Source organism: Aquitalea sp. ASV11 (assembly GCF_016429185.1).
In the GTDB taxonomy this organism is placed as follows: Bacteria; Pseudomonadota; Gammaproteobacteria; order Burkholderiales; family Chromobacteriaceae; genus Aquitalea; species Aquitalea pelogenes.
In genome coordinates, this window is record NZ_JAELUD010000003.1 from 1 (window position 1) to 56,818 (window position 56,818).

The window sequence follows — 56,818 nt, forward strand, 5'->3', positions numbered from 1 at the left end:
CCCCCCCCCCCCCCCCCCCCCCCCCCCCCCCCCCCCCCCCCCCCCCCCCCCCCCCCCCCCCCCCCCCCCCCCCCCCCCCCCCCCCCCCCCCCCCCCCCCCCCCCCCCCCCCCCCCCCCCCCCCCCATTTTTAGATGTGTATAAGAGACAGATTGAGAGAAATAAAACAAAAAACGCCCAACATCTGTTGGGCGTTTTGGCTTGCGGGGCAAGTTTATTTGGAGGCGCGGGCCGGAGTCGAACCGACCTACACGGATTTGCAATCCGGTGCATAACCGCTTTGCTACCGCGCCGTAGCTGGAATTCAAACAGCACATTGTCTGTTTGATAAAATTTGGAGCGGGAAACGAGGCTCGAACTCGCGACCTCAACCTTGGCAAGGTTGCGCTCTACCAACTGAGCTATTCCCGCGTCGTGGGTACTACGTGTTTGCTAGTGTAGGTGGAGCGGGAAACGAGGCTCGAACTCGCGACCTCAACCTTGGCAAGGTTGCGCTCTACCAACTGAGCTATTCCCGCATCGCATGGTACTACCAAACAATTTTACTACTGCCAATACAGTGGATGGAGCGGGAAACGAGGCTCGAACTCGCGACCTCAACCTTGGCAAGGTTGCGCTCTACCAACTGAGCTATTCCCGCGTCGCATATACTGCTGCAAATCAAGAAGTGGAGCGGGAAACGAGGCTCGAACTCGCGACCTCAACCTTGGCAAGGTTGCGCTCTACCAACTGAGCTATTCCCGCATACAACTTGGTTTGCTTCTCTTGTCTGCCACCGAAGTGGCGTCGAGAGAGTGCGAATTATAAGGGTTTCTTGGCCCCTGTCAACACTTCACACATCAATTTTTTTACCGGAAAACTCACGTGCAGCCATGCGCAGATAATAAACCATTGACCACAAAGTCAAAATTACCGCGATCACCATGAAAATATTTCCCAGCAGCAAGGTGCTGACGCCAGGCAAAAGCGGGCCCGCATACAGCAAAAGCAAGATGGCCAGCATTTGTGCCGCCGTTTTCAGTTTGCCGATATAGGCTACGGCCACACTGCCACGACTGCCCATGCCAGCCATCCACTCGCGCAAGGCGGAGATGGTGATTTCGCGACCGATGATGATCATGGCCATCCAGCCCGGCGTGCGGCCCATTTCAACCAGCAGGATGAGCGCAGCGGCCACAATCAGCTTGTCGGCCACCGGGTCCAGAAAAGCACCGAATGCCGATGTCTGCCCCAGTTTACGGGCCAGAAAGCCATCCAGCCAGTCGGTCCAGGCCGCGAGAAAGAAGATGAGCGCGCCTACATTGTTGCGGTCGGTCGCCATCAGCATGGAATCTGGCAGAAAAAAGACGGCTACACACAGGGGTATCAGCGCAACGCGCAGCCAGGTGAGGAAGATCGGCAAATTGAAGGGCATGTGGTTAATCTGCTTATGGTTTTCGTTTAATGCAAAGCCTGGTAGATCTTTTCCGCGAGGGTTTGACTGATGCCATCTACCTGGGACAAATCGTCAATACTGGCTGCCACTACACCACGTAAACCACCAAAGCGCAGTAACAATTGCTGACGTCGCTTGGCGCCAACGCCCGGAATCTCTTCCAGCGTGGATGCCGTGCGCGCCTTGGCGCGTCGTGCGCGGTGTCCGGTGATGGCAAAGCGGTGTGCTTCGTCCCGGATGGTCTGGATCAGGTGCAATGCCGGGTGGTCACTGCGCAATTGTAGCGTCTTTTGTTGATAAGGGAGGATGAGCGTTTCCAGCCCGGGCTTGCGTTCTTCGCCCTTGGCCACGCCGATGATGGGCAAGGTAAGGCCCAGTTCGGCAAAAACCTCCATTGCCACACCCACCTGGCCCTTGCCGCCATCAATCAGTACGGCATCAGGCAAAGTCCCCTCCCCTGCCGCCAAACGGCTGTAACGGCGGGTAAGCGCCTCGCGCATGGCTGCATAGTCGTCACCTGGTTTGGCCGTTTCGATATTGAAGCGACGGTACTGGCCCGGCTGCATGGCTTCCTTGTCATACACCACGCAAGAGGCCACCGTGGCTTCACCCATGGTATGGCTGATATCGAAACATTCCAGCCGCTGCACTCCTTCCAGGCCCAGGGCTTCGTTGAGCTGTGCCAGGCGATGCTGCTGCGTGGCCTTGCTGCTCAGACGCTGGCTAATTGCCAGCGCGGCGTTCTTTTCGGCCATTTCCAGCCAGACGCGCCGTTCGCTGATGGGGTTGCTGACCAGATGAACCCGTCGCTCCGACTGTTGCTCCAGCAGTTCGCGCAATGCTGCTGATACATCCTGATTGACAATGATGACCGGCGGCATGGGCGCACCCAGATAATGCTGGGCGAGAAATGCATCCAGATGGCTAGCGGCATCGTCGTCAACCGTCCCCTGGGGAAAGAAGCTCTTGTCTCCCAGATGGCGACCGCCACGTATCATCACCAGATTGATGCACACTAGCCCGCCGTCGGCGACGGCGGCCACCACATCGCAATCCTGCTGGCTGGCATTACTGGAAACAAACTGCTTTTCCTGCACCCGGCTCAAGGCCTGGATCTGGTCGCGCAGTTCGGCCGCCTGCTCGAACTCCAGCGCCAGCGCAGCTTGTTCCATGCGCTGGGTCAGCGTGTCGATCAGCTCATTCTGCCTGCCTTGCAAAAAGGCAACTGCGCTTTGCACATCGCTGCGGTACTCCTCCGCCGAGATATGTTCGACACAAGGGCCGGAGCAGCGTTTGATCTGGTATAGCAGGCAGGGACGCGAGCGGTTGGCAAACACCGCGTCTTCACAGGTACGCAGGCGGAATACCTTTTGCAGGATCTGGATGCTTTCGCGTACAGCATAGCTATTGGGATAAGGGCCAAAGAACTGATGCGGTTTCTTGGGTTCACCCCGGTAATACGCCAGTTGCGGGAAGGCGTGGCCAGAGAGCATCAGATAGGGGTAGGACTTGTCATCCCGGAACAGGATGTTGTACTTGGGTGCCAGCGCCTTGATCAGGTTGTTTTCCAGAATCAGCGCTTCGGCTTCCGAGCGGGTCACCGTGGTTTCGATATTGGCAATCTGCCTAACCATCAGCTGGATGCGCGGGGAGTGGTCGGTCTTCTGGAAATAAGAGCTGACCCGCTTTTTGAGGTCGATGGCCTTGCCCACATAAAGCACATTGCCCGACGTATCGAACATGCGATAAACGCCGGGCAAATTGGGAAGGTTGGCCAGTACCGATTGGGGATCGAAACTGTTTGTTGTCATGAGTTCACTGATTACACCAGTTTTGCACATCCTGCTGGGCTTGCTGCAACAGCGCACTGCGCTGGCTGTCGGTGGCCAGCGCATTGCTGCCCGGCATCTTGATCCGGCCGTTTTGCTGAATCGCCGCCTGGTTTTCCCGCGCTCGCTTACAGTTTTCCTGTGCGACCTTCTTGTTTTGTTCTTTCACCTTGGCATTGTCGGCCGCGATTTCTGCGTTTTTCTTGTCAGCTTCGCTTTGCGGGGCCGACTTGACCGTCTTGGCCGGGGATGAAGCAGGACCGTAAGCGCGTACATTCACCTGCTTGGCCTTGGAGCCTGGCGGCGGCTGATCAGAAAAAACAGTCTTGCCGTTGGCATCGACATACTGATACACCTCCGCCATGACCGGGGCGGACAGCACACATGCAACAAGCACACTCAGAATCGCAGGGGATTTCATTGTTTGGTGTCCTAAGCTGAAACATGCTGATTGTACGGTGTAGGCAGGCTGATCGCAAAAGCAAGCATCAGCATTTTTTGCAACACATCAACAGTCTCGGTATAATGCCGCTTTGCCGCAAAGGAAACGCCAGATGCGTATCATCGAGAAAGCCTATACTTTCGACGACGTTCTCCTCGTCCCGGCCCATTCTGAAGTTCTGCCGCGCGACGTAGTCCTCTCTACCAAACTCACCCGCAATATCACGCTGAACCTGCCTCTGGTTTCTGCCGCAATGGATACGGTTACCGAATCCTCGCTGGCCATTGCCATGGCACAGGAAGGCGGCATTGGCATCATTCACAAGAATATGTCGGCCGACAAGCAAGCTGCGGAAGTGTCCAAGGTAAAACGCCACGAAAGCGGCGTGGTCAAAGACCCGATCACCATTGCCCCGGACATGCTGGTGCGCGATCTGGTCCTGCTGACCCGCCAACACAAGATTTCCGGCCTGCCGGTGATCGAAAACGGCAAGGTTGTTGGCATTGTCACCAACCGTGACCTGCGTTTCGAAACCCGTCTGGAACAAACCGTCGGTTCCATCATGACGCCGCGTGATCGCCTGATCACCGTGAAGGAAGGCGCCAGCATCGACGAAGCCCGCGAACTGATGCACACCCACCGCCTGGAGCGCGTGCTGGTGATCAACGATCAGTGGGAGCTGAAGGGTCTGATTACCGTCAAGGACATCGTCAAGACCAGCGAACACCCGAACGCCAACAAGGACAGCCAAGGCCGTCTGCGTGTAGGTGCTGCCGTGGGTACTGGTGGTGATACCGAACAGCGCGTGGCCGCACTGGTTGCCGCCGGCGTGGATGTGATTGTGGTGGATACCGCCCACGGCCACAGCCAGGGCGTGATCGAACGCGTGCGCTGGGTAAAACAAACCTACCCGCAAGTCGATGTGATTGGCGGCAATATCGCTACCGCTGCTGCGGCTCGCGCACTGGTGGAAGCCGGTGCCGATGGCGTAAAAGTGGGTATTGGCCCGGGTTCCATCTGCACCACCCGTATCGTGGCCGGTGTGGGCGTGCCGCAACTGACCGCCATCCACAATGTTTCCGAAGAACTGAAAGGCACTGGCGTGCCGATGATCGCCGACGGCGGCATCCGCTTCTCCGGCGACATCTCCAAGGCACTGGCTGCCGGTGGCAACTGCGTGATGCTGGGCGGCATGTTTGCCGGTACCGAAGAAGCACCTGGTGAAGTCGAGCTGTATCAGGGCCGTTCCTACAAGTCCTACCGCGGTATGGGCTCGCTGGGTGCCATGAGCCAGGGTTCGGCTGACCGTTACTTCCAGGACAGCTCCAACGCTGCCGACAAGTTCGTACCGGAAGGTATTGAGGGTCGTGTACCGTACAAGGGCCCGATCGCTGCCGTCATCCATCAGCTGATGGGCGGCCTGCGCTCCTCCATGGGTTACCTGGGCTGCGCCAACATCGATGAAATGCATGAAAAAGCCGGATTTGTGGAAATCACCTCCGCCGGTATGCAGGAATCGCATGTGCACGACGTACAAATCACCAAGGAAGCGCCGAACTACCACGTTTCGCGTTAATCCTTCGTCCCTTAGTCACAGTCGGTCTTGGACCGCTTGACGAACAAAAGCCCGCATTTAACGATGCGGGCTTTTTTGTGGCTGTTACTCAGGCCAAGGGCAGTAACAAGCGGGTACGCCATGCCTCCGGTGCCACATCATGCGGACCGATCAAGGCTTCATCCAGCAAGGGGCGTTGGCCAATTTGATCGCCACTACCCGGCAACCACTCTTGCAGCAACCAGTTCCATGCCGCTGCCATCCCCTGATACGGCCCAGCATGTACAATGCTGGCATAGCGCCCTGCCGCCAGCTCGCCATAGACAAAGCCCAGTTCTTCCACTTCGGCAGCAGTCAGTGACAAAGCCGGGGGAGGTGTCAGGCAAGCCGCCGCACGCAATGCCTGCGGCGCAACCGTGGCAGGGTCATCCAGGTACTGCCCGAATGCGCGCACGGCTTGCGGGCCTGCTGCATGCTGCTGCATCAGCGTGCGCAAGGCAGCAAAAGCAGCAGCGATGCCGGAATATGGCCCCTGGTGCGGCTTCATCAGCACCGGCAGCGGCTGTTGGTAATGGATGATTTCTACCTGATACATGATGGGCTCCGGTTTAATCTTGCAAGGCCAACAGCAAACGGCTGCGCAGCTGGGTGGGCGACGTATTGTAAGGGGAGTTCAGATACTGCTCGAGGCAAGGCAGGTCGGCGGGCTCCTCACCGCTTTGTGGCAACCAGTGACGATACAGCTGATCCCACGCTGTTTTCAGTTCGGCATACGGCCCCACATGCTCAAGGCACGCATATCGTCCCGCCGGGATCTCGCCATGGACAAAACCTTGAGCAGTCAGCAGATCATCATTCAAACTGAATCCGGCTGGCCGGCTGACACTGGCGATAGAACGCAAATCAGCCGCTGTCACCTCATCCGGGTCATCCAGATACTGGCCGAATACCTGCAAGGGCTCGCCGCCTGCAGGCATGGGCCCCACCAAGGCATGCAAGGCATCAAAAGCCTGACCTATCCCCATATACGGCCCACGATGATGCCGCTGCAATACCGGCATGGCGGGTAACACAATGATGCTGACGCTGTGCATGACACGCTCCTGTAAAGTGGTGGACATGAGCAAACGTCGCTGACGATAGCGTCCAGGCGTCTCGCCATAGTGCTTGCCAAAAGCGCGCACGAAAGCAGCACTGCTGCCGAAACCGGCGCGGCTGGCAATCACGGGAAGCGCACGCAGGCCTGCCGCCAACTCGCCAGCCGCCCGGTGCAACAGCATGCGCTGGCGAGTTTGGCTCAGCGTCTCGCCCATCAGCGCATGAAACAGGCGATGAAAGTGGTAGGGCGAGAAGCAGGCCTCCTCGGCCAGCCTCTCCAACGAGACGGATTGATCCAGATGCCGCCACAGGTAATCCAGTGCGCGCATCAGGCGCTGCGAATACAAGGTACCGGGGCCGTGCTGGCGATAGGGTTTGCTCATGACGGACAGTCTAGGTGAGAGGCGTTGATCGATTTTGCGATTTTAGCCTGTCCGGTCAAGCCGCAGCGCCTTTCCCCGCATGCACCCTTTCGCTCTTGCGCTACATGCTGGCAGCCGTGTGCTTGGCAGGCAGTTGATGGTGAGGGCAAGCTGATTTTTCCGTACACTGATGCCCTGCCCATTCCTGCCGACTAGCCTGCCATGCAACCTGTTAAGCCCAGCCGTAGCGAATTCATCACCTTGAACCGGCACCACTACCATCTGCGCCACTGGGGCGATCCTGCAGCCCCTTTGCTGGTCATGCTGCATGGCTGGATGGATAGTTCGGCCACTTTCCAGTTTCTGGTGGATGCCCTGCCCGGCAACTGGCATGTGGTGGCACCCGACTGGCGCGGCTTTGGCGACAGCGCCTGGAATACCGGCAGCTATTATTTCCCCGATTACCTGGCCGATCTGGATGCCATGCTGGACCATCTATCGCCCAATCAGCCCGTACACCTGCTGGGTCACAGCATGGGGGCTATGGTTGCCGGCATTTATGCTGGCGTCAGGCCAGCGCGCATCGCTCGGCTGTCTCTGGTGGAAGGCTTTGGCCTGAATGCCACGCGTCCGGCTGAAGCCCCGGGCCGCTATGCCCGCTGGCTGCGCGAACGGCAGGAGCCGCCCGTCTTCAATCCCCTGGACAGTCTGGAAAGTGTTGCGGCCAAACTGATTGAACGCAGCCCGAGGCTGGAACAGCCCGCAGCCCTGTGGCTGGCCGCTACCCTGACCCGTTGCAATGAACAGGGCGAGCTGGTTTACCGGGCAGACCCACGCCATAAAATGGTTAACCCGGTGCTGTACCGGCTGGAAGAAGCCAAGAGCTGCTGGCTGCGCATTACCGCACCAGTGCAATGGGTGATTGGCGGGGCCCACTGGGACCACCCCATGGCCAAGGGGGTGAGAGACACCCTGCCGGAACGTCGCGCCTGCTTTGCCCGCTTGCAGGAAGATGTCATTGCCGATGCTGGCCATATGGTGCAGTGGGAACAGCCGAAGCGCCTGGCGCAGGTCATTCAGTCCTTCCTGCTTTAAGCTGTATCCAGCAACGTTTTCAGACCAGCATCAAACACGCTTGACCAGTGTCAAAATTGGCAAACAAGTGCACAAGATGGGCCTACATTGCGTAAGAAGGCTGATAAAATGAACGATAACCCTACACTCTAGTTGCCCAGCATGACGCCCTTGATCAGCACCGACGAACGCGACGAGCTCCTGAAAAACCTGGTTATCCCTCCTCGGCCAGATGTGCTGGACAAGCTGATGGGCTTGCGTCAGGACCCTGATATCACCCTGCAAAAGCTGGATGACATCATCAATGAAGACCCGGCGTTGTGTGTGGCCATGCTCAAGGCTGCCAATACGCCCATTCTGGGTCGCGGCCGGCACATCACTTCGGTGCATCAGGCAATCAGCCTGCTGGGTATCAAGAATGTCATCAGTCTGGTAAGCGGCCTGGTATTGCGCACCCGGCTGACGGCGGAAACTCCGCCAGCACTGGAACAGTTCTGGGATGGCACCTTGCAGATCGCCATGATCAGCTCGGCCCTGTGTGACCGCATTGTCCACGTCACCGACGACTGCCGCAGCTTTGCCCTGTTTCACAACTGCGGCATGGCCATCATGCTGATGCGCTTCCCCAGTTACAGCCGCACGCTGCGCCTGGTGGAAATGGCCAGCGATGACCGTATCGGGCTGGTGGAGCAGGAACTGCACGGCACGCGTCATGATGTAGTGGGTTATCTGGTGGCCCGTAGCTGGAATATGCCGGAAAACTTTGCCAAAGCCATCCTGATGCAGAATGACGATACGGTGATGGATACCAGCCCGGAGGCTCCGCTGGACCACGATGGCCGCATGATGGTGGCGGTAACCCGTGCAGCACGCCATGTATGGCGTACGCTGACCCCAGGCAAAGAAGATGCCGGCTGGGAGGCCCGCAAGGACGAGGTGCTCAATTACCTGGGCATGTCGGATGTGGAATTTGAAGACTGGGTGGATGCCATGCATCAGGAACTGGCAGTCACGGCATAAGCAGGGCCACCCCGACAAAAAAACCGCGTGTCAGACACGCGGTTTTTTTATTGCTGGTGACGAACAATCAACCGAGGTAGCGGGCCTGCAGATGTGCACGGAAATAGTCCGGATTCAGCGTTTCCCCACATGCACGGCTTACCAGTTCTGCGGTGGAATAGCGGCTGGCCTGGCTCCAGATGTTCTGCTCCAGCCAGTCAAACACGGCACTCAGCTCTCCAGCTGCAATGCGTTGGTCCAGGTCCGGCATACTGCGGCGCATCACGGCAAAGTACTGCGCAGCGTACATCGCACCCAGTGTGTAGCTGGGGAAATAACCGAAACTGCCGTCAGTCCAGTGAATATCCTGCAGGCAGCCTTGACGGTAATTGCCACGGGTGTCCACACCCAGATAACTTTGCATTTTTTCATCCCACAATGCCGGAATGTCTTCTGGCTCGATATCGCCTTCAATCAGCGCCTTCTCGATTTCATAGCGCAAGATCACATGGGCGGGATAGCACAGCTCGTCGGCATCCACCCGGATGTAACCCGGATGGACACGGCTGTAGAGCAAGGCCAGGTTTTCCGGAGCAAAGGCCGGCTGCGTGCCCAGATGCTCGCCAATCAACGGTGAAATCAGCGACAGGAAGGCCGGGTTACGGCCCAGTTGCATCTCGAAAGACAGGCTTTGGCTTTCATGGATGCCCATGGAACGTGCACGTCCCACCGGCAGATGCAGCAAGTCGCGCGGCAAGCCCTGCTCGTAACGTGCGTGCCCGGTTTCGTGGATGATGCCCATCAGGCTTTGCATGAAGTCATCTTCCCGATAGCGCGTGGTAATACGCACGTCTTCCGGCACGCCACCGCAGAAGGGATGCACGCTGACATCCAGCCGGCCGGCATCAAAGTCGAAACCCAGCAGGCCCATCACTGCCAGGCCCAGTTGACGCTGCTGCTCCACCGGGAAGCTTCCTTGCGGCAGCAGCAGTTTTTCCTGTGCCTGCTTGTCCATTACCTGGGCAATCAGCCCCGGCAGCCAGCTTTTGACCGCAGCAAAGATGCGGTCGATATCGGCACTTTGCATGCCCGGTTCGTACTTGTTCATCAGGGCATCGTAAGGCGTGCAGCCCTGGGCGGATGCCAACAATTGCGCTTCCTGACGCGACAGCTTCACCACTTCGCGGAAGTTCTGCAAAAAGCCGGTCCAGTCATTGTTGGCACGTTGTTCACGCCAGGCATGTTCACAACGCGCACCAGCCAGTGCCTGGGCTTCCACCAGTTCGGCCGGCAACAGATTGGCCTGCTGCCACTCACGGCGCATCTCGCGCAGGCTGGCTTGTTCGAATTCGGTTTTGGCTTCCTGCTCGGCTTGTTGCAGTTCTTGCGCCAGGGCGGGGTCGGTCAGCGTGGCATGCATCAGCACCTCAAGCTCGGCCTGTGCGGCTGCCCGCGCCTCATTGCCTTTGGACGGCATCATGGTGGCTTGGTCCCAACCGGCGATGGCAGCCAGATGGGCATAACGGTGCAAACGGGTAAACCGGGTCAGCAAGGATGCATAAGCCGAGGATTGCGACATGCAAACTCCAATGGATGTGCCGGGCAGCGCAGCCGTTTGTCAGGCGTAGTCTGCTGCTCCGGCAAGGTTGATGGTATGGCGCTCTTCAGTGCTGGCGGGTGGTATTACCCGGTTGCAACAGGCCGAGCGGCTGGGCTGCCTCTTCGGCAAGGTGAATCCGCTCATGGGCCGGCGGAAATGACAGCCAGTAATAGAAGTACTCCCGCGCCAGCTGGACAAAGGCTTTCTGGTTTTGCGCATCGCTCAGGTGCAGCAACATGGCATCCACCACCATGCGGAAGCTGTCCGGACGGTAGGGTTGGCCCGACAGCAGGAACAACATGGCTTTGAGCAGGTATTCCCGCTCCTGGATGTCCACTTCGGGCATACCGTCTTCAAACAGCTTGCCCAGATAGATTTCCAGTGAAGGCGGGAAGGTATTGAAGCCTTGCTGCTGCATGCGTTCGAGCAGGGATGCCAGCGAATCGGCCATTTCCAGCCGTACATTGCGCGTGGTGAAACCGGAGCGGGAGGTGATTTCCACCAGCTTTTTGACGTCACCAAGCCAGAAATAATAATACTCGCGGGCGCAGGTCAGGGCGGTAACCCGGTCTGCCACTTCGGAGTCGTTGACGAAACGCTCCACCACCCGGCGAAAGGATTGGGCATCCCGCGACACGCCAACCAGCAGCGGCAGCAAGCGGTCCAGCAACTGGCGGCGCTCCTGCAATACCTGCTCGCTGGCACCCTGGCGCAGGATCAGGCGCAAATAGGCATCCAGTGCCTGTTGCAGGGCTTCCCTGTCCATGGCTGGAAGTGCTGAGGCGTTCTCGGTCATTGGCATGTACTCGCAAGGTCGGCCTGTGCCGCTGCAGTCTTTCGTCGCGTATGTGCGCCGTAAAGACCTGTTTCATTGTGGAACAGGATCAGGGCTTCGGCCAGACGATTTCTCCACTGGCCGCAGCCCGGTACTTCAAGGCTGGGCAAACGTCATGTTGATACGGATGTCGGCGCCAACCATGCGCACATCCTGAATCTTCACCTGCTGTTTGTCGGCCAGATCTTCCAGCGCAGGCCAGGCAAACAAGCCCTGTGCCGTACTGCCCACCAGCGCCGGGGCCAGGAACAGGATGGCTTCGTCCACCAGCCCGGCACGCACCAGTGCACCATTCAGCCCGGCACCCGCTTCGATCATGAGTTCATTGACACCACGTTCGGCCAGTCGTTGCATCAGCATGGGCAGATTGGCGTGACCGGCATCTTCGGGCAGCACCATCAGTTCGGCACCGCGCTGCAAATACGGCTGGTGCCGCAGCGGGTCGGCAATGCTGGTCACCAGCAAGGTATTGCCACCGTGGAAAATGCGCCGGTCCGGCGGGGTGACCAGACGGCTGTCCAGCACTACCCGCAGCGGTTGCTGCGGCAAAATGAAATCACGCACGGTCAATTGCGGATTATCCACCAGCACCGTACCGCTGCCGGTCAGGATGGCGCAGCTGCGCGCACGCAGCTTTTGCACATCGTGACGGGCGGCAGGGCCGGTTATCCATTGGCTTTTTCCGTTGAGCAATGCCGTCTTGCCATCCAGTGTGGCGGCAGCCTTGAGCGTCACCCACGGACGTTGCCGCTCCACCCGCGACAGAAAACCACGATGAACGCGGCGAGCCTCGGCTTCCAGCAGCCCTGCGGTGGCATCGATGCCGGCAGCACGCAGCATGGCCAGTCCGCGACCGGCAACCTCATGGTAAGGATCCACCATGGCGGCCACCACGCGTACCAGCCCTTCCTGGATCAGCCGTTCGGCACAAGGTGGCGTCCGGCCGTGATGACTGCAAGGCTCCAGCGTGACATAGGCCGTTGCACCCCGCGGTGAATCACCACGCGCCAGACAGTTCTTGATGGCCTGAATTTCGGCATGATCGCCACCCACTTGCAGGGTGGCACCTTCGCCAATCACCTGGCCATCGCGCACCAGTACACAACCTACTCCGGGATTAGGTGCCGCCCGACGGGTGGCGGACTCGGCCAGGCGTAGCGCCTGTTGCATGAATACATGGTCTTGCGGGGAAAACAACGACATCAACAAGCCTTCCAGCGGAATGAGAATGGCCACGTCTGACTGGCAGGCAGCGGCCGATAGCGTAAGCAAGCAAGCTGACCGGCAATGCAGCGGTCAGGCTGATAGTCAGTGATTGGACTTCTGGATTTCCTTGATGGCGTCGGAGAATTCGGAAATATCCTGAAAACTGCGATAGACCGAGGCAAAACGCACATAGGCCACCTTGTCCAGCTTGGCCAGCTCGTTCATCACCATTTCACCGATCTGCCGGCTGGATACTTCGCGCTCACCCAGTTGCAGCAGCCGATGGCAGATACGATCAATCGCATCATCCACCAAGGCGGTGGGAACCGGGCGCTTGTGCAGGGCACGCAGAAAGCTGGTACGCACTTTCTCGATATCGAATTCGGAACGATGGCCACCAGACTTCACCACCTGCGGCATGCGCACATCAGCGGTCTCGAATGTCGTGAAGCGCTTTTCGCAAGCCAGGCAACGACGACGACGACGGATGCTGGCCCCGTCTTCACTGACGCGGGAGTCGATGACCTGCGTATCGGCATTGCCACAGAAAGGACATTTCATGACGTGTCAATCCAGTGTGTTTGATATGGTCTGATGGTATCAGCAAAGGCCACACAGGTTAATGCCTGCAATCGTAAAGCAGCGCCTATTTGCTGCAGACAAGAAAAAAGGCAGCCCGTGGGCTGCCTTTGGTCAAACATGCTAGCGCTTACTTGGCGTAAACCGGGAAGCGATGGCACAGCGCGGTAGCCTGTTCGGCTACGCGAGCAATGGCTGCATCGTCGTTCGGGTTGTCCAGTACGTCGGCTACCAGGTTGGCCACCATCACGGCTTCGGCTTCCTTGAAACCGCGGGTAGTGATGGCCGGGGAACCGATACGGATGCCGGAAGTCACGAACGGGCTTTCCGGGTCATTCGGAATGGCGTTCTTGTTGACGGTGATGTGACCACGGCCCAGCAGCGCGTCGGCGGCCTTGCCGGTCAGGCCCTTGGGACGCAAGTCCACCAGGAAGACGTGGCTTTCGGTACGGCCGGAGATGATGCGCAGACCACGCTCGGCCAGGGTACGGGCCATGGCGTCGGCGTTCTTCAGCACTTGTTCCTGGTACACCTTGAATTCCGGTTGCAGCGCTTCCTTGAAAGCGATGGCCTTGCCGGCAATCACGTGCATCAGCGGGCCGCCCTGCAGGGTGGGGAACACATTGCTGTTGATGCTCTTTTCGAACTCGGCCTTGGCCAGGATGATGCCGCCACGCGGACCACGCAGGGTCTTGTGGGTGGTGGAGGTCACGAAGTCGGCATGCGGCACCGGGTTCGGGTATACACCAGCGGCGATCAGACCGGCGTAGTGCGCCATGTCGACCATGAAGTAAGCACCGCACTTCTTGGCGATCTGACCCATGCGTTCGAAGTCGAAGCGCAGCGCGTAAGCGGATGCACCACCGATGATCAGCTTGGGCTTGGTTTCCATCGCTACGCGTTCCATGTCGTCGTAGTCGATTTCTTCCTTTTCGTTCAGACCGTAGGCCACGATGTTGAACATCTTGCCGGACAGGTTGGCCGGGGAACCGTGGGTCAGGTGACCACCGTGGCCCAGGTTCATGCCCATTACGGTATCGCCCGGTTTCAGGATGGAGAAGTACACGGCCTGGTTGGCCTGGCTACCGGAGTGCGGCTGCACGTTGGCATACTCGGCACCGAACAGTTGCTTCACGCGGTCGATCGCCAGTTGCTCGATCACGTCCACGTGTTCACAGCCACCGTAGAAACGCTTGGCCGGGTAGCCTTCAGCGTACTTGTTGGTCAGCTGGGAGCCCTGGGCTTCCATCACTGCGGGGCTGGTATAGTTTTCGGAAGCGATCAGTTCAATATGATCTTCCTGGCGTTGGCACTCGGCCTTGATAGCGGCGGCCAGTTCCGGGTCGAACTTGGCAATCGTCTGGTCAGCTGCAAACATCTTTGACTCTTCCATCAAAGGGTTAACGATGAGGCCATTCTACACGAATCGCCCGGTGGAAAATTTTCACGTAAAGCTATTTTGGCAGTATCCACAAACGCGTTACGCCATGGTTGTCCTTTATTGCCCGCTCAGCTGCGGCAGGTCGTCAGCGGTAAAGAACAGCGGTATTCCGTCACGGCTTTCCGGGTAAACCTCGGCCAGCACATGCACATCGCGAACCCGGCATTCAGCCATCAGTTCACGGAAATTCGATTCAATCAGTGCCACATTGTCCATGGCAGCCAGTGGCCAGACAAAAGCTTCCCAGTTGCGCTCGTCACCTTCTGCTGACAGGGTGATGTGCAACTGACCGTTGTCGTGGGCGGACAGAATGGCAACCGGGTCTTTCGACAACTCGCGCAGTCGGCGGATCTGACTGCTGGCAAACACTTGCAAGGCCACCTCGAAGCGGGCGAAGTTGCCAGCCACCAGGGCCTGCATCACCGGCAAGGGCGGACGGGCAATCGGGAACAGCGTCACACCATCGGTGTGCAATTGTTCGCCCAGGAATTTCATCAGCGGCATGCCCCAGGCACCGACGGCACCACCCAGCTTTACCGGGACCGCATCGCCTTCCGGCTGGATGGCGACACCCAGCAGGTAGCGCAGGAACACACCTTCTTCTTTCAGGGTGATGGCGGCACCGTTCAGTGCTTCGCCAACACCATCAGCCGCGCTGGTCAAATCACGGGTCAGGCGGTACAGCCTGGCCGCATCCATCGCCACTACCGTGTCCGGATGCAGCAACTGACCAAACACGCGGACATCGCCATCCGAACTGATGACACCGTGTTGGCGCAGCAACGCGTTCAAACCGTCTTCATCCGCAATGGCGGCAGGCAGCGTTGCCTGGTTCTTGCTACCGGCCACCAGCACCAGCGGCAAGGCAAACACATGTGCACAGCGCCCGTCCGGCTGCTCGACTGCGGCCCGCAATGCATCCCAGACAATCTTATAAGTGTCCTGTGACGGCACCATCGCCAAAGCGACCGAAATGGAGAGCAATTCGCCACGTTGCAGCATTTGCGCCATGGCATCGCGGATGGCGACAAACCACATCTCACGATCCGCTTCTGTCGTTGCGTTCTGCACCGACAGCGCGTTGTGGATCAACATATTGGTCAGCGATACCTGCGGGTGGTATTGGCGCGGGTCCGGGAGAGTGAGAAGCGGCTGCGACATCTTGTCATCCTGCTGAAATCGGGAAAGGCGATATTGTCGCACAGTCAGCCGCTGACGGCTCATCAAGCAAGCGCTTGACTTTCAATTTAAAACATAAGAATGTGCTAATTTGCGACAAAAATGGATGTTTTTTCGTTTTCCGAAAATTCAGATGTTGACACTCGCACACGGCATCTGGATAATCCGTACTCGTTGAGATGCAGCAATTGCTTCTTGATAGTTTCTCCTCTATTTCTCCTTTGTAGACTTGGCGCGGGCCTCACGGCACCGCGCATTTTTTTTGCCTACTCGCACCAAACCCCCATCAAGCAATGCTGTAACACAATGTTATTAAAGATTTTTTACGAAATATCATAAAGAATCCGCATCGCCACAAGCGTAGTCAAAGCAGCGATATCCCCCACAACAGCCCTGCGGATCGCCGTCAGCACGCTATCGCTGTACAGCCCGGCTCATGCCAATGGGAAATGTTCGAATGTGATTAATTGCAGCGCAATTAGCACTAATATATTGTATACAAGTTCAAATTGTGACAAAAAAGAAAAACCGAACATGCGGAAATGTTCGGTCTTGCAGGAAGAGCAAGAAGACGTAGCGCCAGAACACGCTACCAATCAGGGAATCCGGTGCGCTTGCGTGACCGGAAATGATGTGACTTGGTGCCGAATTTTAAGTTCACCGCCCAAGAAAAATCTTATCCTGGATCAAACAGGGTTGTGGCAAATACCCGACAGTTTTACTTGGTCTTCATCACTCATGACAAGGCAGGCCGTGACAGACCCAGCCAGGCCTGCACGGATGGCCGCTGCCATTGCAAGGCTGCGTAATCCGACAGTCGCTGCGGCATGGGGTCGCCATTCAGGCGCAAGCGGTTGAGCATCAGTGCCAGATCGACATCGACAATGCTCCACTCTCCAAACAGGGTGTCCGACCCCGGCGGCAGGATCTGCTCGGCCACGCGTAGCAATTTGTGCGCCGCACGCTGCGCAGCGTCAGCCAAGGGACGTGCGACTGGCCGGTAGAACACCACCAGCGTGTCACGCTCCTCACGCAGAGGCAGCAGATCGCTGCGCAGCCAGGACTGGATTTGCCGCGCCCGCGCCTTGTCCTGGGCCGATTGCGGGTACAAAGCCGGGGTGGGGAAAAGCTCGTCCAGATATTCGGTAATGGCCGAAGACTCACTGAGCACGAAATCACCATGCTGCAAAGCAGGCACCCGCGCGGTCAGCGAACTGAGCGCATAAGCCGGTGCATGATTGGCCCCGCTAGCCAGATCCAGTGTAGACAGGGTGAAGGGCAACTGCTTCTCCTGCAACGCCACATACACCGACATGGCATAGGGGCTGCAATACTGGGCATCGACGGTCAGGTGCAGTTTGGTCGTGGAGGTCATCATTGACTCACTTTCTACGGTTCAATCAGTCGGGCTTGCCCTTGATTACGCAGGCAGGGACAAGCAAAAAAAACGGCAGCCGCAGCTGCCGTCATTACCGATTCAGCGGGCAGCCCGCTTATTTTTCCACCTGGGTCACATCACGCACCGCGCCGGTATCGGCACTGGTGGTCATGGCCGCGTAGGCACGCAGGGCGGCGCTGACCGGGCGCTGGCGATCCACCGGTTTCCAGGCATCACGGCCACGTGCTTCCATGGCAGCGCGTCGGGCAGCCAGTGCCTCGTCGCTGATGGCCAGACGGATGCCGCGGTTGGGGATGTCGATCTCGATGGTGTCACCCTCTTCCACCAGACCAATTGCACCGCCTTCGGCTGCTTCCGGCGACACGTGGCCGATGGACAGGCCGGAAGTACCACCAGAGAAACGGCCATCGGTCAGCAGCGCGCAGGCCTTGCCCAAGCCCTTGGACTTGAGATAGCTGGTGGGGTAAAGCATTTCCTGCATGCCGGGGCCGCCCTTGGGGCCTTCGTAGCGGATGACCACCACGTCGCCAGCCACAATCTTGTCGTCCAGGATGGCAGCAACGGCGTCGTCCTGGCTTTCAAAGATGCGGGCACGGCCGGTGAACTTGAGGATGGAATCATCCACACCAGCGGTTTTCACGATGCAGCCACGCTCGGCGATATTGCCGTACAGCACGGCCAGGCCACCATCTTGCGAGTAGGCATTGGCCTTGTCGCGGATGCAGCCACCGGCACGGTCGTCGTCCACGCCGGGATAGCGCATGGATTGCGAGAACGCGATTGTGGTGGGCACGCCGCCCGGTGCAGCGCGGTAGAAGCGGCGGGCTTCGCTGTCTTCACCATGGCGCATGATGTCCCAGGCTTCCAGCCCCTCGGCCAGCGTCTTGCTGTGGATGGTGGGCACATCGCGGTGGATCAGGCCTGCACGGTCCAGTTCGGAGAGGATGGCCACCACGCCACCAGCGCGGTGCACGTCTTCCATATGGTATTTCTGCGTGGCCGGCGCAACCTTGGACAGGCAGGGCACCGAACGCGAGATGCGGTCGATGTCGGCCATCTTGAAGTCGACACCGGCTTCGCTGGCAGCAGCCAGCAGGTGCAGCACGGTATTGGTGGAGCCGCCCATGGCCACGTCCAGGCTCATGGCGTTTTCAAAAGCCTGCTTGGTGCCGATGGCACGCGGCAGCACGCTGGCGTCGTCCTGTTCGTAATAACGCTTGGTGATGTCAACGATCAGGCGGCCGGCACGCAGGAACAACTCCTTGCGGTCGGCATGGGTAGCAACCAGGCTGCCGTTGCCCGGCAGCGACAGGCCCAGTGCCTCGGTCAGACAGTTCATCGAATTGGCGGTGAACATGCCGGAGCAGGAGCCGCAAGTCGGACAGGCCGAGCGTTCCACCCGCTCCACATCTTCATTGGAAATGGCGCTGTTGGCCGCTTCCACCATGGCGTCCACCAGGTCGAGCTTGCGGATGTCGTTGCCCCATTGCACCTTGCCCGCTTCCATCGGGCCACCGGAAACAAAAATCACCGGAATGTTCAGGCGCATCGCGGCCATCAGCATGCCGGGGGTAATCTTGTCGCAGTTGGAGATGCACACCAGCGCGTCGGCACAGTGGGCATTCACCATGTATTCCACGCTGTCGGCAATCAGGTCGCGGCTTGGCAGGCTGTACAGCATGCCGCCGTGGCCCATGGCGATGCCGTCGTCGATGGCGATGGTGTTGAATTCCTTGGCCACCCCGCCGGCGCGTTCGATTTCACGTGCAACCAGCTGCCCCATATTGTGCAGATGGACATGGCCGGGCACGAACTGGGTAAAGCTGTTGGCAATGGCGATGATGGGCTTGCCAAAATCCTCGTCTTTCATGCCGGTAGCACGCCACAGGGCACGGGCACCCGCCATGTTGCGACCGGCGGTGGAGGTTTTGGAACGGTATTGGGGCATGTCTTGTTTCCTTGATGATCAGATGCTTGCAGAGCGCATTGCCACTGACCGCGCCTGTGTTGCAGGCAGGTCTGCCCTCTCCGGGGTGCCGCGGGATCGGGCTGGCCGCAATCTGTCATGGTAATGACAGGACGCGGCGGAACGCATTCCGTATAATTTCGTCCATATTCTTTTACCGCAAACGCACCCACCTGACAAATGATCGTTCATCCGCAGTTCGACCCCGTTGCCATTCACCTGGGCCCGCTGGCCATTCACTGGTATGGCCTGATGTACCTGCTGGGCTTTGGCCTGTTCCTGCTTCTGGGCAATTACCGCATCCGCCAGGGCCATGCTTTCCTTACTTCCAAGCTGCTGGACGACTTGCTGATGTATGGCGTGCTCGGCGTGGTGATTGGCGGACGCCTGGGTGAAGTGCTGTTTTACGAGCCCGGCTACTACTTCAGCCATCCGGCGGAAATCTTCATGGTATGGAAGGGTGGCATGTCCTTTCATGGCGGTTTCCTGGGCGTGCTGGTGGGCATGGCCTTGTTTGCCCGCAAGCAGCAGCGCAGCTTCTGGGAGCTGACCGACTTCATCGCCCCGCTGGTGCCGCTTGGCCTGGCCGCCGGGCGTATCGGCAATTTCATCAATGGCGAGCTGTGGGGCCGCGTGGCCAGCCCCGATCTGCCGTGGGCCATGCTATTCCCCCAGGCGCGGGCCAATGATCTGGTCGAGGGTCAGACCTCGTCCGACCTGCTGAACATGCTGATGCAGTACGGTGCGCTGCCGCGTCATCCTTCCCAGCTGTATGAATTCTTGCTGGAAGGCATCGCCCTGTTTGCCGTGCTGTGGATTTACAGCAGCAAGCCGCGCGCGCGCGGACAGGTGTCGGCGGTATTCCTGATCGGTTATGGTCTGGCGCGCTTCATCAGCGAGTTTTTCCGCAATCCGGATGCCGGCATCTTCGGCCACTCCTACATCATCAGCATGGGTCAGTGGCTGAGCCTGCCGATGATTGTCATTGGCGTGGTGTTGCTAGTCTTGTTCGGCAAACGCCAGCAGCGCTAGGCTATACTGCTGTCTGCCCTTGCTGATTTCAAAAGCCAGTCTCATGACTGGCTTTTATTTGTCCTACCGTCTTTTGTCTGTACAGATCAAGGAATACCAGGCATGAAAACCCTCAAGCTCTCGCTGGCCACCGCCTTGCTGGCCATCTGCGCACTGGCCTCGGCCGAAGAGGCCGTACTCAAAGTCTCCGCCATTCCGGATGAAGCCCCGACCGAGTTGCAACGCAAGTTTGCCCCGCTAGGCCAGTATCTGGAAAAGCAGCTGGGAATGAAGGTGCAGTTTGTACCGGTGACCGACTATGCCGCCGTGGTGACCGCGCTCAATAGCGACAAGATCGACATGGCCTGGCTGGGTGGCTTTACCTTTGTGCAGGCCAGCCTGCATGGCAAGGTGGTGCCACTGGTACAGCGTGAGGAGGACAGCAGGTTTACCTCCAAATTCATCGTCAATGCCGCCGTGGGCGCCAAGTCGCTGAAAGACCTGAAAGGCAAGAGCTTTGCCTTCGGCTCGGCCTCTTCTACCTCCGGCCACCTGATGCCGCGCTACTTCCTGCAAAAGGAAGGTATCAAACCGGAAACCTTCTTCAAGAATGTGGCTTACTCCGGCGCGCATGACGCCACCGTGGCCTGGGTAGCTTCCGGCAAGGTGGACGCCGGTGCGCTCAATGCCTCGGTATGGGACAAGCTGGTAGAAAGCGGCAAAGTGGACAGCAGCAAGGTGAAACTGCTGGCCACCAGCCCGGCCTTCTACGACTACAACTGGACAGTACGCGGCAATCTGGACAAGAAACTGCAAGAACGCATCAGCGCCGCCTTCCTCAAGCTTGACCCGAAAAATCCGCAGGACAAGGCCATTCTGGACTTGCAACGCGCCAGCCGTTTCATTCCCACCAAGGCGGATAACTACAAGGGCATCGAGTCCGCAGCTGAAGCGGCAGGCCTGCTCAAGTGAGCCTGCTGTTTGACAACGCCAGCCTGGAACTGGCTGGCAGCAGCATTCTGCGTGACATCCGGCTGGAGCTGGCCAGTGGCGAACAGGCGGCCTTGATCGGCCCTTCCGGGGCGGGCAAAACCTCGCTGCTGCTGCTGGCAGCCACCCGCTACCGCCCAAGCAGCGGCAGCCTGAGCGTGCTGGGCGACAACCCCTGGCATTTGTCGGCACGCTGGCTGCGCCGTTTGCGCAGCCGCATCGGCATGGTTTACCAGTCGCCGCCGCTCCCCGCCCGGCAAAGGGTGATCCACGCGGTGGCAGCCGGACGGCTGGGGCAATCCGGCGCACTGACCGGGCTGCGCCGACTGTTGTGGCCTGATGATGGCGCAGCCATTCAGGATTGCCTGCAACAGGTGGATCTGGCCGACAAACTGTGGCAACGCTGCGATCAGCTTTCCGGCGGCCAGCGCCAGCGGGTCGGCATTGCCCGCGTGTTGTATCAACAACCCCGGCTGCTGCTGGCTGACGAACCGGTTTCGGCACTGGACCCCAGGCTGGCCGAAGACACCATCCGCCTGCTGCAAACCTCCGCCTCCGCCAGTGGGGCAAGCCTGCTGGTGAGCCTGCATTCGGTAGAGCTCGCACTGGCCTACTTCCCGCGCATCATCGGTGTGCGTGATGGCCAGATCATGTTCGACCTGCCACGCGAGCAGGTACATCCCGGCGTGGTCAGCGCACTGTATGCCGGAGAAAGAATGCGTGAACAGGTGGCTGACAGCCCGGCGGAAACCCTCACCCCCGGACTACGATGCTGAAACCCCACCCGCGCGACCCGGCACGCTGGCCGCGACTGTTAACCCTGCTGCTGGGCCTGCTGTTACTGGCACCCAGCTTCAGCCTGACCCAGTTCAATCCGGCCACGCTGGCCAATCCGGATAGCTGGCACACCATGGCCGGTTTTGTTGCCGGTTTCTTTCCGCTATCCACCCAGGGCAGTTTTCTCTTGGATGTGGCACGCGAAACCATCACCACGCTGGCCAGCGCCACGGCCGGTATTGCGCTGGCCATCTTGCTGGGTGCACCGCTGGCGTTTGCTACCACACGGGCTCTGGAGCGCCATGTGCTGGCGGCTGAAACAGCTGCTGCCAGCATGTTGCTGTTCAAATCCACAGTGCGCGGTGCCATGGTCGTCCTGCGCGGCATTCCGGAAATCGTCTGGGCGTTGCTGTTTGTCCGTGCAGCAGGCTTGGGCAGCCTGCCGGCAGTGCTGGCCATCGGCCTGGCCTACGGCGGCATGCTGGGCAAGGTGTATGCCGAGATTCTGGAATCCCAGCCGCGCGAGCTGGCCACTGCCCTGCACTTGCAAGGCGCAAGCCGCTGGCAATGCCTGCTGTACGGCTTGTGGCCGCAAGCCCTGCCCGAGCTGGTGAGCTATAGCGTCTACCGCTGGGAATGCGCGATACGCGCCTCGGCGGTAATGGGTTTTGTCGGTGCCGGCGGCGTGGGCCAGTTGCTGGACACCAGCCTGAAAATGCTCAATGGCGGCGAAGTCAGCACCCTGTTGCTGGTGTTCCTGCTGCTGGTGGGCCTGAGCGAGGGTATCAGCCTGCTGTCCCGTCATGCGCTGGAACGCCCGCGCGGTGGCATCTACCTGCTGGGCAGCGCTATCGTGGCCGTGGTGGCCAGCGTGCTGTGGCTCCTGCCAGGCTGGCGCGACAGTGGCTTCGATCTGTCCGCCATCCCGCGTTTCATCCATGACTTTTTCCCGCCGGATGGCAGCATGCTGGCCGAGCTGGCACATGGCACGCTGGAAACGCTGGCCATGTCGGCACTGGGTACGGTGCTGGCCTTTGCCGCGGCAGCAGTGCTGGCGATGCCGGCCGCCGGGCGCTTTGGCAGTCTGCTCAAACTGGCCAGCCGCCTGTTGCTTAACTTGCTGCGCGGAGTGCCGGACCTGCTGTGGGCTTCGATAGCCGTACTGGCCGTCGGGCTGGGCCCGGCCGCCGGCGTGCTGGCACTGGCCTTGCACACCGCAGGCGTGCTGGGGCGGCTGTTTGCCGAGACGCTGGAAAATGCCGATCACACGCCAGAACTCGCCCTGCGCCAGTCTGGTGTCAGCCAAATGCTGGCCTTTGCCTACGGCCTGCTACCGACGGTATTCAGCCAATGGGTGGCCTATACCCTGTACCGCTGGGAAAACAATATCCGCATCGCCACGGTGCTGGGCATCGTCGGTGCCGGCGGACTGGGGCAGCAGCTTTATCTGGCCTTGTCGCTGTTTCAACAGCACAAGGCCGCCAGCCTGATCATTGCCATGCTGCTGCTGTCCTGGCTGGTGGAGCAGCTAAGCCGCGCCTGGCGACAGCATATGGCGTGAACCACTGGCCGCTACCTGTCCCGCTCCATTTATTCCAAATCATGATAAAAACTTCATTTTTAATCGTTTTACCTTCTTAACAGTCCAGCCTAGCATGGAGGCCATTCACAGCAGCACCTACCGGTACTGACTGTCATTGTCATCTCACTCCACAAGAGGCTTAGCCATGAAAACCCCTTCCCTGCTACTGGCGCTCACCCTGCTGGGTACTGCCGGCCATGCCCTGGCCGACCGTCTGGACGATATCAAGAAAGCTGGCGTACTGCGCGTGGCCGCCTTCGACAGCAACCCGCCGTTTGGTTTTCTGGATGCCAAAACCCACCAGATCAGCGGGCTGGATGTTGAAGTGGCCCAGGCCATTGCCAGCAAACTGAAAGTAAAACTGGAACTGGTGCCAACCAATCCGGCCAACCGCATTCCGCTGCTGGTGGCTGGCAAGGCCGACCTGGTTGCCGCCAACTTCACCGTGACCGAAGAACGCAAGAAGCAGGTGGACTTCAGCCTGCCCTACTTTGCTTCCGGTCAGCAGTTCATTGCCCGCAAAGGCAGCCTGAGCAAGCCGGAACAGCTGGCAGGCCTGCGCGTGGGCGTGGACAAGGGCACCACCCAGGAAATCTACCTGCGTGAGAAATACAGCAAGACCACCGTGGTGGCCTACGATGACACCCCGCTGGCCTTCACCGCACTGCGCAATGGCAATGTACAGGCCATTTCGCAAGATGGCTCCAAGCTGGCCGCCCTGCTGGCCAATGCCCCGGACAAAGCCAAGTACGAGCTGGCTCCGTTCACCCTCACCCGTGAATACCAGGCCATCGGCCTGCCCAAGGGCGAGGCGCGCCTGACCAAGGTAGTAAACGAAACGCTGCTGGAACTGGAGAAATCCGGCCAGGCCCGCAAGATTTACGACCGCTGGTTCGGCCCCAGCACCAAGGCCCCGCTGCCGCGTGATTTCAAGATCGGCGACGCCGTCTGATTTTTGATGGCTACCTCAACCGGCCTGCGCCTCATCCGCACAGGCCGGTTTTCTGCATTGTCAAACTCCACCTGTTGAAAGAAGAAGCCGATGACACCGCCTTCCTGGCTGGGACAGGGCTGGCTGGCACCGCATTATCTGGGCTGGCTGCTGCATGGTGCAGCCATGACTGCCGTACTGGCACTGTGTGTCAGCCTGGCGGCCACCTTGCTCGGCATCTTGCTGTGCGCAGCACAGGATAGCCCGCTGCGGGCGCTGCACTGGCCGGCCCGACTGTTTTGCAGCCTGCATCGCAATACGCCGCTGCTGGTGCAGGTGTTGCTATGGTATTTCGGTGCCGGTGGCTTGCTGCCGGATGCTGCCATGCAATGGCTGAACACCCCGCATCAATGGACATTGCCGCTAGGCTTCAGCCTGGGCTGGCCGTCCTTTGAATGGCTGGCCGCCTGGCTGGCGCTATCGCTGTATTCGGCCAGTTTCATCAGTGCCGAACTGGCCGCCGGGCTGAACACCGTGGCACGCGGGCAAAAGCTGGCGGCGCGGGCGCTGGGCATGAATGAATGGCAGATTTTCCGTTTCATCGTTCTGCCGCAAGCCCTGCGAGTCATCCGCCAGCCGCTGCTGGGGCAGTACACGGCGGTGATCAAGAATACTTCGCTGACCATGGCCATCGGCGTGGCAGAGCTGTCCTATACCTCGCGCCAGGTGGAAAGCGAAACCCTGCTGGCCTTTCAGGCCTTTGCCGTAGCCACCCTGCTATACCTGCTGCTGGTGATCGGTACCCAGCTGGCAGGCAGCCGCCAAGCCAACGGAGCACCTGACGCATGATGCTGACCCTGTTGCAAGACAATCTGGACTATCTGCTATGGGGCAATCTGGCCCAGGGGCAGCCCGGCGGGCTGCTGCTCACCGTCGGCATCAGCCTGGCCGCGGGTGTGCTGGCCACGCTGGGCGGGCTGGCCGGCGGCATTGCCCTCACCATGGGCAGCCCGCGCCTGAAGCGCAGCCTGACCCTGCTGGTGCAGGTGCTGCGTGCCATCCCGGTGCTGATGCTGATTTTCTGGTGTTACTTCCTGCTGCCCATTCTGTTCGGCATCGACATCCCCGGTGTGCTGACGGTGATTGCCGCGCTGGCGCTGATCAACGCAGCTTATCTGAGCCAGTCGGTTCAGGCAGGCATCGCAGCCATCGGCAAGGGCCAATGGATGGCTGGCGCGGCCCTGGGCATGACGCGCTGGCAAACGCTGCGCTACGTCATCCTGCCTCCGGCCTTGCGCCACATGCTGCCGTCCTTCATCAACCAGTGGATAACCCTGCTCAAGGACAGCTCGTTGGCTTATGTGGTGGGTGTGGCGGAGTTCACTTTTGTCGCCACCCAGATCAACAATCGCGAGCAGGTTTACCCCTTGCAGGTATTCGGCATTGTAGCCATTGCCTATCTGCTGCTGTGTTCCGGCCTGGAATGGAGTGGGAGACGACTGGCGGGCAATAGCCGCTGATTTGCACGGATTTACCCTCAGCCTGCACCCGCCCGACAGTGATCCACCTACAATCCTGCATCAACATCCGCCCGCGACAATGCAGGTAGCGGATAGCACGGCAAGCGCAATCCGGGGCATGACAGCGGCGCAATGTCATGGCATCAGCTACACTGCTAAGGGCTTCATGCAAGGGGATGCACATGCACGTCAAGGTTCTGGGTTCATCATCCGGCAACGATCAGGCAGCACGTACCACCTGTTTCAAGGTGGACGATAACTGCCTGCTCGATTGCGGCAGCGGCATCAGCGAGCTGGATACCGCCGCCATGTTGCAGATTGATACCGTGCTGCTGACGCACAATCATCTGGATCATTGCTGCGGTCTGCCCTTGCTGGCCGACGCACATATCACCCACGGTGGCCGCGGGGTGGATGTCTATACCCAGCAGGAAACCATCAGCGCGCTGAAGCAGCAGATGTTCAACAGCACAGACTGGCCGGACTACACCCGGGCGGCACCGGGCAATGTGCCCTGGCTGCGACTGCACCCGGTGGAAGTGGGCGATGCAGTCACCTTGCCCGACGGCATTGCCACCGCCCTGCCTGCCGAGCACAGCGTACCGGCACTGGGCTGGCTGCTGGAAGGCCCATGGCGTGCGCTGGCCTTTACCGGTGACTCCGGGCCTTGTCTCGCCTTCTGGCACTGGATCAGCCATGTACCGTCACTGACCGATGTGATTTGCGAACTGAGTTTTCTGAACGAGAAATCCGCCAATGCCCTGGCGGCAGGCCATATGTCTCCGGCTCTGCTGGTTCCGATGCTGGAAATCCTGCCGCCCAATGTCCATGTCTGGCTGACCCATACCGACCATGCACAGCGTGCACAGCTGCTGGAACAGGTGCGCAAGGAGCTGCCTTCGCTACTGCACCTGCATCCGCTGGATCAGAGCATCAGCATCGAACTGTAGGCTCCATGCCGTGTCATTCGCCACGGCCATAAATGCGGTTCAGTGGTGCCATGATGCGCGCCACGCTGCCATTGCGCCGGGCTTGTTCAAAGCCTTCGCGCACCTGCTGCACCAGCGCGTCGCTGGTATCGCGGCTGAATACCATGTAGAGCGCCGACTCCAGCTCGCTCAGCACATAAACCGGCTCCATGGCATTGCAATCCAGCCCGTGCGGCGCGCATTTGGCCAGGCCAAGCGGAATCAGGTCGATGCGGCCGGCTTGCAGCATGGGTAGCAGCAGCTCACTGGAGTTCACCACCACCAAGGGCTGGCTGCCAGCTTCCCCAAAGCCCTTGCGCCGCAGGTATTCCTCGCGGAAATCCATGTTCACCACACCGATACGGTAACGCCGGGCATCATCCAGACTGTGCACCACCACATCGCGTCGCCCTTTCTTGCGGAACAGTGCAATGCGGTTGGCAACCAGCGGGCCGATCCAGTGGAACTTGTCTTCCCGCTCTGCCGTTCTGGCCACCGGATACATCAGCGTGCCGGGCTTGGCCAGTGTGGTGGTATAGATGCGAGCCCAGGGCTGGATATCCATCTGGTAGGGCAGATGCGCAGCCTCCAGCGCATTGCGCACCACTGCCGTGCAGTAGCCCTGTATCGTGCTCCCTTGCCGATAGGAAAACGGCAGGTTTTCCTCTGCCAGCACTGACAGAGGCGCACATTGTGCTGCATGCCCAGCCAGCGCCAGCAGGCAGAAGGCCGTCAGCTTACGGATCCAGATACCCATCATCGTTTCATGTCACGGCTTTGCGCCGTTGCAGTGTCTATGAATGATGCCGGCCCCCGGACCGGCATCTTTAATGACAGGAGTATAAGTGTTTCTACGGACTTGGGGTATTTATTCCCTTACTCAGCAGCCACCACATCAAAACCGGCATCTTCCACCGCGGCGGCCAATTCTTCCGGCGACACCGTCGCGGCGTCGTAAACAATGCTGGCCTGCTTGTCTTGCAGGCTGACTTCCGCGCTGCTGACCCCAGCCATGGTGGACAGCACCTTGCTGATGCTGTTGGCGCAGCCGCCGCAGGTCATGCCTTCGATTTTCAGTTTCAGTTCACTCATGCTGCTTCCTTTCCGTTTATTTCCAGCGGCGCAGCAATAGCGAATTGCTGACCACCGATACCGAACTCAGGGCCATGGCTGCGCCGGCCACTACCGGGTTCAACAAACCCAGCGCCGCCAGCGGAATGCCCAGAACATTGTAGAAAAAGGCAAAAAACAGGTTTTGCCGGATTTTTGCCAGCGTACTGCGCGACAAGCGGATGGCGGCCGCCACCTGGGTGACATCGCCCTGCATCAGGGTGATGTCGGCGGTTTCGATGGCCACATCCGAACCCGCACCCATGGCAAAACTGACATCAGCCGCCGCCAGCGCCGGGGCATCGTTGACACCATCGCCCAGCATTGCCACCTTGCGGCCCTGCTGCTGCAGCTCGCGCACCACCGTGGCCTTGTCTTGCGGCCGCAAACCCGCGCGGTAATCAGCAATACCAGCCTGCGCAGCAATGGCCGCTGCCGTTGACGGGTTGTCGCCGGTCAGCATGATGACCTGCACCCCTTTTTGCTGCAAGGCTTTCACCGCTGGTCCGGCTTCCGGGCGCAGGGTATCGGCAATAGCCAGCAAGCCCAGCAATCCGTCATCGTTTGCCACGGCAATCATGCTTTGGCCGGCCAGCGGCCAGCCCGCAGGCAAGGCAGTATTGCAGGCCCAGTCCGGCCGCCCTACCCGCAGGTGGCCATGGCCTTCGATACTGGCCATCACCCCCTGGCCAACCTCAACCTGAAAATCCGCCAAGGGCAGCAAGGCCAGGCCACGCTGTGCTGCCTGTTGCAGGATGGCGCGCGCCAGTGGGTGTTCCGACCCGCTCTCCACACTGGCCGCCAGTTGCAAGACGCGGTTTTCATCACCATCAGCAGCCCAGATGGTGGTGAGTTCCGGCTTGCCGCGGGTCAGGGTGCCAGTCTTGTCCACCAGCAAGGTGTCGATGCGGCCTGCGGTTTCCAGGGCCGTTGCATTACGAAACAACACGCCACGTGCTGCGCCCTTGCCCACCCCCATCATGATGGCCGTCGGGGTCGCCAGCCCCAGCGCGCAGGGGCAGGCAATCACCAGCACGGCCACCGCGCGGATCGTGGCCTGGCTCCAGTCGCCCAGCCACCAGCCATTGCCCAGCAAGGTGAGCAGGGCAATACCCACCACCACCGGCACGAAGATGCCGGCGATCTGGTCTGCCAGTCGCTGGATGGGTGCTTTCGAACCCTGCGCCAGCCCCACCAGGCGGATGATTTCCGCCAGCTGGGTATGACTGCCCACACTGCTGGCGCGTACCTTGAGCATGCCTTGCTGATTGCGCGTGGCGGCATATACCTTGTCACCATGGCCCTTGCTGACGGGCATGCTCTCACCGGTCAGCATGCTTTCATCCACGGCGGCCTCGCCTTCCAGCACCACACCATCCACCGGCAGGCTTTCGCCGTGACGCACCACTACCACATCGCCTACTTGCAACTGTTCAACGGCAATATCGTGCAACTGGCCATCCCGCTCGATACGCGCCTGACGCGGTGCCAGCCGCACCAGGCTGGCGATGGCCGCCGAAGTCTTGCCACGCGCGCGAGCTTCCAGCAGCTTGCCCAGCAATACCAGGGTGATGACGGCGGCACTGGCTTCAAAATACACATGCTGTTGTGATGCCGCAGACAGGGTCACCACGGTGGAGAGCAGCCAGGCCATGCTGGTACCCAGCGCCACCAGCACATCCATATTGGCGCCACCACTGCGCAAGGCATGCCAGGCACCACGATAAAAGCGCCAGCCGACAATGAACTGCACCGGAGTGGCCAGCGCCAGTTGCCAGCCGCGTGACAGCATCAAGCCATGCCAGCCGAACATCATGGCCAGCATGTCGAACAGGAATGGCAGGGTGAGCAGCAAGGATGCGGCAAACCAGGCAAGCTCCTTGCCATCCTGAGCGGGTGTCTGTTCCGGGCTGGTACTGCCAGTGGCATCTGCCTGTGGCGTGGCGGTGAAACCGGCCTTGCGTACGGCCTCCTGTGCATCGGCCAGGGCCAGCATGCCGCTGGGAAACTGCATGCTGGCGGTACTGGTGGCGAAATTGACCTGTGCCGTCATGCCGGGTAGCTTGTTCAGCACTTTTTCCAGCCGTACCGCACAGGCAGCGCAAGTCATGCCGTGGATATCCAGCTGCAGCTGTTGCTGCGGCACGGAGAAACCGGCCTTGCTGATGGCCGCCTGTATTTGCTGCAGCTGGTCTTGCCCGCCCTGACAACGCACTTGTGCCTGCTCGCTGGCAAAGTTGACGCTGGCACTGACGCCTTCCAGCTTGCCCAATACTTTTTCCAGCCGCACCGCACAGGCGGCGCAATGCATGCCGGCGATGGGCAGGGTAACGGTAATCTCGCTCATGATGGACTCCTTGCCAGCAGTATATACCCCCAAGGGGTATATTTGCACCATCTGCTCACGCAAGTGAAGCAATAAAAAACCGCAGGGCCTGGGCCGCTGCGGTGTGTGTCGGGAAGTCCGGATTCAGATCCAGTTGCGCCGTGAAAACAGCCAGATCAGCCCGATGGCAATCGCCGCCATCAAACCCAACACCCCAAAATAGCCATAGTGCCAGTGCAACTCCGGCATGTTTTCAAAGTTCATGCCGTAAATGCCGGCAATCAGGGTGAGCGGCATGAAGATCATGCTGAATACGGTCAGCACCCGCATTTGCAGGTTCAGCCGGTGCGACTGGGTGGAAAGGTACAAGTCCAGCATGTCCGCCACCATTTCCCGCGACATTTCCAGCGACTCCACCACATGCATGGTGTGGTCGTAGGCATCGCGCAGATACACCTGGGTATCCGCCTGGATCAACTGGTGTTCCCCGCGCATCAGGTTCAGCAGGATTTCGCGCAAGGGCAGGATGGAACGGCGCAGCTTCAGGCAATCGTGCTTCAAGCGCTGCACCTTGTGCAGCACGCCTTGCTCGCGCCCGTGCAGCAGCATCTGGTCGGTACGCTCGACATGCTCGGTAAACTGGCTGAGCACGCCGAAATAGTCATCGATGATGGCATCAATCAGGCCGTAAGCCAGGTAGTCCGCCCCCTTGTTGCGCAAGGCCGCGCGCCCGCCACGCAAGCGTTCGCGCACCGGCTCGAACACCCCGGTGGGTTTTTCCTGAAACGACAGGACAAAGTCTTTGCCAATCACCAGATACATCTGGTTGTAGCCCAGACGACCACCATGTGGCGGGAAATCAAAAACGCGGGTGGCGATAAACAGATAATCGCCGTAGTCCTCCAGCTTGGGACGCTGACGATTATTGAGAATGTCTTCCTGCACCAGCGGGTGCAGTCCGAAGCGATCGCCGATGGCCTGCATGACGGCCGGGTCGTGCAGGCCGTACACATTCAGCCATAGCACGGGCTGGCTGGGTTGATAAGACAGACCGTCGGCCACGGTCTCGAAGCGGGTTTCGTGCAGTTGCTGCGGGCCGTATTCCAGCAAGGTGATGCTGCTGCTGGCCACTTTCTGCTCGCCCACCGGCAGCAGCGTGCCGGGTGCTTCCCCCAAGGTGGGCACCCGTTGTTTTACCTGAGCATGGCGCATGGTTCAGCGTTGACTGATGTCGAGTTCAAAACCGACATTCTTCCACTGCGACACTTCCTGACGGAAGGCACTGGTGGTCAGTGGATTGTCTTTCAGCCAGTTCTGGCTGACTGTCAGAACAAACCCTTTGGCATCCGGTTTCAGGTCCAGCTCGGCAGGTAAAACAATGGTATTGCGGCTGCGATAGAACAGGACAGCCAGACGCAGGGCTACCACCGCTTGCCACAAGGCCGGATCATTCACCACTTGCAGCATCTTGCCCATATCGCCACGATGCCCCAGCACGATGGTGGCCAGCATGGCCTGCTCACGCTTGGAGAAACCCGGCATGTCGGCGTTTTGCAGAATATAGGCCGAGTGCTTGTGATAGGCCGTATGAGCAATGGTGAGGCCGATTTCATGCAGCCGCGCCGCCCAGATCAGCCGCTTGAGCATGTCCTGATCCAGGTCCTCGCCGGCCACCATGCGGTACAGGCGCTCGGCCAGTGCCTGCACGCGCTCGCTTTGCGCCACATCCACGTGATAGCGCCGCTTGAACAGCTGCACCGTGCTCTCGCGCATGTCCTTTTCGCGCTGGCGGCCCAGCAGGTCGTACAACACACCGTCGCGCAGCGCGCCTTCCGCCACGATCATCTTGTTGACGCCAAGTTCTTCGAAAATGGCAATCATGATGGCAAGGCCACCAGGCAGAACCGGCAGCCGGTCTGCCTTCAGGCCATTGAGACTGACGTTTTTCAGGTTTTCACGCCGGATCAGCTCGGCACGCAGCTTGAGCATGCCATCCAGCGTGATGTCGGACGCAGACCAATCATTGATTTCCAGGATATCGCGCAAGGAGCGGGCGGTACCGGAAGTGCCGACGGCCAGCTGCCATTCCTCGGGACGATATTCAGCGGTGATACGCTGGATTTCGTTACGCGCTGCCAGCGTGGCATCGGCAAAATTGCTGCGGCTGAGCTTGCCATCGGCAAAATAGCGCAGGCTGTAACTGACACAGCCCAGCGGCAGGCTTTCGGTCACATGGGCCTTGAACTGGCTGCCGATGACAAATTCGGTGGAGCCGCCGCCAATATCCACCACCAGGCGCTTCTCCTTGGTGGCAGGCAGCGAATGTGCAGCACCGATATACACCAGCCGCGCTTCTTCCCGCCCGGCAATGATTTCAATCGGGAAACCCAGCAATGCTTCGGCACGCTGGATGAATTCGGCTGAGTTCTTCGCCACGCGCAGGGTATTGGTGCCCACAATGCGCACCTGGCGGGGATTGAAACCCCGCAGACGTTCACCAAAGCGCGCCATGCAGGCCAGCGCTTTTTCTTGCGTGACTTCGTCCAGGTATTTGTCCGCAGTCAGGCCGGCACCCAGACGAACGGTTTCTTTCATCGCATCCAGCGGATAAAGCTGATCTTCAACGACACGGGAGACTTGCAGGCGGAAGGTGTTGGACCCCAGGTCAACAGTCGCCAGCACATCCGGAGTAGGCAGGGTGGAGGTCAAAGGCAAGCCTTTTGCATGAGGGTTTGCTGCGAAGTCCGGGCCAACAGCAAGGATGGCACCTGACTCCGTCATCGATTATTCAATAAAAAATGGCAGTAACACCGAGGATGTTACCGCCATTTATACCGTTACGTCATTGCGCTTGATCAGCCGCCCAGTGTTTCCCGCTTGATGGCTTCCAGCGAGGTATGGCGGATGTCCTTGCCCTTCACCAGATAAACCACGTATTCGGAGATGTTCTTGGCATGATCGCCAATGCGTTCGATGGCCTTGGAAATGAACAGGGTATCGATGGACATGCTGATGGTGCGCGGGTCTTCCATCATGAAAGTAATCAGCTGGCGCAGTTCGGCAGCAAAGTCGTCATCCAGCCGCATGTCTTCTTCGGCCAGCTCCAGCGCAGCCGTGGCATCCAGCCGGGCAAAGGCATCCAGCGCGCGGCGCAACATGCCCAATGCCACTTCCGCCATCTTGCGGATTTCGCGGAAGCGCGGCATCTGGTAGCGCTCGGACTGATAGATGGTCTTGCCCATGCGGGCGATTTTCTGGGCTTCGTCGCCGATGCGTTCCAGGTCGGTGATGGTCTTGATCACGGTGATGATGATGCGCAGGTCACTGGCGGCCGGCTGACGGCGGGCAATGATGTGCTGGCAGTCGTCATCAATGGTGACTTCCATGGAGTTGACCAGTGCATCTTCGGCAATCACCTTGTCGAACTTGGCGATATCTCCGGACATGAGCGCATCGATGGCAGAGAGAATCTGCTGTTCCACCAGGCCACCCATTTGCAGCACGCGGGTACGGATGGTTTCCAGTTCCATGTCGAACTGCTTGGAGATGTGTTCTGCCATGTCTGCCTCTTGAACGAATCCGGAATTCGGGTAAAGGGTAATAGTAAGCCAGCCAGATGACAGGCTGATGACATTTAATCGGAACGGGCCCGTGCAACCAGGCCCGTTGACAGGGATAAAGGCTTAGCGGATGACTTCCACGCCATCCTGACGGCCCAGCACCAGCACATCGGCACGACGGCGGGCAAACAGACCGCAAGTGACAACACCGGCAATGTGATTGATGGTTTCTTCCAGCTCTACCGGGGTATTGATGGTGAGGCCATGAACATCCAGGATCAGGTTGCCGTTATCGGTCACCACGCCCTGGCGCAGTTCCGGGTGCCCCCCCAGCGCCACCAGTTGACGGGCAACCGAGCTGCGCGCCATCGGGATGACTTCGATCGGCAGCGGGAAGGTACCCAGCTTGGTGACATACTTGGTTTCGTCGGCAATGCAGACAAACTGTTCGGCGACGCTGGCCACGATCTTTTCCCGGGTCAGGGCGGCGCCGCCACCCTTGATCATGTGCAGGTGATGGTTGATTTCATCGGCACCGTCGATATACACCTCGAGCTTTTCCACATCGTTCAGTTCGAACACCGGAATGTGCAGGGCCTTCAGGCGGGCGGTGGATGCCTCAGAACTTGAAACAGCGCCTTTGAGACGGCCCTTGATGGTAGCCAGTTCCTGGATAAACAGATTGACGGTACTACCGGTGCCCACGCCGATAATGCAGTCTTCCGGCACGAATTCCAGCGCTTTACGGGCAACGGCCAGCTTGAGTTGGTCTTGGGTCAGCATAGTATTTGCTCCATCAGGTGAGTTCGATTGCATGTCCGGTGCCGATTATCCCACAACGACAGCCATCTGTCGGTGCGAGCAGGCTCATTGCTGCGGCATCAGCAGGCAGATGGCCTGGGCTTCGATCGCCTCGGCACGACCCAGATAGCCCAGTTTTTCGTTGGTTTTGCCCTTCACATTGACTGTGTTCACGGCAATGCCCAGGTCGGCGGCAATCGTCGCACACATGGCGTCGATATAGGGCGCGAGCTTGGGACGCTGGGCAATCAGGGTGGCATCCACATTCACCACCTGCCAGCCCGCGGCACGCACGCGGGCCACTGCTTCGCGCAGCAGCACGCGGCTGTCAGCCCCTTTGAACCGCTCGTCAGTATCCGGGAAGTGACGGCCGATATCGCCCAAGGCGGCAGCGCCCAGCAGCGCATCGGTGATGGCATGCAACAGGGCGTCGGCATCGGAATGGCCCAGCAGGCCGTGTGTATGCGGAATGGTGACGCCACCCAGAATCAGCGGGCGGCCTTCCACCAGTTGGTGTACATCGTAACCTTGTCCGACTCGGAACATGGGGTTCAGTCCTTTCGTGAAGCCAGAATCGCCCGGGCCAATGCCAGGTCGCGCGGGTAAGTCACCTTGAAGTTCTGGGCATCGCCATCCACCAGGCGGGGCTTGTGGCCATAGTGCTCGATGGCCGAGGCTTCGTCAGTGACATCAGCGGCTTCGGCGGCGTGCAAGGCACTGCCAAGCAGGCCGGCGCGGAACATCTGCGGCGTTTGCGCCAGCCACAGGCCCTGACGCGGCACCGTGGCGCTGATGCGTTCTTCGGCATCTGCCCGTTTGACGGTATCGGCCACCGGGAGCGCCAGAATGCCGCCCACCGGGTCGTCGGCCAGGGTAGCAATCAGCCGCTCCACCGCCGTCACCGACAGGCAACAGCGGGCAGCATCGTGCACCAGCACCCAGTCTTGCGCATCTGCCGACATGGCTTGCAGGCCATTGCGCACGCTTTCGGCCCGGCTGGCGCCGCCAACGCGGTATACCCGCAGTTTGGGCAGATCCCAGTCAAAATCATCAAACCATTCATCTGCCGGAGAAATCACCACCGCCACTTCGCTGATGGCTGCCACCTGGCTCAATACCTGCAAGGTGTGCCACATCAGCGGGCGATTGTTCAGCTGCAAATACTGCTTGGGGCTGGGGCCGCCAAAGCGGCTGCCGGAACCGGCGGCCGGAACCAGTGCAAGATAGCGGCTCATGTGGCATCTCCGGCGGGCGGTGCTTCCAGCGTGCGCCACAGACAGCTGCCTTTTACCGCCTTGTCCAGCTCGCCCAGATAACTGGCGTGCGCGGCCAGCTCTTCCTCACTGGCCCGCTTTACCAGCAAGGGCTTGCGTTCGAACTGGATGTCACCACCCTGGCTGTTGCCGGTATCCACGTCGATGTCCATCACCAGGCTTTCCTGGCCACGGGTCATCCACAGGTAGACCTCGGACAGCAGTTCACAGTCGATCAGCGCGCCGTGCAGGGTACGGTTGGAACGGTCGATGTCAAAGCGGTCGCACAGTGCATCCAGGCTGTTCCGCTTGCCGGGGAACTGGTCGCGCGCCATGGCCAGAGTGTCGGTGACCTGTGCGGCCAGCTTGTTGATGCGCGGCAGGCCAAGGCGGTCGAATTCGGCATTGAGGAACTTCACATCAAACGGCGCGTTGTGGATGATCAGTTCGGCACCGCGCATGAAGTCGGCCAGTTGCTCGGCCACCTGGGCAAAGCGCGGTTTGCCTTCCAGCGAGGCCAGCGAGATGCCATGCACCCGCTCTGCATCCGGGTCGATATCGCGCTCTGGATGAATGTACAGGTGCAGATGCTGGCCGGTGAGCTTGCGGTTGATCATTTCCAGACCGGCAAACTCAATGATGCGGTGGCCTTGATCCGGGTCCAGGCCGGTGGTTTCGGTATCGAGAATTATCTGTCTCATGCTGCTGCTTTCAGGCCGGATGCTTGCACCCGGCCATATTCAATAAGAGGACAATGCTTTTACAGGGACTCAACGCCACGGTTGGCAAGCTGGTCGGCCCGTTCGTTGAACTCGTGACCGGCATGGCCCTTCACCCAACGCCAGTCGACATGCAGATGGCGATTGCGTTCGGCATCCAGCATTTGCCACAGGTCGGCATTCTTGACCGGTTCCTTGGCGGCGGTCTTCCAGCCACGTGCCTTCCAGCCGTGAATCCACTCGGAAATGCCTTTTTGCACATATTGCGAGTCGGTGTAGACCACCACATGACAGGGCCGGTTCAGTGCGGCAAGGCCGCGGATGACGGCCAGCAGCTCCATGCGGTTGTTGGTGGTGCCATGTTCGCCGCCAAACAGCTCCTTCTCCTTGCCCTTGAAGCGCAACAAGGCTCCCCATCCGCCCGGGCCAGGATTACCCTTGCAGGCACCATCGGTGTAAATCTCGACACAATCTTCGCTTGTCATGTTCTCGGTTCGGTTGGCTTCGTTGATGGCAACGAAGCAGGTTTATTCTTGCGGATCGCGCAACTGACTTACCGTTGGCGGCATCTCGCGGTGTGAGGGGTGACGTTCGTTGCCGCCGGCCACCACCAGGCCCTTGGCCGGTTTGGCCACCTTCCACGCCGGGGTGATCAGACGCATGCCACGCTGGCGTTTGACTGCTTCGATGCCGTACACACCAGCCGCCAGCGGCCACCATTTGTCGCCCGCACGCTCCATGAAGCCAAAGCGCTCCAGCCAGCCTTGCTGAGACAAGGGGGGGGCGTAGGCCATGAAACAGCCCGCCACCGGCTCCAGGTCAAGCAGCTTCAGCCAGTCGCGGATACGGATCAGCGGGAAAAAATTGCCACGCCACGGAATGGCCGCCCGTCCCTGAATCAGCCGGCGTACTCCCCATAAGGAAACCGGATTGAAGCCGGTCATCAGCAATCTGCCCTCAGGCACCAGCACCCGTTCCACCTCACGCAGAACCTGATGCGGCTCGGTGGTAAAATCCAGCAGATGGGGCATGACCAGTAAATCCAGGCTGCGGCTTTCAAATGGCAGTTGTTCGGAGTGGCAGATGATTTGCGCCGCCTCCCCGCCCTCTGCTGCCCGGCATTGCCAGGGAATGCGGTTGGCACTCAGGAAGTCCACCTGGGGCAGACCTATCTGCACAGCATGAAAACCGAAAATATCGGCGACCGCCCGATCGAAAAACGCCTGCTCACACTGCAGCAGGTAAAGGCCCAGTTCGGTCGTGGTCAGCCACGTGGAAAACGCTTGCATCATTGAAGGAGTCCGATCCGACCATGTTTACCGTTACCCCCGTTCGGGCATTTGCCGACAATTATATCTGGGTTTTGCAGCAGGGCACCGGTGCTCTTGCAGTGGACCCCGGTGAAGCCGCTCCACTGATTGCCCATCTGGAGCAGCGCGGACTGGCCTTGCAGGCCGTCCTGATCACCCATCATCACGCCGATCATTGCGGCGGACTGACCGAACTGTTGCAACGCTGGCCACAGGCGCAGGTATATGGCCCGGCCAGCATTGCCGGCGTCAATCAACCAGTCATGGAAGGCGCCAGCGTGCACTGGCATGAATATGCCTTTGATGTACTGGCCCTGCCTGGCCATACACTGGACCACCTGGCCTATTACGGCCACGGACAGCTGTTTTGCGGCGACACTCTGTTTGGTGCCGGTTGTGGTCGCCTGTTCGAAGGCAGCCCGGCTCAGATGCTGGCCTCACTGGACAAGCTGGCCGCCCTGCCGGACACCACCCGTTTTTATCCGGCACATGAATACACCTTGTCCAACCTCAAGTTTGCTCTGGCCGTAGAGCCAGATAATGATGAAATCCAGCTGCGACAATTGCTGGATCAAAAACAGATTGCCATGGGGCTGCCCACCCTGCCCACCGAACTGGGACTGGAAAAAACCACTAACCCCTTCATGCGCAGCCAGGTGGCGGCGGTAAGACAGCAAGCCAGCCGTCATGCCGGGAAAGCATTGGTAACCCGACTGGAAGTGTTTACGGTGTTGCGTGAATGGAAAAACACCTTCAGTTGAAATTCATTCCGGGTAGATCATTCTTGTTAAAAGGCTGCTTGCCGGAATTGATTGCTTTTCAATGACTGTTTTGCGCAAAGCTCATGAAATGATTTGTCTTTTTCGATTGACACACCCATGGGCGGTGTTTAGCATCGGCCGAGATCAGAATTCCGGGCTGGCCCAATGAAAAGAATCACCCCATTGGCACTTTCGCTGTCATTTGCATTTTCCCTCCCCTCGCTGGCGCATGCCGATTCAGGTGCATTCCGTCAGTCGGTGGGTGTCGATGAAGCACAGGCAGCCGGCCTGGACATGATGTTGCTGAACTCCAGCCTGCTGCGTAACGGCGACAATGTCTGGGAGCGCGCACGCGAAGGTTTCCAGCTGACAGAAGTCAACGCCGACATTGTCCGCAAGCAAGAACGCCTGTACAGCAGCAAGCCCGAATACTTCAAACGCATTCTGGATCGCGGCCACAAATACCTGTTCCACATCATGAATGAAGTGGAACGGCGCGGCATGCCCACCGAAATTGCTTTCCTGCCTGTGGTGGAAAGTGCTTTTGTCCCCACCGCCAATTCTCCGGTGGGCGCGGCTGGCTTGTGGCAGTTCATGCCCGCAACCGGTCGCCATTACGGCCTGGAACAAACCTGGTGGTATGACGGCCGTCGCGACATCATGGAAGCCACCCGCGCAGCGCTGGACTACCTGCAAAACCTGTATGCCCAGTTCGGCGACTGGAACCTGGCACTGGCCGCCTACAACTGGGGTGAAGGCAATCTGGCACGTGCCATTGCCCGCGCGCAGGCCGCAGGCCTTGAGCCTACCTACGAAAACATCAAGATGCCGAATGAAACCCGCAATTACGCTCCCAAGCTGATTGCGGTGCGCAACATACTCAGCCAGCCTGAGAAATACGGCATCCGCCTGGACAAATTCCCCAACAAGCCCTATTTCATTGCGGTATCCACCGGCCGTCACATGGATATCGAAGTCGCGGCCAAGATGGCAGGCATGTCGGTCGCCGAATTCAAGGAACTGAACCCGGCGTTCAATCTGCCGGTATATGCACACAAACCCGGCCGCCAGATGCTGATTCCGCTGGCCAAGGCCGACAAGTTCGATTACAACCTGTCGCACTGGGACAAACCCTTGCTCAGCTGGCAGGTTTACACCCCGACGGCGGATGAAAACGTGGCCAGCGTGGCCGAGCGCTATGGCATGAGCCCGGGTGAACTGCAAAACGTCAACAAACTCGGTTCACGCAATCTCACCGCAGGCCGCCCGCTACTGGTTGCACTGCGTGGCAAGAGCGATGGTGCCACGCCGCTTGATGGCACAGACAACAGCATTGCCGCCAGCGACAACCTGATTGCCAGCGCCAAACTGCAGCCGGTAACGACTGTAGCCGTGCAAGCCAAGCCTGTTACGGTTGCCCTGAGTACCCCGGTAATAACAAAACCGCAGCCACTGGTAGCCAGCATTCGTCCGGCAGCAGAAACCACGAGCCCTGCCATTACTGTAGCAACGGCTGACAAGAGCGTGACGCCGAGCACCTCAATTGCAGCCGCTGCCACTACAAGTGCTACTCCGGCAGTCAATACCGTCGCCACGGCATCGGCCAATGTGGCTGATGTGGCTGAGGCCCCGGCAGTAAAACCTGCCAGCAAGCCGCTGGTACTGGCCAAGGCCGAAGCCCCCAGCCTGCCTTCCGGCAATACGCCGCCGCCCAAGCCGCTGGAAGCCCGGCTCGCCAGCATCAACCCGGCAGCCACCCAGCACACCGTGGTGGGTGGCGATACCCTGTTCAACATCTCGCGTCGCTATAACGTGAGCGTGGCCGACCTCAAAGCCTATAACAACCTCAGTGACAACACCGTCAAGCTGGGCCAGGTCATCCGGGTGAAACCGAATCCGCTGGCCAGCAACACCATGCTGGCTGAAGCCGTACCCGCCCCCTCCGCGCAGGATGAGGCACTGGTCAAGGTCAGCAGTGGCACAACGGCGGCCACCGGTGCAGTTCCGGCCGAATATGTGGTGCAACGTGGTGACACCGTGTACAGCATTGCCCGTCGCTTTGGTGTGAACCATACCGACATCCAGCGCTGGAACGATGCCAACCAGCTCACCCGCCTCCAGCCGGGACAACGCGTCCGTATCGAGACCCAGGGCCTGTAATCCCTTGCAGACCATCCATGAAAAACCCGCCTTGGCGGGTTTTTTAATTTCCGTTCAGCCAGTACTGCACTCAGGCACTCATTCCGGATTCCGGCTGTCCAGCAAAATAGTCACCGGGCCGTCATTCACCAGACTCACCTGCATGTCGGCACCGAACACCCCGGTCGGGACTGCTTTACCCAGCACTTGCGCCAGGCTGGACACAAACTGTTCGAACAGCGGACGCGAGATATCTCCCCGCGCAGCACGGCTGTAGGACGGACGATTGCCCTTGCGGGTAGAGGCAAACAAGGTGAACTGACTGACCGCCAGCGCCTCTGCACCACAGTCCAGCAGGGAAAGATTCATCACCCCCTCAGCATCACTGAAAATGCGTAGCTGGCTGATCTTGCGTACCAGCCAGTCGATATCCTGCTGTGTATCCACCTCCTCCACACCCACCAGCAACAGCAAGCCGGCAGCAATCTGCCCGCAGGTTTCACCTGCCACTGTTACCTTCGCTTCACTCACCCGTTGAACAACCACCCGCATGCCCGCATCTCCTAGAATCCGACATGCCATTTTACCCGGTAGGAGCCTGTGATGAATATTCTGAAGATTGCTGCATTTTCCGATGGCGACAGCGGCGGCAATCCTGCCGGTGTAGTCATCCAGCCCAGCCTGCCCGGTGACAGCGAAATGCAAACCATTGCCACCCGGCTAGGTTTCTCCGAAACCGTATTTGCCATGCCACAGGACCAGGGCTGGCGAGTGCGCTGTTTCTCACCAGAAGCAGAGGTTCCATTTTGCGGCCATGCCACCATTGCACTGGGAGCGGCTATGGCGATGCAATATGGCAATGGGGATTTTCCCCTCCAACTGAATCAGGCCAACATCAGCGTCAGTGGCCAATACCAAGCGGGACAGCTTAGTGCCGCCCTGCAATCGCCACCGACACGCAGTACTGCGGCACCTGCAGCCTTACTGCAAGAAGCACTCGACTTGTTCGGACTAAGTGCCGACCAGCTCTGCCCAAAGCTGCCTCCTGCCCTGATCCATGCTAGAGCCGACCACCTGCTGCTCGCCTTACAAGAACGCACCACCCTATCCGCCATGCGCTACTCGCTGGAAGCAGGCCGCGACTTGATGCGCCGTGCCGGCCTGACCACCATCCTGCTGCTGTGGGCAGAGGACCAGCAACGCTTTCACAGCCGTAATGCCTTTGCTGCAGGCGGCGTTTATGAAGACCCGGCCACCGGAGCGGCCACGGCCGCCCTGGCCGGTTATCTGCGAGATATTGGCTGGGAGCATGGCGGCCATATCGAGGTGGTACAAGGTGAGGATATGGGCCAGCGCTCTTGCTTGCAGGCCACGATCCCGACTGAAATAGGCAGTTCAATTCGCGTTTCCGGCAAGGCCAGGCTCATGGCCCCCGCACGCTAATCCATCGGCTCCGTTACAATTCACCCCATTCTGCTGCAAGGACATCGCCCCATGTTGATGGTACTTTCCCCGGCCAAGACGCTGGACTACACCACACCGCCCCACACCACGCGCCATACTCAGCCCGACTTCCTGGCCGACAGCCAGCAGCTGATTCAGGTGCTGCGCGAGAAAAGCCCGGCCGACATTGCCAAGCTGATGGACATCAGCGACGCCCTGGCCACGCTGAATGTTGGCCGCTATCACGACTGGCACCCCGACTTCACTCCGGCCAACGCCAAACAGGCAGTACTGGCCTTCCTGGGGGATGTCTATGAAGGACTGGACGCGGCCAGCCTGAACGAAGATCAACTGGACTACCTGCAAAATCACCTGCGCATTCTGTCCGGCCTGTACGGCCTGTTGCGACCGCTGGACCTGATGCAGCCTTACCGCCTGGAAATGGGCACCAGACTGGCCAATCCACGCGGGACCAACCTGTATGCATTCTGGGGCGAGCGCATTACCGATGCGCTGAACACACTACTGGACGGGTCGGACAACCCTGTGCTGGTGAATCTGGCATCCGACGAATACTTCAAATCGGTCAAACCGGCCAAACTGCACGGCCGGCTGATTACGCCGGTATTCCAGGACTACAAGAACGGCCAGTACAAAATCATCAGCTTCTACGCCAAACAGGCACGTGGCTTGATGGCGCGCTGGGCGGCACTGCACAAGGTGGACATCCCGGAAGCGCTGCAGGACTTCAATCTGGCCGGTTACCATTTTGACAGCAGCGAGTCAGACACCCGGCGCTGGGTGTTCCGCCGTCAGCATGGCTGAGGCTGGCCGCCTCACACCTTGTTGTCCAGCAGCCGGCCCTGCTCGAATGCCGTGGCATTGGCCAGCGTGGTTTCGGCAATATTGTCCAGCGCCTCGCGCGTAAGGAAACCCTGATGTGCTGTCACCAGCACATTGGGGAAGGTCAGCAGGCGGGCTAACTGGTCATCCTGCAAGCCGAGTTCCGAGTGGTTTTCAAAAAACACGCCCTCTTCCATCTCGTACACATCAAGGCCCACACCAGCCAGCCGGCCATCCTTCAATGCAGAAATCAGCGCCGCTGTTTCAATCAGCCCGCCCCGACTGGTATTGATCAGCACCGCGCCGGGCTTCATGCCGGCCAGTGAGCTGGCATTGATCATGTGCTGCGTCTCTACCGTCAGTGGCAGATGCAGGCTGACCACATCGCATTCCGCCAGTAACTGCGGCAGCGTGACATATTCAAACCCCAGCTTTTCATCCAGCCCGGCTTGCGGGAATATGTCAAACGCCAACACCCGCATGCCAAAGCCCTTGGCAATGGAAATGGTTGCCTGGCCAATGCGCCCGGTACCTACCACGCCGATGGTCTTGCGATACAGATCGAAACCTACCAGCCCGTCCAGCGAGAAATCCATTTCGCGCACCCGGACATAGGATTTGTGAATACGCCGCACCACGGCCAGCAACAAGGCAAACGCGTGTTCGGCCACCGCATGGGGCGAATAGGCTGGTACGCGCGTTACGGCAATGCCGTGCTGGCGGCAGGCTGCCAGATCCACGCCATTGAAACCGGCACAGCGCAAGGTAATCAGGCGCACGCCACGCGCCGCCAGGCTGGCAATCACCTCGGCATCCAGCCGGTCATTGACAAAGGGACAGACCGCATCAACATCGTGCACCAGTTCCAGCGTGTCACGGTTGAGTCGTGGTTCGAAGTAGCTCAGTTGATGGCCGAACTGCTGATTGGCACCATCCAGGCTTTGGCGGTCGTAGTTTTTGGTATCGAAAACAGCAATGCGCATGTTGGCTCTCTGACGGCGATGGATGAGCTTTCAGTATAAGCTGTCCACCCGGGCAACTGCTGCCTGCACGGCAGGTCTGCTGGAATAACAAAAAACCCCGTAGAAACGATGTTCTATCGGGGTTTCCTGACTAGTGCCGGCTATCAGGCCGGGACTATTTTTGGTTGCGGGAGCAGGATTCGAACCTACGACCTTCGGGTTATGAGCCCGACGAGCTACCAGACTGCTCCATCCCGCGTCAGTGTTCTGTCGCTGTCTTCTGCTGTGTTACTTCAGAAGAGGAGTGCATAGTACAAGCAGGGCTTTCGTCTGTCAACAGTTTCTTAAAATTTTTTTAATATGACAGCCAGCTTATTTGTAAAACTTATTAACATTTGCCGCTTTGCATGACACACCTTCTCAACATTGCTGGCCTAAAGTTATACCTGTGTTACCGCCAATCACTTCTGCCCCAAGAGTGATTGGCAGCCCGCCGCACATCCCGTCACCGTTCTTGCGATGAACGTGCGACAGACAGGTAGCCAGTGCAGTTCGAATCGTTCTGTGCCACCTCCTCAGGTGTGCAGCACGTATTCTCCTAAGTGTTCATCACGGAAATTCAAGGCCGCCTCCCCGGGCGGCCTCTTTTTTTGCCATCAAGAAACCGAGAGGGGGCTGTTGGCCCGCAAACGGCGCCGGCCCAGCCAGGTACCGGCCAGCAGCAAGCCCATGATGCCGTAGCTGACAAAGGGCGACACAATCAGGAAACGCTCCACTGGCAACTGCCAGATCAGCAAGGCACGCAATAGCGTTTCAGCACACAATCCCCCACCCCACAGCAAGGTGAGCTGGCGAATGCCGCGCCGAAAGGCTGCTTCCTGCCAGCGCACATCAAACCTCCACTCTCCTTCGGCTGATTCACGTGCCACCGTCGCACGCGCCAGATAGAACAGCAACGGTTTGGGCAGCAACAATGAGAGCAGGAATGCCAGGCCAATCAAACCGGACAGCAAGGATTCGCGCATCAGCAATACCCTTGGACTGCCACCGAGCAAGATGGCCAGCAAGGACAGGGCAATGCCGCCCAATACCAGCAGGCTGAGCGCATCAATACGGCGAAAGCGCAGCAACTCGACCACGCTCCAGGCGATGGGCGGCAAGGAAGATGCAATCAGCCCGGCAGTTTCGCCCCATTGCGGCTGTGCCCAGCGATAGCACAGCCAGGGCAACACAACGTTGGCAAGCAGTTCGGGAAGCAGTTGGTACAGACGGGTCATGGGGAATAGGACTAAGCAAACACGCAGTCCGTCATGATACGGCAGAATCCATCAGCCATGCGCAGCCGCAAACAAAAACCCCGCCGACGGCGGGGTGCTTTGCTTGATGTCGACCCGGGTTCGTCGGGTCGGTGTGCGGGCTCAGGCGGCTGCGTGAATGAAGCCGTTGGCCGGATAGAAGGCACTGGCCAGGCCAAGTACCGACTGGAATGTCACTTCAAACATCTTGCCAACCTGGCGGATGCTGACGACGGTGTAGTGGACGATATCGCCACTGTCTTTATGCTCAAGGACGGTGTAACCCGGTTTCAATTGAGAGATTTGCATTTTTATATTTCCTTGTTTTTTTTATCATTGCGACAAAATTTTAGTTTGATCTAAAGGTTTAACACGTTATTGACAAATAAGCCAACAATATAGTTCCACATTGTTATGAGGAAAGACTCTAACAGCCCCAAATGACACATTCGTGACGGTTTTCTGGCACAACAAAGAAAAAGCCCTGCCACATCAGGGGCAGGGCTGTATGGGGGCGAAACGCCGTCCGCTTAACCGATACGCATGCCTGGTGCGGCGCCCTGATCCACATCCAGCAGGAACAGGCCGGAATTGTCATCGGCACCGGAGGCGCAGACAATCATGCCTTGTGACACGCCAAAACGCATCTTGCGCTCGGCCAGATTGGCCACCACTACCACATTGCGGCCCACCAGCTTTTCCGGTTCCTGATAAGCAGAGCGGATGCCGGAGAAGATGTTGCGCTGTTCAAAGCCCAGATCAACGGTGAACTGCAACAGCTTGTCCGAACCTTCGACAAAGTTGCAGGCCAGTACCTTGCCGATACGCAGGTCCACCTTGGCAAAGTCGTCAATCTTGATGGTGTCGGCCAGCGGCTCGTAAGCGGCAGCGGCCGGGGTGTTGCTGGTGGCTTGCATATTCTGTTTGTTTGCTTCGATCAGTTTGTCGATCAGCGCCGGGTCGATGCGCTGCATCAGGTGCTGATAGGTGTTGATGGTGTTGCCCAACAGCAGGCTGTCGGCATCGGACCAGGCCAGCGGCGCCACGCCGAGGAAGGCTTCCACGCCTTCGGCCAGCTTGGGCAGTACCGGCTTGAGGTAGATGGTGAGCAGGCGGAAGGCGTTGATCAGCACGGTGCAGACTTCCTGCAGGCGTGCATCCTGCCCTTCCTGCTTGGCCAGTTCCCACGGCTTGTTGGCATCGACATAGGCATTCACCTCGTCGGCCAGTGCCATTACATCGCGCAGTGCCTTGGCATATTCACGTGCTTCAAACGCAGCGGCCAGTTCCGGCGCAGCGACTTGCAGCTTGTGCAGGATGGCCGTATCCGCCACGCTGTCGGCCAGCTTGCCGCCAAAACGCTTGCTGATGAAACCGGCAGAGCGGCTGGCGATGTTGATGTATTTGCCTACCAGGTCGGAATTCACCCGGGCCACGAAGTCGTTCAGGTTGAGGTCGATGTCTTCGATGCGACCGTTGAGTTTGGCCGCCATGTAGTAGCGCATCCATTCCGGGTTCAGGCCGCAGTCCAGATAGCTCTTGGCCTGGATGAAGGTGCCGCGCGACTTGGACATTTTCTGTCCGTCCACGGTGAGGAAGCCGTGGGCAAACACGCCGCTAGGAGCACGCAGGCCGGAGTAATTCAGCATGGCCGGCCAGAACAGCGCGTGGAAGTACAGGATGTCCTTGCCGATGAAGTGATACATCTCGGCATCCGAGCCCGGCTTGAACCAGGCGTCAAAATCGATGCCCTTGCTGTCGCACAGGTTCTTGAAGCTGGCCATGTAGCCAATCGGTGCGTCCAGCCAGACGTAGAAGTACTTGCCCGGCGCATCCGGAATTTCAAAACCGAAATACGGGGCATCGCGGCTAATGTCCCAGTCCTGCAGGCCGCCTTCGATCCACTCGTTCATCTTGTTGAGCGATTCCGGCTGCAAGTGCGGCTGCGTGACGCCATCGGCACGCACGCTGCTGCCGCTGGTCCAGCCCTTGAGGAAGTCGGCGCATTCGCCCAAGCGGAAGAAGTAGTGCTCGGAGGTTTTCAGTACCGGCTTGGCACCGGATACCGCCGAGTACGGGTTCTTCAGTTCGGTCGGGTTGTAAGTGGCACCGCACACTTCACAGTTGTCGCCGTACTGGTCTTTGGCCGCGCACTTGGGGCATTCACCCTTGACGAACCGGTCCGGCAGGAACATCTGTTTTTCCGGGTCGAACAGCTGCTCGATGGTGCGGCTGGAAATCTTGTCGTCAGCACGCAGGGCCTTGTACACCTGCTCGGCGAATGCCTTGTTTTCCGGACTGTTGGTGCTGTAGTAGTTGTCGTGGCCAATCAGGAAGCCCTGCGAATCAGCCAGATGCAGCTCGCGTACTGCATCCACCAGCTGGGTGGGGGTGATGCCCTGCTTTTCGGCGGCCAGCATGATGGGGGCGCCGTGGGTGTCATCCGCGCACACGTAATAGCATTCGTGCCCGCGCATTTTCTGGAAACGCACCCAGACATCGGTCTGGATCTGTTCCAGCATGTGGCCCAGATGCAGCCCCGCGTTGGCGTAAGGCAGTGCACTGGTTACCAGAATCTTGCGTTTGCTCATGGTGGGTGTTCCTGATGGTAAGCGATCTCAAGCCGTCGATTATAGAACCGTATCGCCTTACCGGTCACGGCGCTGTTCGGCAAAAACCCGGCGGATGGGCGATAAAAGCCATCACACCGGGTGCTTGTGCAGGGAAAATCGTGGTTTAGCTGTTCTGGCCCTGCAGCTCCAGCGGCAGGTAATCGGCCGGTGCTGCGCGCTCGGCCATGGCCTGCGGCACGGTGCGGCGCGCCAGCAGCACGAACAATACCGCGGTAAATACCGAGCAAGCGGCAAAACCCGCCATGCCAGCGGCAACATAAGCCAGCCGGAACAGCTCGATACCCAGTGCATAGCCAGCCATCGACAGCATGCTCATGGCGGCCGATACCGTGCCCTTGGCCACTGGGGATGACATCAGGGCAAAGCGGTACAGCACGCCAAAGCTCAGTCCTTCGCCAAAACTCATCAGGCTCATGCCGGCCACCATCAGCCACACCGGCTCGGCGGTAAACAGCACACCAGCCAGCATCAAGAGCAGGCCGCCAACAATCGGGCCCATGCCGACAAAGACTGAACGACCCAGCGGCCAGCGATCCGCCACCATGGCCAGCGCAAAGTTGCCGGCAATCAGCCCGCCAAACACCGGCAGCTGCATCAGGCCGTATTCCACCGTGCTCATGCCAAGGTCGCGCACCAGCAGTACCGGCGACAAGGCAATCCAGCCCATCAGCGGCAGGGCCAGCAGTGGAATGCACAGCGCAGACAGTACAAAGCGCGACTGTTTCAGCAAGCGCAGGTAATCGGCCCCCATCTGCGTCAAGGGCTGGCGGTTCTGACCCGGCACCACGGTTTCCGGCATCTTCCACACCAGCCCCAGCAGGGCAAGGCCAGCCAGCGCGGCAATCACCAGGAAGCAACTGCGCCAGGGGGCGATTTCCACCAGAGCGGCACCGGCCAGCGGGCCGACCAGTGGTGCAATCAGCGCCACATTGGCCATCAGCGCGGTTACCTTGACTGCCGTGGTTTCCTCAAACGCCTCTTGTACTGCGGCATAGCCCACCGCATTGATAAAGCACAAGCCCATGCCCTGCACCACTCGCAGCGCAATGAAAGCTTCGATGGAATGAACCAGATAAGTGGCAAGGCAGGACAGCATGAAAAAGGCCACGCCGAACAACAGTACCGGGCGACGACCGATACGGTCCGACAGGGGGCCGGTCAGCCAGGGCAGCAAGGCACCGCCGACCAGAAAGGCCGTCATGGAAGTGGGCACCCAACTGCTGCCCACCAGAAACTCGCGGGTAACCTGCAACATGGCGGGTTGCACCATATCATTGGCGATATAAACGGCAAATTCGAACAAAACCAGCGCCAGCGGAAACAGCAGATTCGCCGCGCTGAGGGAAACATGTTTGGACTGCAAGACAACAACCTTTCTTGGCAACAAAGATCATGGCCACGGCCTGACAGGGCCGAACCCGGGCGTGGCAGAAAACAGCAGCCAGCGCACGAAAAAAAGCCGGGAATTCTACACAGATCAAGTGCTTGCGGCAAATTAATTCAAGATGAAGCAATAATTGCAGACACAACTTGCCCAAGGCCAAACCCATAGCCAGCACAGGCGCGCGGGAGTAACATGCCCACTTACAGAAGGGGCAACACCGCTGTCCCAAAAACATAGTAAAATTGTCGGGTATTCACCCACTTTCATCGCCCCCATGCTCTCCAAACTGACCAAGCTGTTCGGCAACAAGCCGGACGCAGATAGCGCAGCCGATACCATGACCCTGACCGACGCCCAAGTGCTGGAGGCCGTTGCCGGCCTGACCGACAGCAATACCGGTAAAACCTATGTTGCCGCCAAGGCAGTGAAGAACATCAAGATCAGCGCTGATCAGCTGTCGCTGGACGTGGTACTGGCCTATCCGGCCGCCAGCCAGTTTGCACGGGTGGCCGAAGAATTCCGCACCGCCTTGCAATCCATCGCGGCAGGCCGTGCATTGAATGTAGGCGTGAGAAGCCAGATTACCAGCCACGCAGCCCAGCGTGGCGTTCCCCTGTTGCCTGGCGTGAAAAACGTGATTGCCGTTGCATCCGGCAAGGGCGGCGTGGGCAAATCCACCACGGCGGTCAACCTGGCACTGGCTTTGCAAGCCGAAGGGGCACGCGTAGGGATTCTGGATGCCGACATCTACGGCCCGTCGCAACCGTTGATGCTGGGCCTGCAAGGCCAGCGCCCGGAAACACCGGATGGCAAGAGCCTGCAACCCATCATCAATTACGGCATCCAGACCATGTCCATCGGCTATCTGGTAGATGCCGACCAGGCCATGGTATGGCGCGGCCCGATGGTGAGCCAGGCTTTGCAACAACTGCTGAATGACACCCGCTGGGACAATCTGGATTATCTGGTCATCGACATGCCGCCGGGTACCGGTGACATCCAGCTCACCCTGTCGCAAAAAGTGCCGGTGACGGGTGCCTTGATTGTCACCACCCCGCAGGACATTGCCCTGCTGGATGCCCGCAAGGGGGTCACCATGTTCCAGAAAGTGGGCGTGCCCATTCTGGGCATGGTGGAAAACATGGCCATCCATATTTGCAGCAACTGCGGTCATGCCGAACACATCTTCGGCGAAGGCGGTGCTGCGCGCATGGCTGCCGACTTTGGCGTGGAAGTGTTGGGTTCGCTGCCGCTGGACATGGGTATCCGCCTGGCGGTAGACCAGGGCAAACCCACCGTCGCTGCCGACCCGGATGGCAATTTAGCCGCCCTGTACAAGGACATTGCCCGCAAACTGGCGGTGAAGGTGGGCGAAAAGGCCCAGGACTTCTCTGGCAAGTTCCCCAAGATCGTCATCCAGAACAACTAAGCCGCACAACATGATTGCGATGTTCGACTCCGGGCTGGGTGGGCTATCCATCTGGCGTGCCGTTCAGGCTACCCTGCCTGACTGGCCCATTACCTACCTGGCTGATCAGGCTTACTGCCCCTATGGCGGACGCAGCAAGGTCGAAATCATCGCGCGCAGCCTGAAAGTCGGCCGCTACCTGCACAGCCAGAGTGCCAGCCTGCTGGTGGTGGCCTGCAATACCGCCACCACCGCCGCCGTGGCCGCGCTGCGCCAGCACCTGCCCATTCCCATCGTCGGCGTGGAACCGGCCATCAAGCCGGCTGCCGCTGCCAGCCGGACCGGCCGCATTGCCGTGCTGGCCACCCAGGCCACGCTGGCCAGCGAACGGGTACAGGCACTGCTGGACAAACATGCCGGGGAGGTGGAAGTGCTGCGTCGCCCCGGTGTGGGCTGGGTGGAACAGGTGGAAGCGGGAGAGCTCGACAGCGCCCTCACCCGCGCCCGGGTTGCCGCCGTGGTGCAGCCGCTGCTACAGGAAAACATCGACCACATCGCCTTGGGTTGCACGCACTACCCCTTTCTGTCACCGCTGATCCGCGAGCTGACTGGTGAGCAGATTGCGCTGTACGACCCGGCCGAGGCGATTGCCCGGCGCGTGGACTCGCTGCTGCAGCAACATGGCAGCGACAGTATTGGGGATCGCTGCTACCGTTTCATCACCACCGCGCCGGACACCCAGCCCATGGCCAGCATGCTGCCATTGCTGATCGGTCACGGCCATGCTGTCGAATCCCTGAATCTGGAGTAAATCATGCGGCTACGTCACGTCTTGCAAGCACTGCTGCTCACCACCCTGCTCGCGCCCGCAGCCTGGGCACTGCCCCGATGCAGCGATGTTGCCGGCATGGTGAACCAGCAAACCGGCAACCGGCTGGACCCAGCCGAACTTGGCAATGTATTGCAGGCACTGAAACAAACCGGCCGACTGCCGGATCAGTTCATTCCCAAGCGTCAGGCGCAAGCCGCAGGCTGGCAACCGGGCCGCAGCCTGTGGAGCGTGCCCGCCCTGCAAGGCAAATCCATTGGTGGCGACCGGTTCGGCAATTACGAAAAGCAGCTGCCCAAGGGGCAATGGCAGGAAGCGGATTTGAACTATAAAGGTGGCAAGCGTGGCACCAATCGTCTGGTATTTTCCCGTGCCGGCCAGCGCTTTGTTTCTGTCGATCACTACCAGCGATTTATCGAGGTGCCTGCATGTCAGTAATCATCTGCCAGTTGCAACAGATCACATCACTGGAACAGTTTTACGATGAAATCAGCCGCCAGCTGCACTTGCCGGCTCACTTCGGCCGCAATCTGGATGCCCTGTACGACAGCCTGAGTGGCGATGTCAGCGGCCCGTTTGAAATTGTCTGGCGCGACACCGAGCTATCCCGCAGCAAACTGGGGGCAGATGTCTACGCCACGCTACTGGAAATCCTGCAATCGGTGGCGGAAGAACGTGGCGATGTGACGCTGGACATTCACCACTGAACGTTGTCGCTCGCACTCCAGCAAAAAATGCTGCCATCTGGCAGCCTTTTTGTTCATCACACGTCACCGGCCCCATCAGCCCAGGCTGGCAATCCGCGCCACCGCCTCCGCCAGCCGGTCGACGCCGGTGGTGTAGGCCACCCGCACATGGCGGGCCGCGCCAAACTGGCCAAAGTCCGCTCCGGGCGTGATGGCCACATTCACCTCCTCCAGCAAACGCGCGCAGTAGGCAAAGCTGTCATCCGTTACCGCGCTGACATCGGCGTACAGATAAAACGCACCTTCAGGCTGCACCGGCAGCTGCCATCCCAGTTGCGGCAGCGCCTGCAACAGGAAATCCCGACGCCGACCAAACTCGGCACGGCGTTGCTCCAGCTCGGCAATCACCTGCGGCCGGAAAGCTGCCAGCGCCGCATATTGCGCCATCGCCGGCGGGCACAGGAACAGGTTCTGTGCCAGGCGCAATGCCGGTTCGACATAATCATCCGGCACCACCAGCCAGCCCAGCCGCCAGCCCGTCATCTGGAAATACTTGGAAAAGCTGTTGATCACAAATACATCCGGGTCCACTGCGAGCGCAGTTGCCGCATCACAGCCATAAGTCAGGCCATGATAGATTTCGTCCACAATCAGGCTGCCGCCATGCTGCTTGCAGCTGGCACTCAGTGCCGCCAACTCGTCTGCGGTCAGCAATGTCCCGGTCGGGTTGGCCGGGCTGGCCACCATGGCCGCCACCGTTCGTTCGCCCCAGGCAGCATCCACACCGCCGGCCAGCAACTGATAGCGGGTATCCGGCCCCACCGGCAGGCAAACCGGCTCACCACCCAGCAGGCTGACAAAATGCCGGTTACAGGGATAGGTAGGGTCGGCCATCAACACCTGATCATCCTGATTGACCAGCAAGGACAAGGCAATCTGCAAGGCGCCCGACGCACCCGGTGTCACGATGATGCGACGCGCATCCACCGTCACGCCATAACGCTGCTGATAAAAACCGGCGATGGCTTGGCGCAATTGTGGCAGCCCCTGCGCCGCAGTATAGAAAGTATGACCATCCGCCAGCGCCTGCCGTCCCGCCTCTACAATCGCGTGTGGTGTGGCAAAATCCGGCTCGCCCACTTCCAGATGAATCACATCACGGCCTTCTGCCTGCAAGGCCCGCGCCCGCTCCAGAATGGCCATCACCTGAAATGGCGCCACGCCATCCATCCTGCTTGATAGTTTCACTGCAATCCCCTGTGCTGCAGCCTGCATCCGGCAGCTGCCTGATAAGCCGCCGAGTTTAGCAAGCCCACCGCAAGCCCACCACCAAGAGACCTGACTACTCTCGCCAGGCCCACTTCCGGCCCCGAAAACAGCGCTTTCATGCAGATGCTATTGACAGGAAGCACCTCCACCAATAAACTGCGCATCTCTGAGTCGGAGAGGTGGCAGAGTGGTCGAATGTACCTGACTCGAAATCAGGCGTACGTGCGAGCGTACCGAGGGTTCGAATCCCTCCCTCTCCGCCAGACCAACATTTAAGCCCTTGAGCAATCAAGGGCTTTTTTGTTTTTCTGCCGTCCTCGCGACACATCCCGCTTCAGCTTGCCAAGACTGCCAGACTGCCCACAGCCAAATCACCCTGCCCTTGCGATACCGTGGATGCCATCCTGATGGCAAACCCTCCCTTTCAGTTGCTGGCAAGTGCCCGGCATTGGTTTTCTCCTGCCATTGCAAGCCATGACCTAATCCTGTCGTCAGGCGCAATTTTATTGCGCAGACCTTCCAGAATGGAGCATCAGTCTGAATTTTGCTGCATCGCACTAATATCGTGCAGATTTTCTAACCGTTCCGCATGACTGCCATATTCCTGCATCAAAACTGTGAAAAATCAGCCGGATTTTGGTGAATGGGTCCACCACAATCGCCAATTTATAAGCAAAACCCATTTCAAAGACTACAAATTATTCACAAATACATAATATTAAATTGCAAACAATTTTGTGCAGATGCAGCATAAATCCAATAAAGCCCATAAATGAGACACATCATGCCACTTTGTTGCAGATTACCAACGACAGTGAATAAGTGCTGAACTGATAAATTTTATGAAATTTCCTAGTAATAAATACGTACAAATCGCCAGAAATAACCCAAATTTAATGTAGCTAAATTACTACATACATCAGTGTCAATATGTAGTGAAAACACTACATAAAATGCGTTTGACCGTAAATATCACAGAAATTAACAATGTCCCTGCTTTTGCGGTGGACAAGTCAGGCAAGAAACGCCGGTTGCCAGCGCAAACTTAAGTAGCAAAACAACAAAGCGAGACAATTGGAGATAGACAAGATGCAAAACAAATACATTGCTCTGGCCGTACTGGCTGCCTGCGCCGGTTACGCCCATGCTGATGAAGGCGTAACCATTTCCGGTTTTGTCCGTGCCGGCGTTCTGCAATACAACGGTGCAGCAAACAGCTCCTGGGGTTACACCACCAACCCGGCTGCCGTATCCACAACCAATGTGGCCGGTCGTGGTCAGATCAACTTCAATGGTGAAGAAAACCTCGGCAATGGCTTGAGCGCCATCTTCCAGGTGAACAACCGTTTCTCGCCGACCGGTAGCGGCTACGATGAAATGGGCAAACAAGCCAACACCTTTGCCAGCGACGACAGCTTTGTTGGCCTGAAGGGTAGCTTCGGTATGATCCGTGCCGGCAAGGGTACCGGCAACGTGGAAGACGGCAAGTTCGATTACAGCGTATGGGCTGGCCCGGACAACCACCTGGGCTGGTATGGCGGCGTAACCGGCAACAACATGGTCCGTTACGACCTGCCGGGCAATCTGGGCGGCTTCTACGGTGGCGTGCAGTTCTCCACCGATGAAAACAAGACCACCAGCAATAGCGGCACCAATCGCTACTCCGTGCTGGCCGGTTTCAGCGGCAGCAACTGGACGGTTTCTGCCAACTATGGCGCCTCCAGCAACACCACCAACAGCAATGCCAACAACACCAGCCAGCTGGGTAGCAATCGCCAGCTGCACCTGACCGCCAACTACAAGCCGCTTGATGCGCTGGAACTGGCAGTGGAATACCAGCGTAACAAGCTGGCCGATGACAGCGTGATCAACGCTACCTCACTGTATGCCTACTACACCATCGGCAATACCCAGCTGGGCCTGCAAACCGGGGTACGCAAGGATAATTCTCCGGCGCTGGTGCAAGGCACGGAGAAATACGTCAACCTGCTGGTGCATTACAACCTGAGCAAGCACACCATGGCTTACATCGAGCTGTCGCATGACAAGCCGCAAGCCGGTGGCAGCGCCCGTAATGGCGAGCTGATCGGTCTGTCCAAGAGTTTCTAAGCCCTTCGCAAGTCAGTTGATCCTTCTCAAGCCTGCCATCGTGCAGGCTTATTTTTTTGCAGTTGGCCTAGTCTGCTAGAATTTGAGCGCAAGTAAGCGGGTGTCAGCGCAATGGATTGTGCTTATTGTTCCCTCATTCCACACCCGGAGTAACAGACCATGGCTTCCACTTCTTCCTCACCAGAGCTGCCGGATGAGCTGGCGGATGCGCGTTGGCAAGATGTGATGACACGCAACCCGCAGGCTGACGGGCAGTTTGTCTATGCCGTGCGGACAACCGGTATTTACTGCCGGGCTACTTGTCCCTCACGCTTGCCCAAACGGGAAAACGTGCTTTTTTTTGCCAACGGGGAGGATGCAAGAGCAGCAGGCTACCGCGCCTGCCTGCGCTGCACACCGGATGAAACCAGTCTGTCCCAGCGTCAGGCGGACATCATTACCTCCGCTTGCCACTACCTTGCACAGGCCGAGGAAACGCCCACCCTGCAGCAGCTGGCAAAGAGAGCCGGCATCAGTCCGTTTCACTTTCATCGCCTGTTCAAGCGCATTACCGGCCTGACGCCCCATGCCTACGCCATGGCCTTGCGACATGAGCGCCTGCAACAACAGCTGCCTGTCGCCCCTACCATCACCCATGCCATTCTTGATGCCGGTTATCAGTCCAGCAGCCGCTTTTATGCGCAAGCCAATCAACGACTGGGCATGACCGCCAGCGAACGCCGTGCAGGTGCGCCGCGCAGCATCATCCACTTTGCCATTGCCCAGTGCAGCCTGGGTGCCATTCTGTTGGCGCAAAGCCAGCTGGGTATTTGTGCCATTTTGCTGGGGGATGATCCGGCGCTATTGCTTAAGCAATTGCAGGATCAGTTTCCCAAGGCCGACTTGCGCGGTGACGAACAGGCATTCGAACAGCAGATGGCTGCCGTGATCAGCCTGATCGACCAACCACAGCTGGGCCTGGACTTGCCCCTGGACATTCGCGGTACCGCTTTCCAGCAGCGGGTATGGCAGGCACTGCGGGACATCCCTCCGGGCCAGACCATGAGCTATGCCGAACTGGCTGCCAGGATTGGCCAGCCATCCGCCGTGCGTGCCGTGGCGCGGGCTTGTGCGGCCAATACACTGGCAGTGGCCATTCCCTGCCACCGGGTGATTCGCCAGGATGGTGGCTTGTCCGGCTATCGTTGGGGTCTGGAACGTA

At 59.1% G+C, this 56,818-nt stretch carries 53 protein-coding genes and 7 tRNA genes (1 of these 60 cut by a window edge); 22 read left to right on the top strand and 38 right to left on the bottom strand.

The annotated features are described in order from the left end of the window. Positions 1-218: 218 nt before the first annotated feature. From JHD62_RS01845 to JHD62_RS01880, 8 genes are all read right to left on the bottom strand, one after another. Positions 219-292 (bottom strand) — tRNA-Cys (locus JHD62_RS01845). Between the two features lie 42 nt (positions 293-334). Then, positions 335-410 (bottom strand) — tRNA-Gly (locus tag JHD62_RS01850). A 31-nt stretch (positions 411-441) separates the two neighbouring features. Continuing rightward, a tRNA-Gly gene (locus JHD62_RS01855) sits at positions 442-517 on the bottom strand. 46 nt (positions 518-563) lie between these two features. After that, a tRNA-Gly gene (locus JHD62_RS01860) sits at positions 564-639 on the bottom strand. Between the two features lie 28 nt (positions 640-667). Further along, a tRNA-Gly gene (locus JHD62_RS01865) sits at positions 668-743 on the bottom strand. 88 nt (positions 744-831) lie between these two features. Then, entirely contained in the window at positions 832-1,413 is a 582-nt protein-coding gene (gene pgsA, locus JHD62_RS01870) for a CDP-diacylglycerol--glycerol-3-phosphate 3-phosphatidyltransferase (RefSeq protein ID WP_045845694.1), read from the bottom strand. Between the two features lie 26 nt (positions 1,414-1,439). After that, on the bottom strand, positions 1,440-3,245 hold the full coding sequence (uvrC, locus tag JHD62_RS01875; protein ID WP_082086323.1) for an excinuclease ABC subunit UvrC: 1,806 nt from the start codon (positions 3,243-3,245) through the stop codon (positions 1,440-1,442). 4 nt (positions 3,246-3,249) lie between these two features. Beyond that, positions 3,250-3,684: a DUF4124 domain-containing protein gene (locus JHD62_RS01880; protein WP_199101546.1), complete on the bottom strand. Its 435-nt coding sequence runs from the start codon at positions 3,682-3,684 to the stop codon at positions 3,250-3,252. A 133-nt stretch (positions 3,685-3,817) separates the two neighbouring features. Here JHD62_RS01880 and guaB point away from each other — a divergent pair, with 133 nt between their 5' ends. Then, positions 3,818-5,281 carry an IMP dehydrogenase gene (guaB, locus tag JHD62_RS01885; protein ID WP_045845691.1) on the top strand — a complete coding sequence of 488 codons (1,464 nt, stop codon included), beginning with the start codon at positions 3,818-3,820 and terminating at the stop codon, positions 5,279-5,281. An 88-nt stretch (positions 5,282-5,369) separates the two neighbouring features. On the opposite strand, the gene JHD62_RS01890 is transcribed toward guaB, so the two are convergent. Beyond that, a complete protein-coding gene (locus JHD62_RS01890; RefSeq protein ID WP_199101547.1) occupies positions 5,370-5,855 on the bottom strand; it encodes a GyrI-like domain-containing protein in 486 nt (161 codons plus the stop codon). Positions 5,856-5,868: 13 nt separating this feature from the next. After that, positions 5,869-6,741: a GyrI-like domain-containing protein gene (locus tag JHD62_RS01895; RefSeq protein ID WP_199101548.1), complete on the bottom strand. Its 873-nt coding sequence runs from the start codon at positions 6,739-6,741 to the stop codon at positions 5,869-5,871. A gap of 201 nt (positions 6,742-6,942) precedes the next feature. Here JHD62_RS01895 and JHD62_RS01900 point away from each other — a divergent pair, with 201 nt between their 5' ends. Then, positions 6,943-7,815, top strand: a complete 873-nt coding sequence (locus tag JHD62_RS01900; protein ID WP_199101549.1) for an alpha/beta fold hydrolase — start codon at positions 6,943-6,945, stop codon at positions 7,813-7,815. A 141-nt stretch (positions 7,816-7,956) separates the two neighbouring features. Next, positions 7,957-8,814, top strand: coding sequence for an HDOD domain-containing protein (locus JHD62_RS01905; RefSeq protein ID WP_199101550.1), 858 nt, complete (start codon positions 7,957-7,959; stop codon positions 8,812-8,814). A 67-nt stretch (positions 8,815-8,881) separates the two neighbouring features. Here the strand turns inward: JHD62_RS01905 and JHD62_RS01910 are convergent, their stop codons facing one another. The 8 genes from JHD62_RS01910 to ilvD form a co-directional block, all read right to left on the bottom strand. Next, a complete protein-coding gene (locus tag JHD62_RS01910) occupies positions 8,882-10,372 on the bottom strand; it encodes a carboxypeptidase M32 (RefSeq protein WP_199101551.1) in 1,491 nt (496 codons plus the stop codon). 85 nt (positions 10,373-10,457) lie between these two features. Further along, positions 10,458-11,159, bottom strand: a complete 702-nt coding sequence (locus JHD62_RS01915) for a hypothetical protein (protein ID WP_199101552.1) — start codon at positions 11,157-11,159, stop codon at positions 10,458-10,460. A 165-nt stretch (positions 11,160-11,324) separates the two neighbouring features. Then, on the bottom strand, positions 11,325-12,431 hold the full coding sequence (gene ribD / locus JHD62_RS01920; RefSeq protein WP_199101617.1) for a bifunctional diaminohydroxyphosphoribosylaminopyrimidine deaminase/5-amino-6-(5-phosphoribosylamino)uracil reductase RibD: 1,107 nt from the start codon (positions 12,429-12,431) through the stop codon (positions 11,325-11,327). A gap of 105 nt (positions 12,432-12,536) precedes the next feature. Then, entirely contained in the window at positions 12,537-12,995 is a 459-nt protein-coding gene (gene nrdR, locus JHD62_RS01925; protein ID WP_045845686.1) for a transcriptional regulator NrdR, read from the bottom strand. 148 nt (positions 12,996-13,143) lie between these two features. Continuing rightward, positions 13,144-14,391: a serine hydroxymethyltransferase gene (glyA, locus tag JHD62_RS01930; RefSeq protein ID WP_178970845.1), complete on the bottom strand. Its 1,248-nt coding sequence runs from the start codon at positions 14,389-14,391 to the stop codon at positions 13,144-13,146. 120 nt (positions 14,392-14,511) lie between these two features. Next, positions 14,512-15,615, bottom strand: a complete 1,104-nt coding sequence (locus JHD62_RS01935) for a hypothetical protein (protein WP_199101553.1) — start codon at positions 15,613-15,615, stop codon at positions 14,512-14,514. Positions 15,616-16,369: 754 nt separating this feature from the next. After that, complete coding sequence (yfcF, locus tag JHD62_RS01940; RefSeq protein WP_233160528.1) at positions 16,370-17,011, bottom strand: glutathione transferase; 642 nt, start codon at positions 17,009-17,011, stop codon at positions 16,370-16,372. Positions 17,012-17,126: 115 nt separating this feature from the next. After that, positions 17,127-18,980, bottom strand: a complete 1,854-nt coding sequence (ilvD, locus tag JHD62_RS01945; RefSeq protein ID WP_199101554.1) for a dihydroxy-acid dehydratase — start codon at positions 18,978-18,980, stop codon at positions 17,127-17,129. A 198-nt stretch (positions 18,981-19,178) separates the two neighbouring features. Between ilvD and lgt the strand changes: the two genes are divergently transcribed. From lgt to JHD62_RS01985, 8 genes are all read left to right on the top strand, one after another. Continuing rightward, entirely contained in the window at positions 19,179-20,030 is an 852-nt protein-coding gene (gene lgt, locus JHD62_RS01950; RefSeq protein ID WP_062786136.1) for a prolipoprotein diacylglyceryl transferase, read from the top strand. A 102-nt stretch (positions 20,031-20,132) separates the two neighbouring features. Next, entirely contained in the window at positions 20,133-20,981 is an 849-nt protein-coding gene (locus tag JHD62_RS01955) for a putative selenate ABC transporter substrate-binding protein (protein WP_199101555.1), read from the top strand. Continuing rightward, positions 20,978-21,775 (top strand): ATP-binding cassette domain-containing protein, encoded by a 798-nt coding sequence (locus tag JHD62_RS01960; RefSeq protein WP_199101556.1) that lies wholly within the window; start codon positions 20,978-20,980, stop codon positions 21,773-21,775. The genes JHD62_RS01955 and JHD62_RS01960 overlap by 4 nt, the downstream gene beginning before the upstream one ends. Continuing rightward, entirely contained in the window at positions 21,769-23,337 is a 1,569-nt protein-coding gene (locus JHD62_RS01965; protein ID WP_233160529.1) for an ABC transporter permease, read from the top strand. The genes JHD62_RS01960 and JHD62_RS01965 overlap by 7 nt, the downstream gene beginning before the upstream one ends. Before the next feature lie 166 nt (positions 23,338-23,503). Continuing rightward, the gene (locus JHD62_RS01970) at positions 23,504-24,310 is read left to right on the top strand and encodes an ABC transporter substrate-binding protein (RefSeq protein WP_131355340.1); all 807 of its coding nucleotides are present in this window, start codon (positions 23,504-23,506) and stop codon (positions 24,308-24,310) included. Positions 24,311-24,400: 90 nt separating this feature from the next. Then, on the top strand, positions 24,401-25,138 hold the full coding sequence (locus JHD62_RS01975; protein WP_199101557.1) for an amino acid ABC transporter permease: 738 nt from the start codon (positions 24,401-24,403) through the stop codon (positions 25,136-25,138). Then, complete coding sequence (locus JHD62_RS01980) at positions 25,135-25,809, top strand: amino acid ABC transporter permease (protein ID WP_131355343.1); 675 nt, start codon at positions 25,135-25,137, stop codon at positions 25,807-25,809. The genes JHD62_RS01975 and JHD62_RS01980 overlap by 4 nt, the downstream gene beginning before the upstream one ends. Before the next feature lie 182 nt (positions 25,810-25,991). After that, positions 25,992-26,759 (top strand): 3',5'-cyclic-nucleotide phosphodiesterase, encoded by a 768-nt coding sequence (locus JHD62_RS01985; protein ID WP_131355346.1) that lies wholly within the window; start codon positions 25,992-25,994, stop codon positions 26,757-26,759. A gap of 13 nt (positions 26,760-26,772) precedes the next feature. On the opposite strand, the gene JHD62_RS01990 is transcribed toward JHD62_RS01985, so the two are convergent. The 12 genes from JHD62_RS01990 to JHD62_RS02045 form a co-directional block, all read right to left on the bottom strand. Then, positions 26,773-27,534, bottom strand: a complete 762-nt coding sequence (locus tag JHD62_RS01990) for an ABC transporter substrate-binding protein (RefSeq protein ID WP_062786154.1) — start codon at positions 27,532-27,534, stop codon at positions 26,773-26,775. A gap of 119 nt (positions 27,535-27,653) precedes the next feature. Further along, complete coding sequence (locus tag JHD62_RS01995; protein ID WP_045845673.1) at positions 27,654-27,869, bottom strand: heavy-metal-associated domain-containing protein; 216 nt, start codon at positions 27,867-27,869, stop codon at positions 27,654-27,656. Positions 27,870-27,885: 16 nt separating this feature from the next. Beyond that, positions 27,886-30,234, bottom strand: coding sequence for a heavy metal translocating P-type ATPase (locus JHD62_RS02000; RefSeq protein WP_199101558.1), 2,349 nt, complete (start codon positions 30,232-30,234; stop codon positions 27,886-27,888). Positions 30,235-30,357: 123 nt separating this feature from the next. Next, positions 30,358-31,398: a magnesium/cobalt transporter CorA gene (gene corA / locus JHD62_RS02005; RefSeq protein ID WP_370541014.1), complete on the bottom strand. Its 1,041-nt coding sequence runs from the start codon at positions 31,396-31,398 to the stop codon at positions 30,358-30,360. 30 nt (positions 31,399-31,428) lie between these two features. Then, positions 31,429-32,895 (bottom strand): exopolyphosphatase, encoded by a 1,467-nt coding sequence (gene ppx, locus JHD62_RS02010; RefSeq protein WP_045845746.1) that lies wholly within the window; start codon positions 32,893-32,895, stop codon positions 31,429-31,431. 173 nt (positions 32,896-33,068) lie between these two features. Then, on the bottom strand, positions 33,069-33,773 hold the full coding sequence (phoU, locus tag JHD62_RS02015) for a phosphate signaling complex protein PhoU (RefSeq protein WP_199101561.1): 705 nt from the start codon (positions 33,771-33,773) through the stop codon (positions 33,069-33,071). A 123-nt stretch (positions 33,774-33,896) separates the two neighbouring features. Then, positions 33,897-34,556 carry a ribose-5-phosphate isomerase RpiA gene (gene rpiA / locus JHD62_RS02020; RefSeq protein WP_045845669.1) on the bottom strand — a complete coding sequence of 220 codons (660 nt, stop codon included), beginning with the start codon at positions 34,554-34,556 and terminating at the stop codon, positions 33,897-33,899. Positions 34,557-34,640: 84 nt separating this feature from the next. Beyond that, the gene (ispF, locus tag JHD62_RS02025; RefSeq protein WP_199101562.1) at positions 34,641-35,120 is read right to left on the bottom strand and encodes a 2-C-methyl-D-erythritol 2,4-cyclodiphosphate synthase; all 480 of its coding nucleotides are present in this window, start codon (positions 35,118-35,120) and stop codon (positions 34,641-34,643) included. Between the two features lie 5 nt (positions 35,121-35,125). Next, complete coding sequence (gene ispD, locus JHD62_RS02030) at positions 35,126-35,809, bottom strand: 2-C-methyl-D-erythritol 4-phosphate cytidylyltransferase (protein WP_199101563.1); 684 nt, start codon at positions 35,807-35,809, stop codon at positions 35,126-35,128. Continuing rightward, positions 35,806-36,528 carry a DNA polymerase III subunit epsilon gene (dnaQ, locus tag JHD62_RS02035; protein ID WP_199101564.1) on the bottom strand — a complete coding sequence of 241 codons (723 nt, stop codon included), beginning with the start codon at positions 36,526-36,528 and terminating at the stop codon, positions 35,806-35,808. Before dnaQ ends, ispD begins: the two co-directional genes overlap by 4 nt. A 59-nt stretch (positions 36,529-36,587) precedes the next feature. Further along, positions 36,588-37,031, bottom strand: coding sequence for a ribonuclease HI (gene rnhA, locus JHD62_RS02040; RefSeq protein WP_045845665.1), 444 nt, complete (start codon positions 37,029-37,031; stop codon positions 36,588-36,590). Between the two features lie 42 nt (positions 37,032-37,073). Beyond that, entirely contained in the window at positions 37,074-37,838 is a 765-nt protein-coding gene (locus JHD62_RS02045; protein ID WP_199101565.1) for a class I SAM-dependent methyltransferase, read from the bottom strand. A gap of 20 nt (positions 37,839-37,858) precedes the next feature. On the opposite strand from JHD62_RS02045, the gene gloB reads away from it, so the two are divergent. Beyond that, positions 37,859-38,617 carry a hydroxyacylglutathione hydrolase gene (gene gloB / locus JHD62_RS02050; RefSeq protein WP_199101566.1) on the top strand — a complete coding sequence of 253 codons (759 nt, stop codon included), beginning with the start codon at positions 37,859-37,861 and terminating at the stop codon, positions 38,615-38,617. A gap of 165 nt (positions 38,618-38,782) precedes the next feature. Next, positions 38,783-40,777 carry a LysM peptidoglycan-binding domain-containing protein gene (locus tag JHD62_RS02055; RefSeq protein WP_199101567.1) on the top strand — a complete coding sequence of 665 codons (1,995 nt, stop codon included), beginning with the start codon at positions 38,783-38,785 and terminating at the stop codon, positions 40,775-40,777. A 78-nt stretch (positions 40,778-40,855) separates the two neighbouring features. Here the strand turns inward: JHD62_RS02055 and dtd are convergent, their stop codons facing one another. After that, positions 40,856-41,308 (bottom strand): D-aminoacyl-tRNA deacylase, encoded by a 453-nt coding sequence (dtd, locus tag JHD62_RS02060; protein WP_199101568.1) that lies wholly within the window; start codon positions 41,306-41,308, stop codon positions 40,856-40,858. Between the two features lie 51 nt (positions 41,309-41,359). On the opposite strand from dtd, the gene JHD62_RS02065 reads away from it, so the two are divergent. Further along, positions 41,360-42,199, top strand: coding sequence for a PhzF family phenazine biosynthesis protein (locus tag JHD62_RS02065; RefSeq protein ID WP_199101569.1), 840 nt, complete (start codon positions 41,360-41,362; stop codon positions 42,197-42,199). A gap of 51 nt (positions 42,200-42,250) precedes the next feature. Continuing rightward, a complete protein-coding gene (yaaA, locus tag JHD62_RS02070) occupies positions 42,251-43,024 on the top strand; it encodes a peroxide stress protein YaaA (RefSeq protein WP_199101570.1) in 774 nt (257 codons plus the stop codon). 11 nt (positions 43,025-43,035) lie between these two features. On the opposite strand, the gene JHD62_RS02075 is transcribed toward yaaA, so the two are convergent. The 6 genes from JHD62_RS02075 to JHD62_RS02100 all read right to left on the bottom strand — a co-directional run bounded on the left by JHD62_RS02075 (position 43,036) and on the right by JHD62_RS02100 (position 49,295). Next, positions 43,036-44,025 carry a 2-hydroxyacid dehydrogenase gene (locus JHD62_RS02075; protein WP_199101571.1) on the bottom strand — a complete coding sequence of 330 codons (990 nt, stop codon included), beginning with the start codon at positions 44,023-44,025 and terminating at the stop codon, positions 43,036-43,038. A 161-nt stretch (positions 44,026-44,186) separates the two neighbouring features. Continuing rightward, positions 44,187-44,263 (bottom strand) — tRNA-Met (locus tag JHD62_RS02080). Positions 44,264-44,660: 397 nt separating this feature from the next. Further along, a complete protein-coding gene (locus JHD62_RS02085) occupies positions 44,661-45,281 on the bottom strand; it encodes a VC0807 family protein (RefSeq protein ID WP_199101572.1) in 621 nt (206 codons plus the stop codon). Positions 45,282-45,422: 141 nt separating this feature from the next. Beyond that, positions 45,423-45,608, bottom strand: a complete 186-nt coding sequence (locus JHD62_RS02090) for a hypothetical protein (RefSeq protein ID WP_045845657.1) — start codon at positions 45,606-45,608, stop codon at positions 45,423-45,425. Between the two features lie 221 nt (positions 45,609-45,829). Then, complete coding sequence (metG, locus tag JHD62_RS02095; RefSeq protein WP_199101573.1) at positions 45,830-47,890, bottom strand: methionine--tRNA ligase; 2,061 nt, start codon at positions 47,888-47,890, stop codon at positions 45,830-45,832. 145 nt (positions 47,891-48,035) lie between these two features. After that, positions 48,036-49,295, bottom strand: coding sequence for an MFS transporter (locus JHD62_RS02100; protein WP_199101574.1), 1,260 nt, complete (start codon positions 49,293-49,295; stop codon positions 48,036-48,038). 358 nt (positions 49,296-49,653) lie between these two features. Here JHD62_RS02100 and apbC point away from each other — a divergent pair, with 358 nt between their 5' ends. From apbC to JHD62_RS02120, 4 genes are read left to right on the top strand one after another with little or no spacing between them, the layout of a single operon-like run. Next, positions 49,654-50,745 carry an iron-sulfur cluster carrier protein ApbC gene (gene apbC / locus JHD62_RS02105; RefSeq protein WP_370541016.1) on the top strand — a complete coding sequence of 364 codons (1,092 nt, stop codon included), beginning with the start codon at positions 49,654-49,656 and terminating at the stop codon, positions 50,743-50,745. 10 nt (positions 50,746-50,755) lie between these two features. After that, positions 50,756-51,535 carry a glutamate racemase gene (gene murI, locus JHD62_RS02110; protein WP_199101576.1) on the top strand — a complete coding sequence of 260 codons (780 nt, stop codon included), beginning with the start codon at positions 50,756-50,758 and terminating at the stop codon, positions 51,533-51,535. Positions 51,536-51,538: 3 nt separating this feature from the next. Beyond that, complete coding sequence (locus JHD62_RS02115) at positions 51,539-51,991, top strand: ribonuclease domain-containing protein (RefSeq protein ID WP_199101577.1); 453 nt, start codon at positions 51,539-51,541, stop codon at positions 51,989-51,991. After that, positions 51,982-52,260, top strand: coding sequence for a barstar family protein (locus tag JHD62_RS02120; RefSeq protein ID WP_233160532.1), 279 nt, complete (start codon positions 51,982-51,984; stop codon positions 52,258-52,260). The genes JHD62_RS02115 and JHD62_RS02120 overlap by 10 nt, the downstream gene beginning before the upstream one ends. Before the next feature lie 75 nt (positions 52,261-52,335). Here the strand turns inward: JHD62_RS02120 and JHD62_RS02125 are convergent, their stop codons facing one another. Further along, positions 52,336-53,514 (bottom strand): pyridoxal phosphate-dependent aminotransferase, encoded by a 1,179-nt coding sequence (locus tag JHD62_RS02125; protein WP_255522852.1) that lies wholly within the window; start codon positions 53,512-53,514, stop codon positions 52,336-52,338. 167 nt (positions 53,515-53,681) lie between these two features. Between JHD62_RS02125 and JHD62_RS02130 the strand changes: the two genes are divergently transcribed. From JHD62_RS02130 to ada, 3 genes are all read left to right on the top strand, one after another. Further along, a tRNA-Ser gene (locus JHD62_RS02130) sits at positions 53,682-53,771 on the top strand. Between the two features lie 826 nt (positions 53,772-54,597). Then, positions 54,598-55,617, top strand: coding sequence for a porin (locus JHD62_RS02135; RefSeq protein ID WP_199101579.1), 1,020 nt, complete (start codon positions 54,598-54,600; stop codon positions 55,615-55,617). 159 nt (positions 55,618-55,776) lie between these two features. Then, positions 55,777-56,818, top strand: the 5' portion of a protein-coding gene (gene ada, locus JHD62_RS02140; RefSeq protein ID WP_199101580.1) for a bifunctional DNA-binding transcriptional regulator/O6-methylguanine-DNA methyltransferase Ada. 59 nt of this gene lie beyond the right edge of the window; the window shows 1,042 of its 1,101 coding nt (coding positions 1-1,042); it begins with the start codon at positions 55,777-55,779; its stop codon lies beyond the right edge, outside the window.

Coding starts and splice junctions, on each gene's coding strand:
- pgsA (WP_045845694.1), bottom strand. CDS start 1,413: ATGCCCTTCAATTTGCCGATCTTCCTCACCTGGCTGCGCGTTGCGCTG.
- uvrC (WP_082086323.1), bottom strand. CDS start 3,245: ATGACAACAAACAGTTTCGATCCCCAATCGGTACTGGCCAACCTTCCC.
- JHD62_RS01880 (WP_199101546.1), bottom strand. CDS start 3,684: ATGAAATCCCCTGCGATTCTGAGTGTGCTTGTTGCATGTGTGCTGTCC.
- guaB (WP_045845691.1), top strand. CDS start 3,818: ATGCGTATCATCGAGAAAGCCTATACTTTCGACGACGTTCTCCTCGTC.
- JHD62_RS01890 (WP_199101547.1), bottom strand. CDS start 5,855: ATGTATCAGGTAGAAATCATCCATTACCAACAGCCGCTGCCGGTGCTG.
- JHD62_RS01895 (WP_199101548.1), bottom strand. CDS start 6,741: ATGAGCAAACCCTATCGCCAGCACGGCCCCGGTACCTTGTATTCGCAG.
- JHD62_RS01900 (WP_199101549.1), top strand. CDS start 6,943: ATGCAACCTGTTAAGCCCAGCCGTAGCGAATTCATCACCTTGAACCGG.
- JHD62_RS01905 (WP_199101550.1), top strand. CDS start 7,957: ATGACGCCCTTGATCAGCACCGACGAACGCGACGAGCTCCTGAAAAAC.
- JHD62_RS01910 (WP_199101551.1), bottom strand. CDS start 10,372: ATGTCGCAATCCTCGGCTTATGCATCCTTGCTGACCCGGTTTACCCGT.
- JHD62_RS01915 (WP_199101552.1), bottom strand. CDS start 11,159: ATGGACAGGGAAGCCCTGCAACAGGCACTGGATGCCTATTTGCGCCTG.
- ribD (WP_199101617.1), bottom strand. CDS start 12,431: ATGTCGTTGTTTTCCCCGCAAGACCATGTATTCATGCAACAGGCGCTA.
- nrdR (WP_045845686.1), bottom strand. CDS start 12,995: ATGAAATGTCCTTTCTGTGGCAATGCCGATACGCAGGTCATCGACTCC.
- glyA (WP_178970845.1), bottom strand. CDS start 14,391: ATGTTTGCAGCTGACCAGACGATTGCCAAGTTCGACCCGGAACTGGCC.
- JHD62_RS01935 (WP_199101553.1), bottom strand. CDS start 15,615: ATGTCGCAGCCGCTTCTCACTCTCCCGGACCCGCGCCAATACCACCCG.
- yfcF (WP_233160528.1), bottom strand. CDS start 17,011: ATGATGACCTCCACGACCAAACTGCACCTGACCGTCGATGCCCAGTAT.
- ilvD (WP_199101554.1), bottom strand. CDS start 18,980: ATGCCCCAATACCGTTCCAAAACCTCCACCGCCGGTCGCAACATGGCG.
- lgt (WP_062786136.1), top strand. CDS start 19,179: ATGATCGTTCATCCGCAGTTCGACCCCGTTGCCATTCACCTGGGCCCG.
- JHD62_RS01955 (WP_199101555.1), top strand. CDS start 20,133: ATGAAAACCCTCAAGCTCTCGCTGGCCACCGCCTTGCTGGCCATCTGC.
- JHD62_RS01965 (WP_233160529.1), top strand. CDS start 21,769: ATGCTGAAACCCCACCCGCGCGACCCGGCACGCTGGCCGCGACTGTTA.
- JHD62_RS01970 (WP_131355340.1), top strand. CDS start 23,504: ATGAAAACCCCTTCCCTGCTACTGGCGCTCACCCTGCTGGGTACTGCC.
- JHD62_RS01975 (WP_199101557.1), top strand. CDS start 24,401: ATGACACCGCCTTCCTGGCTGGGACAGGGCTGGCTGGCACCGCATTAT.
- JHD62_RS01980 (WP_131355343.1), top strand. CDS start 25,135: ATGATGCTGACCCTGTTGCAAGACAATCTGGACTATCTGCTATGGGGC.
- JHD62_RS01985 (WP_131355346.1), top strand. CDS start 25,992: ATGCACGTCAAGGTTCTGGGTTCATCATCCGGCAACGATCAGGCAGCA.
- JHD62_RS01990 (WP_062786154.1), bottom strand. CDS start 27,534: ATGGGTATCTGGATCCGTAAGCTGACGGCCTTCTGCCTGCTGGCGCTG.
- JHD62_RS01995 (WP_045845673.1), bottom strand. CDS start 27,869: ATGAGTGAACTGAAACTGAAAATCGAAGGCATGACCTGCGGCGGCTGC.
- JHD62_RS02000 (WP_199101558.1), bottom strand. CDS start 30,234: ATGAGCGAGATTACCGTTACCCTGCCCATCGCCGGCATGCATTGCGCC.
- phoU (WP_199101561.1), bottom strand. CDS start 33,773: ATGGCAGAACACATCTCCAAGCAGTTCGACATGGAACTGGAAACCATC.
- rpiA (WP_045845669.1), bottom strand. CDS start 34,556: ATGCTGACCCAAGACCAACTCAAGCTGGCCGTTGCCCGTAAAGCGCTG.
- ispF (WP_199101562.1), bottom strand. CDS start 35,120: ATGTTCCGAGTCGGACAAGGTTACGATGTACACCAACTGGTGGAAGGC.
- ispD (WP_199101563.1), bottom strand. CDS start 35,809: ATGAGCCGCTATCTTGCACTGGTTCCGGCCGCCGGTTCCGGCAGCCGC.
- dnaQ (WP_199101564.1), bottom strand. CDS start 36,528: ATGAGACAGATAATTCTCGATACCGAAACCACCGGCCTGGACCCGGAT.
- rnhA (WP_045845665.1), bottom strand. CDS start 37,031: ATGACAAGCGAAGATTGTGTCGAGATTTACACCGATGGTGCCTGCAAG.
- JHD62_RS02045 (WP_199101565.1), bottom strand. CDS start 37,838: ATGATGCAAGCGTTTTCCACGTGGCTGACCACGACCGAACTGGGCCTT.
- gloB (WP_199101566.1), top strand. CDS start 37,859: ATGTTTACCGTTACCCCCGTTCGGGCATTTGCCGACAATTATATCTGG.
- JHD62_RS02055 (WP_199101567.1), top strand. CDS start 38,783: ATGAAAAGAATCACCCCATTGGCACTTTCGCTGTCATTTGCATTTTCC.
- dtd (WP_199101568.1), bottom strand. CDS start 41,308: ATGCGGGTGGTTGTTCAACGGGTGAGTGAAGCGAAGGTAACAGTGGCA.
- JHD62_RS02065 (WP_199101569.1), top strand. CDS start 41,360: ATGAATATTCTGAAGATTGCTGCATTTTCCGATGGCGACAGCGGCGGC.
- yaaA (WP_199101570.1), top strand. CDS start 42,251: ATGTTGATGGTACTTTCCCCGGCCAAGACGCTGGACTACACCACACCG.
- JHD62_RS02075 (WP_199101571.1), bottom strand. CDS start 44,025: ATGCGCATTGCTGTTTTCGATACCAAAAACTACGACCGCCAAAGCCTG.
- JHD62_RS02085 (WP_199101572.1), bottom strand. CDS start 45,281: ATGACCCGTCTGTACCAACTGCTTCCCGAACTGCTTGCCAACGTTGTG.
- JHD62_RS02090 (WP_045845657.1), bottom strand. CDS start 45,608: ATGCAAATCTCTCAATTGAAACCGGGTTACACCGTCCTTGAGCATAAA.
- metG (WP_199101573.1), bottom strand. CDS start 47,890: ATGAGCAAACGCAAGATTCTGGTAACCAGTGCACTGCCTTACGCCAAC.
- apbC (WP_370541016.1), top strand. CDS start 49,654: ATGACCCTGACCGACGCCCAAGTGCTGGAGGCCGTTGCCGGCCTGACC.
- murI (WP_199101576.1), top strand. CDS start 50,756: ATGATTGCGATGTTCGACTCCGGGCTGGGTGGGCTATCCATCTGGCGT.
- JHD62_RS02115 (WP_199101577.1), top strand. CDS start 51,539: ATGCGGCTACGTCACGTCTTGCAAGCACTGCTGCTCACCACCCTGCTC.
- JHD62_RS02120 (WP_233160532.1), top strand. CDS start 51,982: ATGTCAGTAATCATCTGCCAGTTGCAACAGATCACATCACTGGAACAG.
- JHD62_RS02125 (WP_255522852.1), bottom strand. CDS start 53,514: ATGCAGGCTGCAGCACAGGGGATTGCAGTGAAACTATCAAGCAGGATG.
- JHD62_RS02135 (WP_199101579.1), top strand. CDS start 54,598: ATGCAAAACAAATACATTGCTCTGGCCGTACTGGCTGCCTGCGCCGGT.